The organism is Luteococcus sanguinis (assembly GCF_039527675.1).
Classification (GTDB): Bacteria; Actinomycetota; Actinomycetes; order Propionibacteriales; family Propionibacteriaceae; genus Luteococcus; species Luteococcus sanguinis.
Genome location: NZ_BAAAKI010000010.1, coordinates 188,857 through 245,266 on the forward strand (window position 1 = coordinate 188,857; position 56,410 = coordinate 245,266).

Consider the following 56,410-nt stretch of genomic DNA (forward strand, 5'->3'; position numbering starts at 1 on the left):
CCGAGACCTGGATCGGCGGCGGCGGGAAGGTCACCTCACCGTCCTTGACGATCGTCATCTGGCGCACGACCTCGTCGTCGAAGTCGACGACCAGCTGCCCATCCTTCGCGGGGGTGACCAGCTTCATCGCGTTGACCAGGTTGGTGCCGTAGAGCTGGGAGCTCTGCCCGGGCAGCCGGGACGCGAGGTCGGTGTAGCCGATGATCGTCACGCCGTTGTCGGTGACGGTCTTCTCCCCCGGAACGGTCAGTTCACAGTTGCCACCACCGAGCGCGGCCAGGTCGACGATGACCGAGCCATTCTTCATGGCGGCGACCATCTCGCGGGTGATGAGCTTCGGGGACGGACGCCCCGGGATCGCCGCGGTGGTGACGATGATGTCCATCTCGGGGGCCTGCTCGGCGTACAGCTCGGCGGCGCGGGTTGCGTAGTCGTCGCTGACCTCCTTCGCGTAGCCATCGGTGGAGACCGCCTGGCCCGCACCCTTCACGTGCAGGAAGGTGGCGCCCATGCTCTCCACCTGCTCGGCCGTCTCGGGGCGGACGTCGGTGGCGTAGACCTGCGCGCCCATCGAGTTCGCGGCGCCGATGGCGGCCAGACCGGCGACGCCGGTACCGATCACCAACACCTTGGCCGGGGGAACCTTGCCGGCGGCGGTCACCTGGCCGGTGAAGAAACGTCCGAAGACGTGTGCGGCCTCGACCACGGCGCGGTAGCCGGAGATGTTGGCCATGGAACTCAGCGCGTCCAGCGCCTGCGCGCGGCTGGTGCGCGGCACCATGTCCATGCTGAGGGCGGTGACGCGCTGCGCGGCCAGCTTCTCCAGCAGGTCAGGTCGCTGGCGCGGGTAGCAGAAGGTGACCAGGGTGGCGCCGGGACGAAGGCTCGTGACCTGCTCATCGGTGGGGGGATTCACGCCGAAGACGATGTCGCTGGCCCAGGCCGCGGCGGTGTCGACGACCTGGGCCCCTGCCTGTTCGAAGGCCGCATCCGTCGCGGCCGACCGCTCACCGGCTCCGTGCTCGACGACGACGTCGTAGCCCAGGCCCACCAACTGGCCCACCGTTCGCGGGGTGGCCGCGACCCGGTTCTCACCGGGGACGACCTCTCGGGGGATGCCAATTCTCATGCCGCCGAGCCTAACCACGCCGAATTGCCCACCTCCGACCGGGGTGGGTGAAGAATTCCTGCGGTGACCAAGGCGTGGAACGGTGCGTGCCCGCGCCCCTGGTCCTCACTGCACGCGCAGCGTCCAGGGCAGGGCCAGCACGCCGCGGTAGTCCAGCCCGGACCACGAGACCAGCCGCCCGAACAGTTCCTCCAAGGTGCCGGTTGTTGCCCCGGCGACGGCCCCTGGGAGAGTCGTCGGAATGGCCATCGAGGGGGCACCGACCGATTCGGACGACTCAGCCGGGCGAAGACGTTCGAGCATGCCGGGCATCGCGGCGGCGGTGACGTGCACCCTGTCACGTCCGATGCCTGCCAGGGCGCAGGCGCGGTTGATGGCCAGGTCCATGCCGCCGAGGTGGTCGACCAGGCCGAGGCGGTGGGCGTCGCGGCCGGTCCACACCCGCCCCCGGGCCAGCGACTCGAGGTGGTCGTAGGCCATGGCGCGATCCGCGGCGGCCTTGCGGGTGAACTCGTCGTAGACGCGGTCCAGCCAGGCGTCCAGCACCTGCCACTGCTCGTCGGTGAAGGGCTCGTCGCCTTGCATCAGCTGGGCCCGACCGCCGGAGGTGATCGCCTCGTGGCGCAGGTTGAGCTTCTCGAACAGGCCCTTGGTCACGACCTTGCCGCCGAAGACGCCGATAGATCCGGTCAGGGTCGCCGGGAGCGCACAGATCTCGTCCGCAGCCATGGCGCAGTAGTAGCCACCGGACGCGGCCAGATCACCCATCGACACCACGACCGGGATCCCGGCCTCGCGCACCTGGTGGACGGCCCGCCAGACCATGTCGGAGGCGACCGCCGATCCGCCGGGTGAGTCGATGCGAAAGACGACCGCGCGCACCTTGTCGTCCCGGGTGGCGGAGCGGAGCTGTTCGCACACGACGTCCGATCCGGTCTCGGGCTGGCCGGTGCCCGGCGGACGTCCACGGCCGGTGACGATGCCACCGTGCAGGCTGACCACCGAGATCTTGTCGCGGCGCCGGTCGGTCACCTGGTTGACGACGTCCTTGGCGCGGTGGCCGTGCCAACGGTGCACGAAGCGCAGGTCGGTGGCATCGGCCTTCCACTGCTCCAGCAGGTGGGCCACGGCCTGGTCGCGGTAGCCGACGGCGTCGACGAGCCCGGCGTCCTTGGCCTGCTCGGGGGTCAGCGGGGACGTGTTCACGGCGTCCCAGACGCGCTGCACCTCCAGCCCGCGGCGCTCGGCGACCCCCTCTACCAGGTCGTCCATGATCGAGTTCGCGATGGTCTGCATCATCTCGCGGTTCGGTTGCGTGATCTCGTGGCCCGCAAACTGTTCGGCGGCCGACTTGTACTCGTGGCGGCGCGACAATTGCGGGTCGAGCCCCGCCTTCTCCAACAGCCCGCGCAGCAGGGTGATCCCAAGATGGACACCTCCGATGCCCAACTGGCCCGACGGCTGCAGCCAGATCTCCTGGCAGAAGCTCGCGAGCTTGTAGGCGGCCAGGTCGCTGTCGAGTTCACCGAAGCCCTCCGACCAGGCCAGCGTGGGCTTGTGCTCGCCGAAGGCGGCGATGGCGCCGCCCAGTTCCTCGGCCTGGGCGATGCTCAGCGGCACTGTTCCGGCGTGGACGAACAGACCGACCACCGCGTCGTCGGTGGCACCGGCGCGCAGGCCCTCCCGCAGGGAGCGCATGGTGGGGGCGTTCATCGCGCGCAGCGCGGCCAGTGGGTTGTCGGGCGGGGTGGTCAGCACCCCGCGCGCCAGGTCGATCTCCAGCACGACCGTGTCGCCCAGTGGGCGTCCCGGGATGGAGAAGGGGAGGCGCTTGACCAGCATCGACGCAATGTCCATGCCCCCACGCTAGGTGCGCCGGGCAAGCCTTCGGACGGTCATCGCTCAGGGCTGACAAGTGCTCATGGGACGGGCCGATTAGGCTTCCGGCCATGCCCCGTTCCCCGCTCCCGCTGCGCCATGGCCTGAACTCGGCCTGGGTGCGCACCCCGCGCGAGCACGACTGGGCGACCATGCGTGACTTCCTGGTCTGGAAGGTGCCGCGGCTCACCCCCGAACGCATCGACGAGATGTTCGCCGAGCAACGCTTCGTGGACGAAGGGGGGACGCCGATCAGCGTCGAGGCGCGATTCGCGCACCACCGGTTCATCTTCTTCCACCGCGACCTGCCGGACGAGGCCGCGCCGCCCGGAGAGCTGACCGTCCTGTACCGGGACGAGCGGTTGGTCGTCCTCGACAAGCCCCACTTCACCGCCACGATCCCGCGCGGCCAGCACGTCGTCCATTCGGCAGTGGTCCGGGCGCGGCGTGACCTGGACCTGCCGGAGCTCTCTCCCGCGCACCGGCTCGATCGGCTGACGGCCGGCGTGCTGCTGTGCACCACTCAGCGCGAGTTCCGTCGCGACTACCAGCAGGTCTTCGAGCACCACCGCGCCACCAAGACCTACGAGGCCGTCGGCCGATACCGGAGCGATCTGGTGTTGCCCGCCGAGGTCAGCAGCCACATCCGCAAGGAACGCGGTCAGCTGCAGGCCTTCGAGGTGCCGGACGCCGCGGCGAACTCACACACGCTGATCGAGTTACTTGACCACCGCGATGACCCCGAGTTGGGCCCGATCGGGCGCTACCGGGTAAGCCCGACGACCGGCAAGACGCACCAGATCCGGCTGCACATGAACTCGCTCGGCATCCCGATCGTCCACGACCCCTTCTACCCGGAGGTGCTCGACCAGGAGCTGGACGACTTCACCCGTCCGCTGCAGTTGCTGGCACGTGAACTGCGCTTCATCGATCCGCTCGACGGCAACGAGCGGGTCTTCACCAGCGAGCGGACGCTCGAGGCCTGGCAGTCATCATGAGCCCCGATGCGCTCGATCTGGTGGTGCCTCCGGGGCCCGGCGTCTCGAAGGGGCTCGTGGTACCGGCCGCAGAATTGTCGGAGCAGTTCAGCCGCTCGTCCGGCCCCGGTGGGCAGGGCGTCAACACCACCGACTCTCGGGTGCAGCTCGCACTCGACCTGGCCACCTGCTCGGTGCTGGACGACACGCAGCGCGATCGTGCCCTGAGCAATCTGGCCGGACGACTCGACGGCACCACCGTGCGCGTCGAGGCGCAGGAGCACCGCCAGCAGCGACGCAACCGCGCCGCCGCCCGGCAACGGTTGTCGGAATTGCTGCGCGAGGCGCTCGCTCCCCCGCCACCCGCACGGCGAGCCACCCGTCCGACGAAGGGCTCGGTGCGGCGTCGGTTGGATGCGAAGAAGCGCCGCGGTGAGATCAAGCACGGACGCGGCCGGATCCGCTGAGCCGGCAAACGCACCGACCCTGCCAAGGCATCCCCGTCCAGACGTCCCGATCAGGCCGAGCCGGCCTCGTGGCTGGCCTGGGTCGCCTGCATGCCCTCAACGGTGGAGACCTCGATGATCGGCGGCCATCCTGCGTGCAGGGCGATCCTGACTCCCCGGCGCACCATGAACCAGGCGAGAACACCGAGGAAGGTGGCCCCGGTGGCGAGCGAGCCCACCCAGATCGTCCAGCGGGGGCCGAGGGCGTCGCCCACCCAGCCGACCAGGGGTGCGCCCAATGGGGTGCCACCCATGAAGATCGCCATGTAGAGCGCCATCACGCGACCCCGAACCTCGGCGTCGCTGGCCAGCTGCACGGTCGCATTGGCGCAGGTCATCATCGTCAGCGCGCACAGGCCGGTGGGCACCAGCAGCAGCGCGTAGGTGGTGTAGTTGGGAGCCGCCCCCAGCAGCGCGGTGCAGATCGCGAAACCACCAAGCGCGCTGAGCAGCACCCGCAACCTCGGACGGCTGCGCCGGGCCGCGATCAGCGCGGCGGCAAGCGTCCCGATCGCCATGATCGAACCCAGCATCCCGAACTCGCCGGCCCCCTTGCCGAAGGCCTTGGTCGCCATCAGAGCATTGGTGATCTGGAAGTTCATCCCGAAGGTGCCCAGCATGAAGACCATCAGCAGCACGACCATGATGTCGGGGCGCCCGAGCACATAGCGCAGTCCTTCTCGGACCGCGCCCTTGCCGTTCTTGCGCATCGGGGCCGGGGTGAGCTTGCCCGGGTCCATCAGCAGCAGGGACGCGAGGACGGCCGCGAAGCTGACCGCGTTGAAGGCCATCGCGGGAGCGACGCCCCAGGCGGCGATGATCAGACCGGCGATGCCGGGGCCGAGCAGGCGGGCGCTGTTGAAGGAGGCCGAGTTCAGCCCGACCGCATTGCTGACCAGGTGTTGCGGCACCATCTCGCTGACGAAGGCCTGCCGGGTGGGGTTGTCGAAGGCGGTGACGACGCCGGTGAGGAAGGCCAGGACGTAGATGTGCCACAGCTCGACCATTCCGGTGGCCACCAGGACGAAGGTGGCCAGCGCGGTCAGACCGAGCAGTGCCTGGCTGATCAGCAGGATGCGCCGTTTCGGGAAACGATCGGCGATCGAGCCGGCGTAGGGCGCCAGGAAGGGAATCGGCAGGAACTGCAGGCCCGTCACGATTCCCAGACTGGACGAGGAGTGATCGGTGAGGATCGTCAGCACCAGCCAGTCCTGCGCGACGCGGTACATCCAGGTGCCGATGTTGCTGACGATCGCGCCGGTGAAGAAGATGCGGTAGTTGGGCACCGAGAAACTGGCGAAGGTGCCCTGTCGGGCTGGCGGAACGGTCTGGACCGGCTTGGTGGTGGTCTCAGTCACGAGCGGCCACCTCCAGCAGGATGTCGGCGGCGCGGCGCAGCACCTCTAGGTCGTCGGCGGGGACGCCTCTCAGGTGGCGGGCCATCCAGCCGTCCCGGTCGTGCATCACGCGGGCGACAACCTCACGTCCGTCGTCAGTGGCGTGCACGAGCACCTGTCGCCCGTCGCTGGGGTGCGGACGCCGTTCGACCAGTCCCAGTTCGGCGAGACCGTTGAGGGTGCGGGTCATGGACGGGGTGGACACACGTTCCTGCTCGGCCAGCCAGGTGGGCGTCCGCCCTTCCTGCACGGTCTTGGCCAGGACGGCGAACTGGTGCGGCGCGACCGGCCCGGTGCCCTCAAAGCGCACCCGGCGGGCGATGCGCTGGCAGGCCAGCCGCAGGTCATTGGCGAGGTTGGAGAATTCTTCGTCTGTCATCGATCATTAGCCTAGCTCGTTAGCTGGGCTAATCAAATGGTCTTGTGCGCAACGCGTGCCGTGCGGACCGCCCAGGCCAGGTAGACGATCGACCCCAGCCAGACCAGCACCAGGCCGAACCAGTAGCTCGCACCAACGTGCTGGCCGAAGATGAACAGACCCATCAAGAACTGCATCGTCGGCGTCATGTACTGCAAGACGCCGAGCGTCCCGAGCGGGATGCCGGGGGCTGCGGTGGCGAAGAGCCACAGCGGCACCGCCGTCAGAATGCCGGCCAGCATCAGCAACAGGGTCGAGCGCAGGCTGGCCCCGAAGACCGACTGCCCCTTGACGGCCAGGCTTGCGACCCAGGCCAGGGCGAGTGGCGCGAGGATCGCCGACTCGGCGAGCAGGCCCTCCAGCGCACCCAGCCGGGCCTTCTTCTTGACCGCGCCATAGGCGCCGAAGCTGAAGGCCAGGGCGAGCGAAATCCCCAGCGTCCGCCAGTTCTCCGCGGCGATCACACACACGCCGGCCAGAGCCAGCAGGCAGCCGATGGCACCCGCTCGACTCATGCGTTCACCGAAGATGAGCATCCCGAACAGGATGCTGACCAAGGGGTTGATGAAGTAGCCCAGCGAGGCCTCGACGACGTGGCTGGTGTTGACGGCCCAGATGTAGGTGAGCCAGTTCCCGCCGATCAGGACGGCGGCCAGTGCCAGCGTCCAGAACTGGGAGCGTGCGGCGCGCAGCCAGCCCCAATCACGGCGCAGCACCAGCAGGACGATGATGACGAAGACCGCCGACCACAGCACGCGGTGGGAGAGGATCTCCAGCGCGCCGGCTGGCTTCAGCAGCGGGAAGAAGAGCGGGAAGAAGCCCCAGATCAGGTAGCAGCCGATGCCCGCCAGGAGGGAGGTCTGCTGGCTGGTTCGGGGCATGGGGGCACCTCTCGAGTTGGGTCGGGGGATGCCAGTCTGCCTCTCAGCCGGGACAATGGTCACCATGTCCACTCCCACGTCGCACACCGAACGCGCCTTTCCCGAGGCGATCGTCTTCGACCTGGACGGAACGCTGACCGACACCGAGCACGTCTGGGACGAGGTGCGCCGCGGCCTGGCGCAGGCCGACGGACGTCCGTGGCCGGACGAGGCCACCCACGCGATGATGGGGATGTCGACCCAGGAGTGGTCGTCCTACCTGAGTGAGGTCGTCGGCCTGAACTCGAGCGCAAAGGAGTCGGCGCAGCGGACGATCGACGGCCTGCGCGAACGGTACGCCGCCGGGCTGCCGGTCATCGATGGCGCCGTCGAGGCGGTGCGCCGGATGGCTGGCGTTGCCCCGCTGGGGATCGCCTCCAGCTCCCCACGGGTGCTGATCGAGGCCGCCGTCGAGGCGATGGGGATCGCGGATGTCGTCCCGGTGCGCGTCTCGACCGAGGAGGTCGCCAACGGCAAGCCCGCCCCGGACGGTTACCTGCGCGCGTGCGAACTGCTGGGCGCTGATCCGGCGCGCTGCATCGCGGTCGAGGACTCGGCGGCTGGCATCAGCTCGGCCGCCAACGCGGGCATGACAGTGGTGGCCGTCCTTCCCCACTTCCGTCCCCCCTCGGCGGACGTGCTCGGTCGGTGCGCCGCGGTCCTCGACGACCTGTCCGACCTGACAGGGGACCTGGTGAGCACTCTGCCCCCGGCAGTGGGCGGCGCGGTCTCATCGGCCGATCAGTGACCGAGTGGCCCGATTCACCATCCACTCCACCGCGCGGTTCATGTTCACCGGCGAGATCGTGACGCCGGGATGCTCGCGGGGCCAGACGCGAAGGAGTTCGTCTACGAATCCCTGACCCACTTCTTCGACCCCATCGAAGTCGATCTCCAACTCGGTGAAGTCGTCCAGATTGCCCAACAATCGCTTGGCCTCCGAGCGCGACACGAATCGTCGTCCAAGTTCGAACAGTTTCACCCGTGGACGAGTTCTCACGAACGCACCGTCCTCGGTGAATTGTGAAAAGACCTCCCGCAAGGTCCGTGGCGCCTCGGGGTCGAGCTGCACGATCACCTCGGTGCCCTCCGTCACGTGAGAGATGCCGACGGCATCATCATTGCGGGTGTTGTCCACGGTCCAGCGCAGACCATTGGACGAGAGACGGAACACGTCCACCGCCTTCGACGTGAAGAAGATGCCTTCACCGGTGTGCTTGTCGGGTGCCGTGGTCTGCCGACCCTTCGTGAACCAGCCGATCGCCTCCAGGTCATCTGCCAGGGCCAAGCCCTTCTGCAGGTGGGAGAAGGCGCCCTCGCCATCATCGGAGATACGCGCCACCAGACTCGGGACGGTCCACAACGACACCTGAACGACTCTTCCACCACTGTGATCAATGGCATTGTTCACGAGCTCCGTGACGGCATATTGCAAGATGCCCTTCGCGTTCGTTGCAAGACCATCGGGCAGCTCGACGGCCATCAACTCCCAGACCTTGTCCTCGGCCAACGCGGCCAGCCCAAAGGTCTGCTCGAACTCGGGGGCAGTTGTCGGAAGCACCTTCTCTGGGCCCAGTACGCCCCCCGCCTGCAAGGCCAGTGCCCGACGCACGGCCGAGGGATCAAAGTAGCGATGACCCCCCTCCGAGACCCGGACCACGGGAACCAGCCCGGCGTCGGCCATCCGGCGCAGCCTCGACGAGGGAATTTCCAGTTGGGTGGCGAGATCGCCGATCCGTACTTCCTCCGACATGCTGGCACCTCTATCGCGGCGAAACTCATCCTGCGTTAACTTTCGGCAGAAAACTAACACAAGCGTTAGGTTTCCACCGGGATGGTCAACGGAATACTCACACGGTCGTGAAGTTTCTTCCAGGACGACGAACGGCCCCGGCAAGGCTGCCGGGGCCGTCACGCCTACTTACGTCGTGCGGTGCGTCAACCCCTGTCAGCCGACGAGCTTCTTGGCCCGGTCGACGACGTTCTCGACCGTGAAGCCGAGCTCGGTGAACATCACGTCGCCGGACGCGGACGCGCCGAAGCTCTCGATCGAGATCGAGTCACCCTCGAAGCCCACATACTTGGCCCAGCCCAGGGCGATGCCGGCCTCGATCGACAGGCGCTTGGTGACCGCCTTGGGCAGCACCTCCTCCTTGTAGGCCTCGTCCTGCTCCTCGAACCACTCCTGCGAGGGCATCGAGACGACCCGCGTGGGAACGCCCTCGGCCTCGAGCTTCTTCTGCGCCTCGATGGCCAGCGCCACCTCGGAGCCGGTCGCGATCAGGATCAGCTGGGGCTCGGCCGAAGCGTCCTTGAGTACGTAGGCGCCCTTCAGCACGCCCTCGGCGGGGGCATAGGCGCCCTCGCCGCGCTCCACGATCGGCAGGTCCTGGCGCGACAGCACCATCCCCGTCGGCTGGGCGGTGTGCTTCAGCGCACCAAGCCAGGCGTACGCGGTCTCGTTGGCGTCGGCCGGGCGCACCAGCGCCAGGTTCGGGATCGCACGGTAGCTGGCCAGGTGCTCGATCGGCTGGTGCGTCGGGCCATCCTCGCCGACGCCGACCGAATCGTGCGTCCAGACGAAGATGCTGGGCAGCTGCATCAGCGCGGCCAGACGCACCGGCGGACGCATGTAGTCGGCGAACACGAAGAAGGTGCCGCCGTACGGACGGGTCAGTCCCGACAGCGTGATGCCGTTCACGGCGCCGCCCATCGCGTGCTCACGGATGCCGAAGTGCAGCGTGCGACCGTAGGGATTGCCGCTGAACTCGTGCGACGAACGCTCCTCCGGCAGGAAGGAGGGTTCACCCTTCATCGTGGTGTTGTTGGAGCCGGCCAGGTCGGCCGAACCGCCCCACAGCTCGGGCATCTGGGACGCCAGCGCGGTCAGCACCTCACCTGATGCCGCGCGGGTGGCCTTCTTGCCGGGCTCGAAGACCGGCAGCTCGAGCGAGTCGGGAAGCTCACGCTTGGCGACGCGCTCCAGCAGTGCGGCCTGCTCGGGGTTGGCGGACTTCCAGGCCTCGAACTTGGCGTCCCACTCGGCGCGCGCCGCCTTGCCTCGCTCGGCGGCATTCTTGCGCGCGTAGGCGACGGCGGCCTGGTCGACGGCGAAGGGCTCGTCTTCGAAGCCGAGTTCCTTCTTCAGCCCCGAGATCTCCTCGCCGCCGATCTTGGAACCGTGCACCGAGTGGCTGCCCTGCTTGTTCGGCAGCGGCCATCCAATGACCGTGGTCACCTTGATGAACGAGGGCTTGTCGGTGACGGCCTTGGCCGCCTCGACGGCCGCGTACAGCTCGTCGACCTTCTCCTCGTAGCTGGTCCCGCCGTTGGTGAAGTCGACGCTCTGGACGTGCCAGCCGTAGGCCTCGTAGCGCGCGGCGACGTCCTCGGAGAAGGCGATCTTGGTGTCGCCCTCGATCGAGATGCGGTTGTCGTCGTAGAACAGCACCAGGTTGCCCAGGTTCTGCGTCGCGGCCAGCGAACTGGCCTCCGAGGCAACGCCCTCCTGCATGCAGCCGTCGCCGGCGATGACGTAGACGTCGTGGTCGAAGGGGCTCTCACCCGCAGCGGCGTTCGGGTCGAACAGGCCACGCTCCTTGCGGGCGGCCATCGCCATGCCGACGGCCATCGAGATGCCGGCGCCGAGCGGTCCGGTGGTGGCCTCGATGAACTCGGTGTGGTGGTACTCGGGGTGCCCGGGGGTCTTGGAACCCCAGGTGCGCAGCGCCTTCAGGTCGTCCAGCTCCAGGCCGCAACCGGCCAGGTAGAGCTGCGTGTACTGGGTCAGCGAGCTGTGGCCTGCCGACAGGACGAAGCGGTCACGCCCGAGCCACAGGCTGTCGGACGGATCGGTCTTCATGACCTTCTGGTACAGCAGGTAGGCCAGCGGCGCCAGCGAGATGGCGGTGCCGGGGTGGCCGTTCCCGACCTTCTCCACGGCGTCGGCGGCGAGGATCCGCGCGACGTCTACCGCGCGCTTGTCCTCGTCGGTCCAGGACAGGGTGTTGTTCATGAGCGGTGCCTCTTTCAGGGTCAGTGTTGCCCGTAGACGTTCTGGTATCGATCGTAGAGGCGCGCCACCACGTCATCCTCAAGTGGCTGCACCGGGCACTCGGGGGTGGCGCCCGCACGCGCGATCTGCACCGTCCGGGCCACCTCCTCGACCATGACCGCGGCCTTCACCGCGTCCTTCGCGGTCCGCCCGATCGTGAACGGTCCGTGGTTGGCCATCAGCACGGCCGGGGACTTGTGCCCCCGCAGGGTCTCGACGATCCCGCGGCCGATCGAGTCGTCCCCGATCAGGGCGAGCGGGCCGACCGGTACGGGTCCGCCGAACTCGTCGCCCATCATCGTCAGCACGCAGGGAATCTCCTCCCGGCGCGCGGCGAAGGCCGTCGCGTAGGTGGAGTGGGTGTGCACCACTCCCCCGACCTCGGCCATGTGTTCGTAGACATGGGCGTGGGCGGCGGTGTCGCTGGACGGGGTGAGCCGGTCGGGCGTCCCGTCGTCGATCTTGGTGCCCGTGAGGTCGCAGACGACCATCACCTGGGGTGACAGTTCGTCGTAGGTGACCCCGGAGGGCTTGATCACCATCAGGTCGGTGCCGATCTGGTCGGCGCAACGCACCCGGGCGGAGACATTGCCGGCCGTCCACACGACCAGCCCCCAGCGCGGGAGTTCCGCGTGCAGGGCCGAGACCTCGGCCCTGCTCGCGGCCACCTGGGCCTGCACCTCGACGGGTAGTTCGTCGAGTACCAGCATCTGTTTCTCCGTTCCGGTCAGGCAACCGGGTAGTAGTCCTTGCCGCCCTGCGCGATCTGCTCGTGGCTGGTGTCCAGGTCGGTGTAGCGGCCCTCATGGCGGGCCGCGCGGCGCTGGACGCCCGCACGACGCATGTCCTTGAGACGGTAGAGCAGGCTGCTGCCGCCACGGCCAAAGACGTCGTGCAGCAGGCTGTACTCGTAGAACAGCTTGTCGTACAGCGCGCTGGCCTCCGGGTTGGGCGTGTAGGCATTCTGCTGGCGGTCACCCATGGCCATCGAGGCGGCCTTGACGTCGGGGTAGATCCCGGCCGCGACGGCCGCGAAGACGGCAGATCCAAGCGCGCCGGGCTGGGTGGTCAGGCCCACCGAGATGGGCAGCTTGCAGACATCGGCGTACATCTGCATCAGGAACTTGTTCTTGATCAGACCGCCGGCGGCCACGATCTCGGTGATCTCGACGCCGTTCTTGGCGAAGGTCTCGATGATCGTTCGGGCACCGAAGGCGGTCGCCTCCATCAGCGCGCGGTAGGTGTCCTCGGGACGGGTGCCGAGGGTCTGGCCGACGACGATCGCCGACAGGTTCGGGTCGTTGAGGATGGAACGGTTGCCGTTGTGCCAGTCCATGGCGACCAAGCCGTGCTCGCCGATCTCCTGGTCGGCTGCCAGACGGGTCAGCCAGTCGTGGATGCTGACGCCAGCAGCCTCGGCGTCGCGGTAGTAGTCCGCGTTGACCGAGGTGTTGACGAACCAGGCGAAGATGTCGCCCACCGCGGTCTGTCCGCACTCGAAAGCCCACAGCCCGTCGACGATGCCTCCGTCGACGACGCCGAACATGCCCGGCACCTCCTTGAGCTCGTGGCCCAGCACGATGTGGCAGCTGGAGGTGCCCATGATGGCGGTCATCTGGCCCACCTCGACGGCCTGGACGGCGGCCGCAGTGACATGCGCGTCGATGTTGCCGACGGCGACGCTGATGCCCTCCGGGAGGCCCATCCAACCGGCGGCCTCAGCGGTCAGCTTGCCCGCCTCGGCACCCAGCGGCAGCACCTCGCCGGGCATCTTCTCCTCGAAGACGCCACCGAAGTCGGGGTTGAGGGCCTCGAGGTACTCGCGGCTGGGGTACTTGCCGTCCTGGAAGTTGCGCTTGTAGCCCGAGTCACCCGCGGCGTAGACCTCGTTGCCGGTCATCCGGAAGGTGATCCAGTCCAGCGCGTTGAAGAAGCGCTCGGTGGCAGCGTAGACCTCGGGGTCCTTCTCGAGGGTCTCCAGCACCTTGGGCATCAGCATCTCGGCCGACAGGGTTCCGCCGTAACGGGCCAGCCAGCCCTCGCCGCGCTGCTTGGCCATCTCCACGATGCGGTCCGCCTGCTCGAAGGCGCCGTGGTGCTTCCACAGCTTCACGTAGGCGTGCGGACGGTTCTTGAACTCCGGCAGCTCGCACAGCGGCGTGCCGTCCGCCTTCGCGGCGACGACGGTGGCGGAGGTGAAGTCGATGCCGATACCGACGATCCGGCTGGGGTCGACCCCGGCATTCCTGACAGCCTCGGGCACCGCGGTCTGCAGCACCTCGATGTAGTCGGCGGGAACCTGCAGGGCAAAGTCCGGCGGGAGCGCCTGGCCGTCACCCGCGGTCAGACCGCGGTCCATCACCTGATGGGTGTACTCCTTGACGCCGTGGCCAAGCTCCTTGCCGTCGGCAACGCTCACCACCGCCGCGCGACCGGACAGGGTGCCGAAGTCGATACCTATGACGTACTTTTCCTCGTTGCTCATGTTCCTTCTCTTCCCCTTTGACGTCCTGTGTCTGGGAGTGGTGCGGGTCAGGGCTCCTGGTCTTCCAGCAGCCATCGGAGGCGAACACTTCGTCCACCCACGGATTCAGGCTGTCACTTGGCCGACTCGTGGTCGACGACGGTGTGGGTCAGGCCCTGCATCTGCGGGTAGGACGCGCAGTACTGGTCAACGTAGAACTGGTACTCCTCGTGGCGCTCCTGGTTGGGCTCCAGACGATCGAGGGTGTGGACCATGTTCTTGGCGGCCTCCTGGATGTCGGGGTAGATCCCCGCACCGACGGCGGCCAGCATGCATGAGCCCAGGACGACGGCGTCACCGACCTCGGTGAGCGTGATCGGGACGCCGGTCACGTCGGCGTGCATCTGCATCCAGTCACGGCTCTTGGTCGAACCGCCACAGGCGACGATCTCGCTGACCTCGAAGCCTGCGTCGGTCATCGCGCGCAGGTTGTGGGCGGTGCCGTAACAGACGCTCTCCTGGATCGCGTGGTACATGTGCGCCGGGGTGTGCATCAGGGACAGTCCCCAGATGATTCCGCGCGCCTTCGAGTCGGTGTAGGGCGTCCGGTTGCCCTGGAAGTACTCGTTGATGATCAGGCCGTCGGAACCGATCGGGATGTCCTTGCTCTTGGCGTTGAGCAGGTCGTAGGCGTTCAGGCCGGTGGTGTCGGCCGCGATCTGGATGTCGGGGCAGAAGTTGTCCTTGAACCACTTCAGCACCGAGCCGGTCGACACCTGGCCGCCCTCGACCGTGTACTGGCCCTTCACGACGCCGTCAGTGTAGGAGCCGAAGAAGCCCTTGCCGTGGATCTCCTTGTCGCTCTGTCCGGTGATGACGTGGGACGAGCCCGTGATCAGCGCCATCTTGCCGGGCTCGACGACACCGAGGCCGATCTGGCCAGCCCAAGCATCGGCGGGCCCCTGGGCGACGGGCGTTCCCGCGCGCAGACCCATCAGCTGGGCCGCGATGGTGCTCAGGCCGCCGACGGGCGTGCCCAGGTCGACGACCTTCTCGGGAATCTTGTCGAAGACGTCGCCGCAGCCGATGGTCTCGTAGAAGTCCGTGGGCCAGCCGCCCTCGTTGCCGTTGTAGTACATGCGCAGCGCGGCGGAGTTGATGTTGGTCGTCCACTCGCCGGTGAGCTTGAAGTTGATCCAGTCGGGGGCGTCGACGAGCTTGGTGGCCGCGTGGTAGGTCTCCGGCTCGTTCTCCTTCAGCCAGGCGGCCTTGAAGGGGTACCACTCCGCGGTGGCCGGGGCGGTGCCGTCGCCGTTGTACTTGCGGGCGACCGAGTTGGAGCCCTCGGCGCGGGCGGCCTGCTCGGTGGCGCGGACGTCCATCCACATGATCGCGGGGCGCAGCTCGTCCCCGCGATCGTTCATGGCGACGACGGTCATCGTCGTCGCGTCATAGCTGATGCCGGCGATCTCGTGCGGCTGGATGCCGGAGGCGGCCATCGCCTTGTGACAGCTGGCCTGCAGCGCCTGCCACCACTCCTCTGGGCTCTGCTCGGCCCAGCCCGGACGCGGGTGGGTGGTCTTGTAGGGGGTCGCCGCGAAGGTCACGGGGCGGCCTTGGATGTCGAAGATGGCGACTCGGCAGCTCTCGGTGCCGTAGTCGATTCCCATCAGGTAGGGACCCTCGCTGGTGTTCTGGCTCATTGCGGTCGAACCTCCTATGACGCTTCTCTGCGTCCTCTATCCGGGGCGATTACCCCGGTTCTGGGTGTGTTTGGGTAGGGCTGTGGTGCTTGAGGCAAAAATTGGGGGGTGTTGTGGGGAAAGGACGATGTGGTCGGGGCTGGTCGTGCCCGACCCATCAACGGCGGTCAGCCGTCGTTCTCGGTCCAGCCCAGTTCGTCCCAGATCTGCTGCGGGATGAGCCGGTCGATGCGGTCCAGCACATAGCTCGGCTGGTGGGCGTCGTCCAGCACCGCGACGTCGTCCGCAGTGGCCTCACCCGTCAGCACCAGCGCAGACAGCATGTCTGTGTCGAGCGCCATCTGGATGTCGGTCTGCAGCCGGTCGCCGACCATGACGCAGTTCTCTGCCGTGACGTCCAGACCGGCCAGCGCCTCGGTCAGCATCACCGGGGAGGGCTTGCCCAAGCTGACCTCGCACTTCGTGTTGGTGCAGGCCTCGATGGCGGCGGTGATCGCAGCGCAGTCGGGCTCCCCACGCCCACCCGGGAAGGGGCAGAAACGATCGGGGTTGGTCTGGATGAGGAAGGCGCGCTTGTGGAACCAGATCGCGTCGAAGGCGATCTGCAGCTTGCGGTAGTCGAAGGTGCGGTCATAGGAGGCGACGACGATGTCGATGCGCTCAGGGTCTTCTGTCAGCTCGAAACCGGCCTTGGCCAGGGCTTTCTTCAACGGGTCCTCGCCGATGACGAAGAGCTTGGCGTCCGGGTGGTGTGCCTGGAGCCAGCGGGTGGTGGTGACGATGGTGTTGGCCACGTCCTTCACGTCGGTCGGCAGCCCGAGCTTCTCGAGCTTGGCGACGTACTGGTCGGGGTCCTTGGTGGGGTTGTTGGACAGGAAGCGCACCGGGATGTCCCGGCGACGCAGTTCGTTGATCATCCGCGCTGCGCCGGGCAACAGGTGGTCGCCCAGGTAGATGGTGCCGTCCATGTCGAAGACATAGGCGTCATGCAGCTCTGTCGGATTCACGATCACGTCGGTGGACATCCCGGTGCTCCTGTGGGTGTTCGGGTCGGTCAGGACAGCAGGGCCGCAAGGCCGACGACGACGGTGTTCATGATCCAGATGGCCGAGGCCGGCGGATCGACGTGGGTCGTGCCGCGGTCGTACCAAACACGAGCGAAGAACTCACCCAGCCAGCCAGACAGGATGCCGAAGAGGGCACCGATCAGGATGGCGATCGCGGCCTTGGTCCAGTCGCCCGAGCCCCAGGTGCCGTTCCAGTCGAAGTTCGCGCCCGCGATCACGGGCAGGAACATCACGCCAGCCAGGCCGCCAATGTTGGTGATGTGGTGCTGGACGGGCATGTTGAAGCCCATGATCAGGAACAGGATGATGATGGCCGAGATCGCGAAGGGGAAGCTGTTGGCCAGGCCGGCGGCGCCGGGGACGAAGTGGCCCAGCATGATCGCGGCACCGGCGGCGAAGGCGCCGAAGAAGCCGCCCAGACCGACGAGGTAGCCGAACTTCTCCTGCCAGGGCAGCCACTGGCTCTCGGGCGTGGGGGCGATCTTGCCCATGAAGCCCGAGGCGTTGTTGTACTTCTCAGGGTTGAGGATCGAGCCGGAGCCGGTCTTGGAGCCGAAGAGCACGCGGGCGACCAGGGCCGAGACGACGACGGTCAAGGCGACCGAGTCGGTGTGCTTGCCGAACCACGGGATGTAGCTGACGCCGATCTGGAAGAGGTAGCCGAACATGCCGAACAGGGCGCCGACGAGCAGGACGTCGAGCTTGCCGATTCCGGCCAGCGGGGAGTTGATGTCCTTGGCGGACTCGAGGTAGCCCTTCTTCCACGCGTAGGCGGCGGCAGCGGCGCCGCCCGCGAACATCACGTACGGGCCGGCGAACGGGCCGAACGCGAGGTAGTCGAAGCCGATGGTGGTGCCGACGCCGGCGAACAGGCCCCACGCCACAAGCACGTTGAAGCCGGTCAGGACGAAGGCGAAGTTGCCACCGATGGCAGCTCCGACGAAGCCACCCGCCAGCGAGGCCAGCAGGCCCAGCAGGAAGATGCCGAATGATGCTGTGAACATCCTTGTTCCTTATGTCTCAGCCGCCGTGGCGGCAAGTGGTCGTACTCCCCGGGGATCGGGGAAGTCGTGTGTTTCGTTGCGGGTTCTGGTGATGCTGGAAGTGCGCTGGGCCGGGTCAGCAGCCCCTGGCTTCGCCACTCCCGGCGCCGAGCTCGGCCTCGTAGGCGCTGATCGCGTCAACCTTGGGCGCCGAGGCCGACGAGGAGTCGAAGGTGTAGTCGAAGAACTCCTTGGCCAGACGGCGGGCCAGATGGAGGCCGATCACGCGCTGGCCGAGGCACAGCACCTGCGCGTCGTTGGAGAGCACGAGACGCTCGACGGAGAAGGAGTCGTGCGCCGTGCAGGCACGGATCCCGGGGACCTTGTTGGCCGAGATGGCCATGCCCATCCCGGTGCCGCAGACGAGGATCGCTCGGTCGGCGCGGCCCTCGGCGACCTCCTTGGCGACCTTGACGCCGACGTGGGGGTAGTCGACGTCCTCACCCGGCGCCACGCCCAGGTCGATGACCTCGTCGATGCGCTCGTCGGCCTTGAGGTCGGCCTTGATGGCCTCCTTGTAGTCGACACCCGCGATGTCGGCACCAATCGCGACACGAAATCCCATGTCGGTCTCCTTTCGGCTGCACTGCCTGCGTCGGAACTTCCGTGTTCTTGCCCGCCGAAACTACCGGCGGTCTTGTCAAAATCACCGTGGTTCGTGTGACTTTGCACGGGGGAGGAGTCCAGGCTGCCGATGGGTAACCTGGGGTGGCTCCTGCCCTAACGGAACGCTAGTTGGCGGCCGTTGCGATGTCGCGCAACCAGCGACGCTTGCACACCCGTGCTGGAATCGGCTCAGCCCGTGATCGATCCGTGCAGGCGTTTGGAAGCCATCAGTTGGGAGCCACCAGCAGTGCACGCCATGGACATCGAGCCCCGCCGAATGACGTACTCCCCCACCTGCCGCTGACGTGCGCGCTGCGCCGCCTGGCTGCCGCGGCCCGGGCGGGCTGTCACGCGAGTTCCTCGCGGCGGCGTTCGGGCAGGAAGAGGGCGGCCACTGCCGCGACGCCGAAGGCGACGCAGAAGAGGGTGAACACGGCGGTCGTCCCGCCGAAACCGAGCAGGGAGGGGACGAGCAGCGGGGCGATGATCGACGCGATCCGGCCGAAGGCGGCGGCCGCGCCTGTCCCCCGGCCCCGAATCCCAGTCGGGTAGACCTCCGGACCGATGGCGTACAGGGCACCCCAGGCGCCCAGGTTGAAGAAGCTCAGCGCGCAGCCGGCAGCCAGGATGGTGGCCGGACGATCGGCAGCACCGTAGGCGAGCGCGGCGGCAGCGGACCCGACCAGGAAGGTGGCGAGGGTTGGGCGACGTCCCCAGGCCTCGATCAGCCAGGCGGCCACCGCGTAACCGGGCAGCTGGGCCAGCGTCATCACCAGCGTGAACTCGAACGACTTCGTGAGCGCGAAACCCTGCGCGACGAGCAGGGACGGGATCCAGATGAAGGCCCCGTAGTAGGACAGGTTGATCCCGAACCAGACCAGCCACAGGGCTGCGGTGCGACCGCGCAGGGCGGGAGACCACAAGGAGTCCTGTCCGGCGGGCGGTGGTTCGGGCAGCGGCGAGACCACGGTGGGGGCGGCAACGCCGGACGCCGCCTCGAAGACCCGCGTGGAACGTTCGGCCTCATCGAGTCGCCCGGCCTTCTCCAGGTAGCGCACCGATTCGGGAAGCCCCAGCCGAACCACCGCCGCGTACAGCGTCGGCACCACGCCGACGGCAAGCGCCCAACGCCAGCCATTGTGCGAGGCCGGGATGACGAGGTAGGCCAGCAGTGCCGCCATGATCCAGCCCAGCGCCCAGAAGGCCTCCAGCAGCACCACCATCCGGCCCCGGATCCGGGCCGGGGCGAACTCGCTGACCAGCGTCGAGGCCACCGGGAGTTCCGCTCCCAGGCCCAGACCGACGACGAAGCGCAGCGCCATCAGCATCGCCACCGAGGTGGACAGCGCCGACGCACCGGTGGCCAGGCCGTAGACGAGCAGGGTCAACGCGAAGACCTGGCGGCGGCCGATCCGATCGGCCAGCAGGCCGCCCAGCGAGGCGCCGATGGCCATGCCGACGAAGCCGATCGAACCGATCCACTTGGTGCTGTCGGGGGTGAGGTGCCACTGTTGCGCGATCGCAGCCATCACGAAGGAGATGAGCCCGACGTCCATCGCGTCCAAGGCCCAGCCGACGCCCGAACCGACCAGCAGCCGACGGTGCGCACCGTTGAACGGCAACCGGTCCAACCGATCGGCGCGGCTCAGCGCAGGGGCCTGGGCTGGGTTCTCGGGGGTCAACGCCATCGCCGTCCTCGCACTGTCTCGTAGATGCTTCGCCTGACACCGTATGTGCTGGTCACGCCGGGGGTCCACCACGTGGGGCAAGCCCTGCGCGCCCCCACGTCTCCATAGGCTGGTGGCCATGCCTCCCGTGATCCGCCCCGCGACCGCCGACGACCTCCCCGTGATCACCGAGATCTACAACGAGGCGGGCGTGGGCACCACGGCCAGCTACGACCTTGAGCCGGTCGCCGTCGAGGAGCGCCAGGCCTGGTGGCAGTCGAAGATCAGCCACGGATTCCCGGTGCTGGTGAGCGAACTGGACGGCGTTGTCACCGGCTTCGCGGCTTACGGCAGTTTCCGCGACAAGGCGGGATACGCGCAGACCGTGGAGCACTCCGTCTATGTGGCGGATGGACACCGCGCGTCCGGGGTCGGACGGATGCTGATGCTCGCCCTGATTGACCATGCGATCGGCCACGGCGTGCACGCGATGATCGGTTGTCTGGACGCCGACAACGCCGCCTCGATCGCCTTCCACGAGAAGCTCGGCTTCGTCGAGGTCGGACGGATGCCGCAGGTCGGCCGAAAGTTCGACCGCTGGCTGGACGCGTTGTTCGTCCAGCGCACCTTCTGATCCGGCTTCTGGACCGACAGCGGCTCTGCATCGGTCCAGGGTCGGCACGTGCGGCGCCGAAACCGCTGGTGGGGGCATGATGGGCGGCAGCGTCCAGTCCCCACAGGAGCCCAGATGTCGAGCACCCCGTCCCAGCTGCCGGTGAACCCGGCACCAGCCAATCACGCCTCCCACGGCACCGGCCAGGCCGAGAAGTCCCGCCTCGTCGAGATGCAGGGCATCGACGTTGTCCCCGACGCCGAGCGCACCGCCAAGCCCTCCGACCTGTTCTGGCCCTGGTTCGCGGCCAATGTCTCGGTCTTCGGCATGACCTACGGTTCCTACCTGCTGGGCTTCGGCATCTCCTTCTGGCAGGCGCTGGTGGTCGCCGTGATCGGCATCATCGTCAGCTTCACCCTGTGCGGCATCATCGCCATTTCCGGCAAGCGCGGATCGGTGCCGACGATGGTGCTCTCCCGCGCCGCCTTCGGCGTCCAGGGCCAGAAGGTGCCCGGCATCATCAGCTGGTTGACCTCGATCGGGTGGGAGACCTCACTGACGATCACCGCCACGCTCGCCACCGCCACCATCTTCGACCGGCTCGGCTGGAGCCACGGCACCATGACCAAGATCATCGCCTGCATCGCGATCGCGGCGATCATCGTCATCGCGTCCGTGCTTGGCTACCACACGATCATGAAGCTGCAGTCGCTGCTGACCTGGGTCACGGGTGCGTTCACGCTCGTGTTCATGGCCATGACCATCAGCCACATCAACTGGTCGGCCGTCAGCGCGCTGCCATCGGGGTCCTTCGCGGCCTGCATCGGTGCCCTCGTGATGGTGATGACTGGCTTCGGCCTGGGCTGGATCAACATCGCCGCCGACTGGTCCCGCTACCAGCGCCGCGACGCCTCCGCCAGCTCGATCGTCGCCTGGAACACCTTCGGTGGTTCGGTGGCGCCGCTGCTGCTGGTCGCCTTCGGGCTGCTGCTGGCCGGTTCGGACGAGGCGCTCAATGCCGCCATCCCGACCGACCCGATCGGTGCCCTGGCCGGGATCCTGCCGACCTGGATCCTGCTGCCCTTCCTCGTGGTCGCGATCCTGACGCTGGTCTCCGGGGCGGTGCTCGGCATCTATTCCTCCGGCTTGACCCTTCTCAGCCTGGGAATCAACATTCCTCGTCCGGCCGCCGCCGCGATCGACGGAACGATCCTGACGCTGGCCACCATCTACGTCGTCTTCTTCGCGAGCAGCTTCATCGGCCCCTTCCAGTCCTTCCTGGTGACCCTCGGCGTGCCGTTGGCGGCGTGGGCGGGGATCATGATCGCCGACATCGCGCTGCGCAAGCGTCCCTACGACGAGGACGCATTGTTCGACTCCGCCGGCCGCTACGGTGCCGTCAACTGGATCTCCATCGCGCTGATGGTGGTCGCCTCGGTGATCGGCTGGGGCCTGGTGATCAACCAGTTCAGCGATGCCTCCTTCAACGACTGGCAGGGCTACCTGCTCGAGCCGCTGGGTCTGGGCCACAAGGGCGCCGAGGGTTGGGAGGGCACCTGGCCGTGGGCCAACCTGGGTGTCATCGTGTCGCTGCTGATCGGCGTGGTGGGCCACCTGCTGCTCAATGCCCGCACCGTCGCCCGGCAGGAGAACCGATGAGCATTCCGGCCGACTCCTGGCTGGTGGTGATCGACCACCAGGCGATCTTCGCCGACCCCTCCTCCGAGTGGTGCGCCCCCCGCTTCGCCGAGACCGTGGGCCCGGTTGCGCGGCTGGCCGAAGCCTTCGGCGACCGGGTGCTGGTGACGCGCTGGCTGCCCGGCGCCAACCGGACGGGTTCCTGGCGCGCCTACTTCGCCAAGTGGCCCTTCGCCGACCGTCCCGACGACGACCCGGCATTCGAGCTCGTTGATTCCGCCCGCGGCCTGTCCTCGCACCCGAGCGTGGACGTGTCCACCTTCGGGAAGTGGGGCCCAGAACTGGCGGCCGTCGCCGGTACGATCCCAAACCTGGTGCTGGCAGGCGTCGCCACCGACTGCTGCGTCATCTCCACGGCGCTCGCAGCGGCCGATGCGGGCTGCACAGTGACCGTCGTCTCCGACGCCTGCGCCGGGTCGAGCGACGAGAACCAGGCCGCGGCGCTGCAGGTGATGGGCCTCTACGCGCCGCAGATCATCGTCACCGACTCCACGACCCTGCTGGGCTGAGTGCGGGTGCATCCGACCAGCCGGTCCACCATCGTCGCCTGGGCGGCGGTGCTGGTGGGCACCGCGCTGGCGACGGTCGTCTTCGACCAGCTCGCGCTGCCCTCTCCCCCGCTGTTCGGGGCGCTGTTCGTGGGCATGGCGTGGGCGATCCTTGGACGCGGTGCGCCGATCCAGTTACCCAGGCTTGGTTCCACGGTGGGCCAGGCGCTGGTCGGGGTGTCGATGGGCGTGCTGCTCAACCCGGCCACCCTGCGGGAGCTGGGCGACAACGCCGGTTCGATCGCCGCGGTGAACATCGGGACGCTGATGCTGAGCCTGATGGTCGGGCGGCTGTTCGCCAGTTGGGGACGCGTGTCGCCCGCGACCGGTGCCTTCAGCATGATCGCCGGTGGGGCGTCCGGCATCACAGCGATCGCCCGCGAGCTGGGCGCGGACGACCGGGTCACCTCGGTGGTGCAGTACCTGCGGGTGGTGCTGATCCTGGTCGGGATGCCGTTGGTGACCGCCTGGGTCTTCCACCCCGCCAGCACGTCCGTGGCCCCGACCGTCGACGGTTCCAACCCGCTGTGGCTGGACCTGCTCTTCGTCGCCGGGAGCGCCGTGGTGGGCGTGCTGGCGGCACGGGTGGTCCGGTTCCCGTCCGGCAGCCTGCTCGGGCCGCTCTTCATCGCCGCCGCACTGTCCATCTCGGGTTGGGTCGGCGCCCCGTCAGCTCCCGAAGCGGTGGTGGCCGTCGGCTACGCGCTGGTGGGACTGCAGGTGGGCCTGCGGTTCACCCGCTCCAGCCTGCGCCAGGTCGGACGCCTGCTGCCGCTGGCGATTGCCCTCATCGTCGCGATCGTCCTCGGCTGCGCGGGTTTCGCCGTGGTGCTGGCCCGGGTCGCGGACGTCCCGCTGTTGGACGCCTACCTGGCCACCACCCCGGGCGGGCTCTACGCCGTGCTGGCGACCGCCGCATCGAGCGGGGCGGACGTCACCTTCGTGCTCGCCGTCCAGGTGGTGCGGCTGTTGCTGGTGCTCGCGTCCGCGCCGCTGATCGCGTCCTGGTTCCGTTCGCACGAGGGCTCCTGGGCCGACGACGTCGACTGATTCCCCTGCATCGTGGGGCACGCGCAGTTCTCGCCGAGATTCGCTACCCCGCACCCAGTGACAACGCCACCTGGGCGTCCTACGATCAGAGCTGACCGCGTGGAAGGTTTTGGGTCCACCGGCCACCCCACCCATCGTGCGCCCCACTGACGAGGCCGCACCCCCAGAAAGGTTGCCCATGCGACGTCGCATGTCACGGCTGTCTGCCATTCCACTCACCATCACCCTGTGCGCTACGGGGGCCCTGTGCCTCCCCACCGCGAACGCAGCCGACCCCACCCCCGACCCGACCGCGATGGAGACCGAGCACGCCAAGCTCTCCCGCCAGCTCGCCACCCAGGGCATGGTGCTGCTGGAGAACGATGGCAAGGCGCTCCCCATGGCCTCGAAGGGCAATGTCGCCGTCTACGGCGTCGGCTCCTACAAGACGGTGAAGGGCGGCACCGGTTCGGGCGCGGTCAACAACCGGTACAACGTGTCTGTGCGTGACGGGCTGGAGAAGGCCGGCTACTCCATCACCACCAGCGACGCCTACTACCAGGCCATGAAGAAGGCCTACGACGACAAGTACCTGGCCAGCGAGGGCAACCTCTTCGGCGCCACGGTCGACTACTCATCGGTGGAGCAACTGCTCACCTCCGACACCGTGACGCCCACCGCACCCACCAACACCGCGATCTACGTCGTGGCCCGCAACTCGGGCGAGGGTGCGGACCGATCCAGCGGCAAGGGTGACTACCTGCTGTCCGACACCGAGCGCGCCGACCTCACCATGCTGGGCAAGCAGTACCGCAATGTCGTCGTCGTGCTGAACACCGGCGGCATCATCGACACGACCTTCTTCAAGCAGGTCAACAGCAAGGTCCGTGATCCCAAGGGCGGCAAGGCCCTGGACGCGATGCTGCTGATGAGCCAGGCCGGCCAGGAGGGCGGCAACGCCCTGGTCGATGTGCTCAACGGCACCGTCGCCCCCTCCGGCAAGCTGACGGACACCTGGGCCAGCGCCTACCGCTACTACCCGGCCAGCGAGACCATCGCCAAGAACGACGGCGACTCGATGACCGAGAACTACGACGAGGGCATCTACGTCGGCTACCGCTGGTTCGACTCGAAGTACAAGAGCCTGAACGCCTACCAGCCCGCGAGCGTGGTCAACTACCCCTTCGGCTACGGCCTGGGCTACTCGACCTTCCGCACCGACGCCCAGCAGGTCAGCGCCGACATGTCGACCGTCACCATCAAGGCGAAGGTCACCAACACCGGCAAGTACGCCGGACGCGAAGTCGTCCAGGTCTACTTCTCCGCGCCCACCACAGGCCTCGACAAGCCCTATCAGGAACTCGCGGGCTACGCGAAGACCGACGTGCTCAAGCCCGGGCAGTCACAGGTGGTGACGGTCAGCTACGACACCACGGAGATGTCCAGCTACGACACGGCCAAGGCCAACTACGTGATGGACGCCGGCCAGTACATCGTCCGCGTCGGCAACTCGTCCCGGAACACGCACGTCGCCGCCAAGCTGGAACTGGCCAAGCGCACCGTCACCGAGCGACTGCACAATGAGCTGGACTCGACCGAGGGCGACTCTCGGCAGACGACCAGCGACCCGTCCGACTTCTACTCCTACAAGGCCGAAGCCCGGGAGATTGCGCGTGCCAGGAGCCTGAAGCTGGACACGAAGCATTTCCGCGCCACCACCAGCGCCTCCGATGTCGAGCAGGACGTGGCCGTCGACGAGTCGTCCCCCTACTACGACATCGACGGCTCCCTGATTTCGTCCGTGCCGGTGTACCTGTCCAAGGCGCAGACCGACTGGGAGGGCACGGGCAAGGCATACCAGCCCAAGACCGGCGAGAGCGTCAGGTACGTCAAGACCGACTCGAAGTACACGCTGTACGACGTCCAGGCCGGACGCATCAGCATGGAGCAGTTCGTCGCCAGCCTGTCGCTGACCGAGCTGGCCAATCTGGTCGAGGGCACCGACGCCAAGGGCAGCGTGCTGAGCGCCGCCGGAACCGCTGGCTACACGACGCCGCTGTACGAGAACAAGGGCGTACCCGGCATGAGCCTCTCGGACGGCCCCGCTGGCCTGCGCATCACCCAGAAGGTGCCCACCGAGCCGGTCACCTACCAGTACGCCACGGCCTTCCCGATCGGCACCCTGTTGGCGCAGAGCTGGGACGCGGACGTGCTGCAGCGCTTCGGTGTGGCCGTGGGCAAGGAGATGAACCACTTCGGGGCCACCATGTGGCTCGCGCCCGGTATGAACATCCATCGCGACCCGATGTGCGGCCGCAACTTCGAGTACTACTCGGAGGACCCGCTGCTCACCGGCGCCACCGCCGCCAATGCGACCCTCGGTGTCCAGTCCAACCCGGGCGTCGGCGTGACCATCAAGCACTACGCCGCGAACAACCAGGAGACCGATCGCTTCGGCAGCGACGCAGTGGTGAGCGAACGGGCGCTGCGCGAGGTGTACCTGAAGGGCTTCGAGATCGCCGTCAAGCAGGCCCAGCCGATGGCCGTGATGAGCTCCTACAACAGCGTCAACGGCACGCTGACCGAGGCGAACTACGACCTGCTGACCGACGTCCTGCGTGGCGAGTGGAACTTCCAGGGTGTGGTGATGACGGACTGGACGTCGATCTCGCAGTCCACGCCCACCGCGGTGATGTACGCGGGCAACGACCTGATCGAGCCCGGGAACGGCGCCGACGCCGTGATCGGCGAGATGAAGCAGCTGACGCCGAGCATCGACGTCTCAGGCATCCCCACCTACGACCAGAACCTGATGAAGAAGTACGGCTTCACCACGTACTCCCTCAAGCTGGGTTCCTGGACCATGGCGCCCACGGGCACCGACACGATCGTCACCAAAGTCGACTCCAGCACCGACCTGACCAAGGTGACCTCGACGCAGACCGTCACGGACGAGATCAACAACATCACCTCGTCCCCGCGACCCGCGTATGCCTCGGTCGACGAGGCCTACAAGGATGCGGTTGCGGTGACCTCGCGGACCGGCTTCGGTGGTCTGACCACCGAGCAGAAGGAGGCCATCACCTTCTCCGACGTGCAGCACGCCACCCCCGGTGACGGGTCGTCGCCAGTCGTGTCCTACACGGTCACGCTGAAGGGCAACTACCCCGCCAAGGGATACGCGATGCGTCTGGGTGACCTGCAGCGCAGCGCAATGCGCGTCCTGAACGCCGCCATGCAGACGACCCAGTTCCAGCAGCTCGCCGAGTTGCAGGGCGTCAGCGGTGTCGAGGTGGGCAGCTACAGCGCCCAGTTCGACCTGAGCTCCCCCTTCACCGTGAAGGCGGCGAAGGTCAAGGGCTGATCCGCACACCACACCATCCAGCACAGTGGGTGGGTTTCCTGGCGATTTTGCGTAGGAAATCCACCCACTGTCGTCGTCCCGGGGAAAGCGCCGCGACTACCATGTGCCGGTGCCCAGCTCCTACCTGCCCTCTCGATCGGACCTGCTGCACGTGAAGGAGGCGCCCGGCGCGCACCGGGTAGGCCTGCGGGCTGCCGTCAGCGTCACCATCCCGGTGCTGCTGTGCTGGCGATGGGCCACCCGCAATGGGCTCCCTACGCCACCTTCGGCGCCTTCACCTCCCTGTACGGACGCACCTCCCAACACCTGTATCGGGTGCAGATGCAGGCGTCTGCCGCGGTCAGTCTCACGCTCGCGGTGCTCACGGGCGTCCTGGTGGGTTCCCTGGACCACCCGGAGTGGGTGACCGTCCTGGTGGCAGCCCTCATCGCGGCCACCGGTGACGTGATCGCCCGTGCGAACTCCTACCATCCGCCGGGGCCGTTGTTCATGGTCTTCGCGTTCGGCACGATCGCCGCGATTCCCCAGCATGTGGACGACCTGTGGGTCGCCGCGCTGGTCTGTGGTGGTTCGGCGCTGTTCTCGATGCTGGTGGGCGTGGCCGGGGTCGCGCTGCGTCCGGGGCAGTTGCGCACCGTCTGGCAGGAGGCCGAGCGGCTCCGAGCATCCGTGACGGGCAGCTGGAAACCGCTGGGGCTTGCCCTGTCGGTGGTGTTGGCCGGTTCCACGGCCATCGCACTGGGCATCGGGCACCCCTACTGGGCGATGATCGCGGCCGTCGCCCCAATGACGGCTCCGCACGTCACGATGCAGGTGACCCGGGGCATCCAGCGGACGATGGGGACGACCGTCGGGCTGGTGCTGGCGTGGATTCTGCTGGCGCCGCACCTGTCACCGTGGTGGACCGTCGTCGTCGTCGCCCTGCTGCAGTTCATCACCGAACTCGTGGTGGGACGCAACTACGCCCTGGCCTGCATCTTCATCACCCCGATGGCGCTGCTGATGGGCACTCTGGGGCACCGCACCGACATCGGGACCCTTCTGTTCGACCGCGGTGTCGAGACAATGGTGGGCTCGGCGGTCGCCATCGCCCTGGTGCTGATCGGCCACCACCTGCGGGAACGGCACAAGGACAAGGTGCTGGACGCGCTGGACGGGCTCGCCCGCTCACGTTCCGATCGATCAGGTCACAAGACCCACCCCGGCGGCTGAGACAACCGGGCGCCTTCCTAGGGTTGGGGCCAATCATCACCCTGGAGGTAGACCCATGAATTCGCTGGCCGTCGCCGCACCGCGCGAGCTCGACCTGCACGCCCAGGCCACCATGAGCCGCGCCGTGCGCCTGTTCCAGGTCGCCGCCATCGGCGCGACGGTGACCGTCGCGATGGGTGCCATCAACTCCGGAACCGGTTCGGGCTTCGCCTGCCCCACCTGGCCCGGCTGCTACCCCGGCCACTTCGGGCCCGAGGCCGAGGTGCACGACCTGATCGAGTTCAGCCACCGCATCGTCGCTGGCGTGACCGGCTTCCTGCTGTTGGCCGCCGCCATCGTCGGCGCCACCGCCACCAAGGCCAGGCCGCTGGCACGGATTGCCCCCGCCTTCGCACTGTTGGGCGCGATCGGTGCGGCCGTCTTCGGCATGATGGTCGTCAAGAACCACGGCATCGCCAAGCCGCTGGCCATGATCGACCTCTTCGGCGCCCTCACCTGCCTGGTGGCGATGACGCTGGCCTACATGTCCTTGCGCCGGGGACGTCCGACCTGGCACTGGACGCCCACCACACGACTCGCGTCCGCCGCGGTCGCGGGGCTCTACCTGCTGCACGTCAGCGGCATTGCCGTCGCCGGCCCCGGGTCGTTCACCGGCGTGCTTGGCTGGCCGCTGTCGGTCCACAACGGGCAGGACGTGCTCGGTGCGGTCCAGGTGATGCGTGCGCTGCTCGCTCTCGCGCTGGTCGTCGCGCTGGGCCTGCTGGCCCGCCGGGCCTGGAATGTCCCCGGCCTGTCGACCCCGGCCCGGGTGCTGGTGGCAGCCTTGGTCGTCGAGGCGATCTCGGTGGCGCTGATCGCCAACTCTGGTGCCGAGATGTGGTTCACACTCTTCTTCTGCGGTGCCGCCACAGCGATCCTCTCGGCTGCCACGGTGATCGCCGGACGCTCGGCGCTGGACGCCTGATCGAGGTCTCGTCGAAGGAGGTTTTCCACACCCCCCTGTGGAGAGCCCACCTTCGGCTGTGCACAAGACGCGGCCGGTTGTGGACGGCGTCGGAGGAGTTGAAAGTTTGTTGTCCACACCCCAGATCGGCTTGCGTGTCGGCTCCCGGAACGCCTAGAAAGGAAGGGCCCGCCCCGGGGAAGGGGCGGTGCGGTGGTTCAGGAAACACACACCCATCTGGCGACACGTCGCCACACCGGAGGGCGGCGCAAGGTCCGGTGGGGTGGGACACCTGGGCACATCGGCCGGAGACGTCGCCGCTGCCTGGTCACTACGTGGTAACACACACGAAGGGCCCCGCCATAGCGGGGCCCTTCTCGTGGGTGGGTTCAGGTGCGCGGCCTCACTCGTCGAAGTGGCGCGCGGCGCCCTTGTCGGCCGAGAGGGCGTAGCGCGCGAAGATCTTCAGCGCAGTCGAGACCTGGCGGTCCCGGTCGACGGGCTTCCAACCGGCCGTCTCCTGGTCGGCGCGGCGGGCGTCCAGTTCCTCGTCGCTGACCTTGAGCTCCACTCGGCGGCCGGGGATGTCGAACTCGATCACGTCGCCGTCCCGCACCAGCCCGATCGCTCCGCCGCTGGCCGCCTCCGGGGACACGTGGCCGACCGACAGGCCGGACGAACCGCCGGAGAAGCGTCCGTCGGTGATCAGCGCGCACTTGGGGCCCAGGCCAACGCCCTTGAGGTAGCTGGTCGGGTACAGCATCTCCTGCATGCCGGGGCCGCCCTTCGGGCCCTCGTAGCGGACGACGACGACGTCCCCCTCGACGATCTTGCCGCCCAGGATCATCTCGACGGCCTGCTCCTGGCTCTCGGCCACCTTCGCGGGCCCGGAGAACTGCCACTGGTGCTCGGGGACGCCGGCGGTCTTGACGATGCAGCCATCCGGGGCGAGGTTGCCCTTCAGTACGGCCAGACCGCCCTCGGTGGTGTACGCGTGCTCGACGGAGCGGATGCAGCCGTCCGCGGCGTCGGTGTCCAGGCTGGCCCAGCGGTTGTTCGTGCTGAAGGCCTCGGTTGTCCGGACCCCGCCGGGCGCGGCGTGGAAGCGTTCGATCGCTGCTTCGCTGGCCTGGCCGGAGCGGATGTCCCAGGTGCCAAGCCACTCGTCCAGGGTCTTGGCGTGGACGGCGCGCACGCCCTCGTTGAACATCCCAGCGCGGCGCAGTTCGCCGAGGATGGCGGGGATGCCCCCGGCACGGTGCACGTCCTCCATGTAGTACTTCGTGGTGTTCGGGGCCACCTTCACCAGACAGGGCGTCTCGCGGCTCAGCGCGTCGATGTCGTCCTGGTCGAAGTCGACCTTCGCCTCCTGCGCGGCGGCCAGCAGGTGCAGGATCGTGTTGGTCGAGCCGCCCATCGCGATGTCGAGGCGCATGGCGTTCTCGAAGGCGGGCTTGCCGGCGATCGAGAGCGGGAGTACCGAGTCGTCGTCCTGCTCGTAGTACTGGCGGCACAGGTCGACGACGAGCCGCCCGGCCTCCAGGAAGAGGTCCTTGCGGGCCATCGCGGTCGCCAGCGTCGAGCCGTTGCCGGGCAGCGAGAGACCGAGTGCTTCGGTCAGGCAGTTCATCGAGTTGGCGGTGAACATGCCCGAGCAGGAACCGCAGGTGGGGCACGCATTGTTCTCGATCGCGTCGATCTGTTCGTCCGAGACGGTGTTGTCGACGGCCTTGATCATGGCGTCGATCAGGTCGAGCCGCTCCATCCCGCCCTCGTCGGGAGCGCCCGGGACGACGCGGTCGCCAAGGATGCGTCCGGCCTCCATCGGTCCGCCGGAGACGAAGACGGTGGGAATGTTGAGCCGCAGCGCGGCGAGCAGCATGCCGGGGGTGATCTTGTCGCAGTTGGAGATGCAGACCAGCGCGTCGGCCTGATGCGCGTTGACCATGTACTCCACGGCATCGGCGATCACCTCGCGGCTGGGCAGCGAGTAGAGCATGCCCGAATGGCCCATGGCGATGCCGTCGTCGACGGCGATGGTGTTGAACTCGCGCCCCACACCGCCCGCCTCCTTCACTGCCCCCGCGACCAACTGACCCATGTCCTTGAGGTGGACGTGGCCCGGTACGAACTGCGTGAAGGAGTTCGCGATTGCGACGATCGGCTTGCCGAAGTCGTCATTGGTCATGCCGGTGGCGCGCCACAGGGCGCGGGCTCCGGCCATGTTGCGGCCGTGGGTGGTGGTGCGGGAACGAAGTGCAGGCATGTGCTCCAGCCTAGGCGGGTGGGCTGACGGTGCACTGGGCGTCCCAGATGCTTTGGCGCCTCCCTTGCGCTCACGCACCTAGCCTTGGCCCATGGCACCCGAGAACTCCACGTCCCTCGACGAGCTCGCCCTCGACGAACTCGCCCGTGAGCTGATCGCCCGCGAGCCCCTGCTCGGCCGTAGCTACCAGAGCGCGACCGAGGTCGACCAGACCACCGTCCCCGGCTTCCGCGCGATCGACGCGACCGGACGTGAGGTCACCTTGGGCATGGTCCGGGCAGGTGCCGGGACGGGTTCGGGCACCATGCCGGGGACGATCAGCCAGGCGGTGCTGCGGCCGGTCGGCAGCGAGGTCGTCGTGCTCGACTACCTGTTCACCGGGCTGGCCGCGACGGCGCGGAACACGACGGTCTGGCTGCGCGTCGGCGACCAGTGGCGTGCGGCGCATCACCAGCAGACACACGTTTCCTGAGCAATTCCACAAGGCCGCATGTGAGTTGGCTGAAGCTCCTTTGGGACACCTGAACGAAAGCTCTCCAAGCCCTGTTTCGGCACCTTCGTCACGTGGAATGGGCCCATGGAAGCTGCTCTTGGCCTGGCCCTGCTCGTCGCGATCGCACTGGGCGTGTTCCTCGTCGTCCCTGCCTTGGTCGCGGTGCCCGTGCTGGTGGTCGCGTGGGCCCGTCGTCCTCGTCCAGTTGGCGCACTCACCCCCGAGTTGGACCGCCCGCAGCCTCGGCCGGGCACCCAGCCCCCTGCAGAGAAGCCCGCCCAGCGTCAGGACGTCGTCCGCGCCGCCTGATCTCGCCAAGCTTGGGTCCGGGTTGGCCACAGGTCGCCCGTACTCGCCGGACGTCGGGTACTGCCGACGACCCCTTCCGCGAACTGACCCGCGTCGACCCGCAATACCGCTCGAGGGCCGCTGGCCTCAGTCGACGACCCGGAACCGCTCCACCACGACCAAGGTGTCGTCATCGATGACGAAATCACCACCCAGTTCGGCCTGCATCTCCGGGCTGCGCCAGAAGCGCTCGTGCCCGGCGCGCCACTGCTGCACGGAGAGGTAGCCCTCCCCCTCGTCCATCGCGTGGCCCAGGTCCACGTCGGCGAGGCGCTTCACGCCCACGTCGGTGATCTCGATGATGGCGACCTCCCGATCATGCGAGTCGACCAACGACTGGCGCTCGCCGGGTTCGGGGACGGGCGCACCCTCGCGCTGGTACTCCGCGAACAGGCCCGAGGTTGCGGTCTTCGACCCCTCGAGGATGGCGTCGACCAATTGGTCGCGCAGGGGTCCGGGGAAGCCGAACTGGGCCTTTGGAAGCTCCGTCGTCACCCAGCGAACCTAGCCAAAGCGTCCGCACGGTCGCGTACTGTCCAGCCCTCGGGAGCCACACTCGGCGCCCGTCATAGTCTGTGGGTATGAGCCCCGCGACGACGCCAACGGTCCAACGGCACTGGAACAGGCTGTACTGGGACGAAATCGACAGCCCCCTGCCCGAGCTGGAGGGGTCCGACCAGACCCTGCGACTGCTGCTGGTCGCCTCCGACCATGGTCTGGTCGAGATCGGCTTTGTCCCGGCACGCGAGCACGACGCCGCGATCGTCGCCCTGTCCACGATCGCCGACGAGCTGCACCACGAGCCGGCCATGCTCTCGGAGGCAGCGCGCGAACTGGACGAGTACTTCGCCGGCACCCGGACGTCCTTCAGCCTGCCGTTGGACCTGCCGGCCGACCCCTCCTTCCGGGCCACCGCCCGGGTGCGGCTACGCGACATCGGCTACGGCGAGACCCGCACCTACAAGGAGTTCGCGACGATCCTGGGCCGGCCCACCGCCATCCGCGCGGCCGCGACGGCGTGTGCCACCAACCAGTTGCCGATCGTCGTCCCCTGCCACCGCGTCGTGCGAGGAGACGGTTCGCTGGGTGGTTACCTCGGCGGCCTGCCCGCCAAGAAGTTCCTGCTGGAGTTGGAGAAGAAGGGCGCACGACGTGGTTGATGAGATGTCCGACCAGATGCGCCTGGCCTTCCGGCACCACCCGGCGGGAGTTGGTCTGGTGACCGCTGCCGACGCCGAGGGTCCGGTGGGGATGGTCGTCTCGTCGCTGGCGAGTGTCTCCATCGAACCGCCGATGGTTTCCTTCTCCGTCGCCTCCGCCTCGCGGACCGGGCAGCGGCTCGCACACGCCGACGGGCTGGCGGTGCACCTGGTCACCGCGGACGACCTGCCGCTCGCAATCGACTTCTCCACCCCGGGCAGCGCCCGCTTCACCGACGAGCACCCCTGGACGCCCGCCGGGAACGGCGCTCCGCTGTTGGCCACCAGCAGCGCGCGGATGACTGGGCGCGTGGTGCAGGTCATCGAGGCGGGCCAGAGCCTGCTGTTGCTCGTCCAGCTCGACGAGGTCAGCGTCCCGGACGTTGTCGGCGCGCCCGTGGTGTGGGTAGGCCGCGAATGGCGGCAACTCGCCTAGATGGTCACTCTTTGACCGGAGTCCGGCAGCCTAGTCTTGGACGCATGTTCATCGCCGCTGCCGTGTTCGTCGCCCTGGCCGTCCTGCTCCACGTCTACATCTGGTACCTGGAGTCGTTCGCGTGGACGACGAAGGCGCGCGCGGTCTTCGGGACCGGCGAGCAAGAGGCGCTCGCCACGCAGGAGATGGCCTTCAACCAGGGCTTCTACAACCTCTTCCTGGCGTTGATCGCACTGGCCGGGTTGCTCGTGGCTGGCGGTTCCCGCGGCACCGGCATCGCGTTGATGCTGGCTGGGACGGGCTCCATGCTTGCGGCGGCTGCGCTGCTGTTCGCGACCTCGCCCGACAAGCGCTCGGCCGCGATCAAGCAGGGCGTGTGCCCGCTCCTCGCGGTCGGTCTCCTGGTGCTCGTTCAGTGAGTTCCTTGAGGCGCTGGATCGATGCCATCAGGTTCGATGACGTGGTCGAGCGCGCGCGTTCGAGGCGCCTCTCGTCGGTGAGTGCGGCCCAGTCGTAGGTGTGGCGGACCAGGGTGTGCTGGCCGTCGATCGGCTCCAGCTCCCAGCGCCACAGGTGCCCCGGGGAGGGCTGGTCGACCGGGCCCGGCTGCCAGGCGATCAAGCGTCCCTCAGCGAACTCGCGGACGTGGTTCTTGCGCACTTTCCCGTTGGCGTTGACCATGACGAAGTCGTCACCCACGGCGCGAACGCGTTGACCCTCATCCGCGTGACCGAGGTTGTCGTTCCCGTCCCACTCGGGCTGGCGCGCCGGGTCGGCGATCAGCTCGAAGATGACATCGGCGGGGGCGGCAACCTCGGCCTCGGCGGTGACGACGCGGTGCTCGTTCATGCGTCCATCAAAGCGTGTGTGTTCGGCCCTGTCGAGGTTGTACAGGCCTGTAAATGGTTGCTCAGGCCTGGTCGATGGTGCTGACGAAGGCGTCGAGGTCATCCGGGGTGCGCGAGGTGATGGCGGTCCAGCCGTTCGCGGGGCACACCTTGACCTCCTCGTCGACGACGGTCGCGCCGGCGTTGGCGAGGTCAGTGCGGATCGACTCGTAGCCCGTCAGCGTCTTGCCCTTCGCCAGCCCGGTCTCGACCAGGATCCACGGGGCATGACAGATCGCCGCGATCGTGCGTCCGGCGTCAGCTTGTGCCTTGACGACCTGCTGGATCTCGGCGTCCATCCGTCCGGCGTCGGCATTCAGCGTGCCGCCGGGCAGCAGGACGACGTCGAAGTCACCACTCGCTTCGGAAAGCTTCTTGTCCGTCGGGAAGACCTTCCCCCAGTCCTTGTCCCCGACGACGGTCTGCACGTCCTTTCCACTCGGGGTCACGACGGTGACGTCGTGGCCCAGTTCGCGCAGCTTCTCGACCGGCACGACGATCTCGTCCTGCTCGGTGCCGAAGTCGGTCGACACCACCAGGATCTTCTTGACGTTCTTGTTCTCAGCCATGCCCAGAAGCTACCCACGCGTGACCCAACAGGAAAATCCGTTTCGTGGTGAGCGGAATGCTTGCCGCTCGCGGCAGCAGTTCCTGCCCTGCCTGATCGCGGATAGCCTTCGGCCATGATCATCACCGTCGAGGGATCACACCGCGTCGAGCTGGCCCCGGAGCGTGGAGTGGTGCGGGTCAGGGTTTCGTCCGAGTCAGCCGACAAGGCCGAGGTGATGGCATGTCTGCAGCGCGACCTCGGCGCCCTGGTGGACGATCTGGACTCACTCGGAGCCGAGCAGCCCTCCCCCATCTCGCGGCGGGTGGTCGAGACCCCGCGGACGAACACCTGGGTCGACCAGCTCCCCGACGGCACGCGCTTGGTCCACCACCAGGCGATTGCGCAGGTGAGCGCCGAGTTCGTCGACCTCGAGCGTTTGTCGCAGCGGGTGACCGCGTGGGGCGAGCGGGAGGGCCTGTCGATCGATGACGTCGCATGGACGCTGACCGACCAGACACGGGCGGGAGCCCGGGACGAGGTACTCACCCGCGCCGTGGCAGACGCCCGGGAGCGCGCGGAGGTGCTGGCCAGGGCGGCCGGTTGCGGCGACGTGCGCTTCCTGGAGATCGCAGACCCCGGTCTGCTGGGAGTCGCCACACCCGAGGCAGCTGCTGCCGGGGCGCAGTTCCGCACCATGCAGGCGTCCGCAGCTTTCGTGGGTGCCGAACCTGACACCATCACGACCAGCGCGACCATCCAGGTTCGTTTCGAAGCCGATCCCCGCTGAGCGCGTCCCCTCACAACCTCGGCCCGTCCCCTCACAACTCCGGCGCGTCCGCCAAAACGTGACGCCCTGGAGCAATCCGGTCCCGCTGAGGGACCGAATTGCGCAGAGACGTGCCGATTGGGCGTGGAAGCCAGGAGACGGCCCGCGCGGGGCTCCTACTCTGGGGGACGTGACCTCACTCCAGACCCTGATGGCTGCCCTGCACTCCGACGACGCGAACCTGCGCCAGCAGGCCGCGCTGCGCCTTGGTGCGTTGGACGCGAGCGCGGTGATGCCCGAACTCGTCCCGTTGATGGCCGCCGAACCCGACGACTTCGTCCGCGAGACCCTCACTTGGGCCGTCGTCGCGCGTCCAGAGGCCGCGACCCCGGAGCTGACGAAAGCGCTGACGCGGGACGACCTGTCGCACGAGCCGGTGCTGCACGCACTGAGCAAGTTGGGCAACCCCGCCTCCATCGAGGCGATCCTGCCGCACGCCGCGACGGACGACACGGTGGTCGCGTCGAAGGCCTGGTGGGCGCTCGCCCGGATCGCGGACCCCCAGACGCTGCCCGTGTTGATCAAGCATCTGGGCGTCACCGACGCGCAGCGACGCCACGGGCTGACCCGCGCGCTGCTCCAGTTCGGCGAGCCGGTGATCGACGCCTTGACGGCCGAGCTGGCGGGCGATGACCCCACCCGTCGATCCCACGCCGCCGAGGTGCTGATCGCCTTCGCCGACCCGGATCGCTACGGCACCGTCGAACGCCGCGACGGACGTGACCTGTCCGATCGCGCCGCGGACGTGCTGCGGTCCGCGTACGCCCCGGAGGTGGACGAGGCACTGCTGATCGCGTCGACGGACGAGCGCCCCGGTCTTGCCGCGGCGGCCGAGCAACTACGAGCCGAGCGCGCCTGAACCTGGCAAGCAGCCTCAGCAGCCGCAGCCAGCGAGCAGCGCCTCCACCGACCAGCGGAAGACATTGGGGATCTCCGGGACGGGCACCGCGGCCGCGACGGTGAGCGGGTGCTGTTCGGCGTCCGGAGGATCTGGCCACCGGGTGCGGATGCTGTCACCCACCTCGATCATGGCGTGGCCAAACACCAGGGCGGTCAGCGCATGGGCAACCCGGGCGGCTACCGGGATCGTCGGCCCGCAACGGTGGATCGCAGCGATCAGCGCCTCGTTGAGACCGTGGGAAGCCGGCCCACCGATGGGCTCCTCGAAGAGGAGTCGAGCCAGCGCCGGACGACCTATCAACTGCGAGAGCACGAGTTCCGCGAAGTCGACGATGTCAGCGCGAGTGGCTCCCGACGCCAGGGAGCCTCGATCGAGTTCCCCTAGCGCACGGTCCGCGAGCAGCTCCAGGAGCACCTCGCGGGACTCAGCGTAGGTGTACAGGGCATTCGGGGCGACCCCGAGTTCGCGGGCCACCGAGCGCATGCTGAAGGTTCGAAGGCCGTCGCGCTCAAGCACGAGGGTGGCCGCGTCGAGCACCAGGGCGACAGAGAGATCGCCCCGCGGGCCCCGCCGCCGCGGCCGCTCACGCGTCACATCCCTTGCCTTGTCCATGGCACGGACCCTATCCTCCAGACATGGAGTTTGGACAGCGTACAAATCCGGCAGCGGCGTCTCCTCGCCCATTCATGCTGGCGTTCGTCACCATCGTGATGGCCGCCGTCCTGGCGGTCACGGCCCCGGTTCACCTGGGCGCCAGTCCGACCTACCTGACCGTGCTCACGCCGATCTTCCAGTGGGTGCCGTTCGCCACGATCGCCCTGCTGCATGTGCTGTTGACCCGTCGCGACCGGCACGGCAGCGCAGTTGATCATGAGAAGCTCTGCACACTGGCCCGAGCCTCCATCCGCGGACACTGGCGCTCCATCATTCACTGGTGCCTCCTTGCCCTGGGGCTCCTGCTCGCCACATCAACCGTCCCCTTGGTCGTGGCGGCAGCGCTGGGCTTCGTCCAGCTCCGTTGGGTCGACGGCGCCGGGCTCGCGGCGCTGCTCACGCTGCCGGTGGCACTGGTGTTCATGCTCCCCGTGGCCGGCGAGGAGTTGGCTTGGCGCGGCTACATCACCACGCTGCTCTCCCCCGCCGGCTTCGCGCGAACCACCATGATCATCACCGCCATCTGGGTGACCTGGCACCTGCCCTTGATGCTGGCGCTGGCGTACGCAGGGGAAATGGACACCCGCGACGTCCTCGCCAAGTCGGTGGACCTCATCCTGGCATCCGTCCTGCTCAGCGCCCTGCGATACCTGAGCGACAGCGTGTGGCCGGCGGTCTTCGCGCACGCCCTGTTCAACAACCTCTTCCAGATGGTCCAGTACAACTTCATGACGCCGCTGCGGGACGCCAACGCTGCCCACTACTGGGGCTACATGGCCTGTTCATGGGCGGCGTGGCTGGCAGTGGACGTCCTACTCGTGCGCCTGCTCATGGGGCATGGACGAGACCACAACCACCATGATCAACAGGACTACTTGCCGCTGTAGACCGGGAAGGCGGCCGCACAGCTGGGGCACGCTGACGCCGTAGCGCGCGGCACGATCCTGTCCAGCCTCGCGTCCGAGCGTCTGACCCGCCGCTTCGGTGCGGGCAAGGTCACCGCGGTCAGCGTCGCGATGACGGCCGCGGCACTGCTCGGATTCTCCGTCTCGCACGAGTTCTGGATGCTCCTGGTGTGGGCCATCCCCTACGGCCCCGGCGCGGGTGCGGTGGACGCGGCGCTCAACAACTACGTCGCACTGCACTACACGGCCCGGCACATGAACTGGCTGCACAGCTTCTGGGGCGTCGGCGCCTCGATCAGCCCCTTCATCATGAGCCACGCACTGGGCGCAGGCGCGGGTTGGTCCAGCGCCTACCGCACCGTCGGCATCATCCAGGTGGTGCTGGCCGTTGGCCTGCTGGCGAGCCTTCCGTTGTGGGGACGGGTGAACCAGCTCCCGTCCCTGCACCCTGACGAGGACGGCGACGAGGCCGCGGCGCACGGCGGCCACGTACCGCTGGCGCAGGCCCTGCGCATCCCCGGCGTCACCTTCATCCTGGCCGCCTTCTTCGCCTACTGCGCGATGGAGAGCACCGCGATCCTGTGGGCCGCCAGCTACCTGGTGCAGCACCGTGGCATCGCCGCGGCCACCGCTGCTGCCTTCGCATCGCTGTTCCTGTTGGGCATCACGGCCGGACGCTTCCTGGCTGGCATCTTCGCCGACCGGGTCGGTGATACCTGGCTGATCCGAGGCGGTTTCCTGGCCGTCGGCCTCGGCGTCCTGCTGCTGGCCCTGCCGGGCGTCCCCAATGTGCTGGCCCTGGCCGGGCTGGTGATCGCAGGCCTCGGGTCTGCCCCGATCTACCCGGCGATCATCCACTCCACGCCCAAGAACTTCGGCGCGAAGAACTCCCAGGCGATCATCGGCATCCAGATGGCCTCGGCCTACACGGGTTCGACGCTGGCCCCGCCCTTGTTCGGCTTCCTGTCGGCGGCAACCGGCATGTGGCTCCTGCCGTGGTTCATGGGCGCGCTGGTGGTGCTCGGCCTGGTGATGTCGGAGCGCCTCAACAAGGTGGCCTGAGCACTCCAAAGCGTTACGAGTCGGAGCGCTGGGCCTTGAGCCGCTCGCCCTCGGCCACCACCTGACGGTGGACGGAGCGCTCGTGCTCCAGCCACGACGGAGGATTGGCCAGGAGCTCGCCCACCTGGTCGGCGTCGAGCGGCTCGGTGATGCCGCCGCGCGCCAGGCCCGAATTGGACACGCCCAGCTTCTGCGCGACGACGTCGCGCGGGAAGGGACCATTGCGGCGCAGGTCGGCCAGCCACTGCGGCGGGTTGGCGTGCAGCTCCGCCAGTTCGTCGCGGGTGATGGACGTCTGTTGGAAGTCCTCGGGGGCTGCGGACAGCAGGATGCCCAGCTTCTGGGCGGCTGTGGACGGCTTCAGGTTCTGGCTCACGGCGCGAGCGTAACCCAGTCGGACTGCGTTGGGGTCTTCGCGGGCCGGGAGCAGTAGCCTGCCCGGGTGAGTGAGAACACGCTGCCTGCTGCCGGACTGCGGATCGGACATGTCCGCGGCGTCACCCTCACCAAGTGGCGGCGCATCTGGGACGAGCGTTTCCGCGACCCGATCGTGGTCGAGGAGGTGCCCGATGCCGCACAACTCGACGGGCTGCGCGCTGGCACCCTCGACATGTGTTTCGTGCGGCTGCCGATCGACCGCGAGGGCCTGCACGCGATCCCCCTCTACGAGGAGCAGATGGTCGTCTGGACGTCCAAGGAACACCTCTTCGCCGCCGCGGACGAGGTCTCGATGGCTGACCTGGCGAGCGAGGAGACCGTCCTCAACGAACTGGACGACACCGCCCTCGACCGGGTGCTGGCAGGCGTCGCCGTGCTCGTCGTCCCGATGTCGATCGCCCGCGGCGCGAGTCGACGCGACCTGGTCTACCGGCCCGTCACCGACGCCGACCCCTCCCCCATCGCGCTGGCCTGGCGGCAGGGCGACGAGAACCCCCTGCTCGAAGAATTCGTCGGCGTGGTCAGGGGCCGCAGCGCCGACAGCTCCCGCACCCAGCAGGAACGCGCCGCCTCCGGATCCAAGCCGGCCCCAGCGCGTCCCCGCAGCCGTGACAAGCGGAACCAGCCCCGTAAACCCCGACGCGGCCACTGAGCCCCGGCCGACCGACTGGGATGATGGGAGAGCGAGGCCTTGATCGCTCCAATCGGATCTGCCCCGTTCAGACCACATCGTCGGTGAATCGCGCGTTTCAGGCATCAGTTGTTGAAGCGGAACTCCACCACGTCGCCGTCCTGCATGATGTAGTCCTTGCCCTCGAGGCGCGCCTTGCCCGCCTCACGCGCGGCCTTGACCGAGCCCAGCGAAATGAGGTCGTCGTAGCTGATCACCTCGGCCTTGATGAAACCCTTCTGGAAGTCCGTGTGGATCACGCCGGCGGCCTCTGGAGCCGTGGCGCCCTTGCGAATCGTCCAGGCGCGCACCTCCTTGGGGCCCGCGGTGAGGTAGCTCTGCAGGCCGAGGGTGTCGTAGCCGACTCGTGCCAGCATGTTCAGGCCCGGCTCCTCGACGCCCGCGTCGGCCAGGAACTCGGCGGCGTCTTCCTCGTCCATCTCGATCAGTTCGCTCTCGAACTTCGCGTCCAGGAAGACGGCCTCGGCGGGGGCGACGATCTCACGCATCCGCGCCTTGAGGTCTTCGTCGGCCAACTCGTCCTGGTCGCAGTTGAAGACGTAGATGAAGGGCTTCGCGGTGAGCAGCCACAGGTCGCGCAGGTGCTCGGTGTCCATGCCGGAGGCGAAGATCGTCTGCCCGGAGTTCAGCACCTCGACGGCCTGGGTCATCGCGTCGAACTTGGGCTTGGTCTCCTTCTTGAGCCGCGCCTCCTTCTCCACGCGCGGCAGGGCCTTCTCCAGCGTCTGCAGGTCAGCCAGCACCAGTTCGGTGGTGACGGTGTCGATGTCGCTGGACGGGTTGACCTTGCCGTCCACGTGGGTGACGTCGTCGTCGGTGAACACGCGGGTCACTTGGCAGATCGCGTCGGCCTCGCGGATGTTGGCAAGGAAGGCATTGCCCATCCCCTCACCCTGCGAGGCGCCCTTGACGATGCCTGCGATGTCGACGAAGCTCACCGTCGCCGGGATCTTGGCCTTGGAGTCATAGATCTCGGCCAGCTTGTCCAGGCGCGGTTCGGGCACCCCCACGATGCCGACATTCGGCTCGATCGTCGCGAAGGGATAGTTCGCGGCGAGCACGTCGTTGCGCGTCAACGCGTTGAACAGGGTCGACTTGCCGGCGTTGGGGAGGCCGACGATTCCAATGGTGAGTGCCACGTCGAGCAAGCCTAGTTGCTGGTTGCCACGGTCGAGGAATCGGTTGGTCAGACGACCGCCGACAACTTCGGACGGGTCGGTGGCGCGGCGGTCGTGCCCAGCGGCAGGGACGCCCGCTGCGCCGTGAGCTTGGCCATTTCGTCCGGGTCGCTGCCGTCGATGCCACCGAGCCGCACCGGATCGACCGCGGGGACGGCGACGCTGGTGATCAGCTCATGGCCGGTGCCACGCAGGTGCTTCAGAGCCGCCGCGTGGAAGACGACATCGGGCTGGTGCTCGGCGAAGACGGCGTCGAGGGCGGCCTCGTCGCGGATGTCGCACAGCACCATGTTGCGTGTGTTCAGCAGGCCCTGGTTCCAGATGCTCAGCTGGGTGGAGTGCAGGCCCGACTCGTCGCGGTCGAGCAGGATGAGCTCTTCGGGCCCGAACTTGTGTACCTGGCGGGCGATCTCGCTGCCAACGCGGACGAGGTGGTTGCCGGTGCCTGCACGCTGATGCCGAAGAGGTGGAGGTTGCGCTTGCTGGGCGCGTCGTCGAGGAAGGCGGCCACGGCTCCATGTGCCGGCCCGCGGCTCAAGGCGGGTCCGGTGACCTGGAAAACGTGGCGAGCGCACATGTAGGACACGTCACCACTCCTGGTTCTCGGCGAGCGCTCGGATTTGGGCCGAATCAACCGGCTTGTCGTGGTGTTGCAGGGCGATGTGGACATCGAGGTCGCCCAACACCGCGTCATTGCTCCGGGACATCGTCGAGTAACCGCACGATCCCTTGACCAGATGTCACGAAACGGTGACCTGTCCCGTCAGGCCCCGGCCCAGTAGGCACCGATCGCCCGGGTGAAGTACCACGGATCCTCCACCCCGCACAGCTCGCGGGCGGAATGCATGCTCACCAGCGGGATCCCCACGTCGACGGTCGTGATGCCCAGCCGGGTCGCGGTCAGCGGACCGGTCGTCGACCCACAGGGCACGGCGTTGTTGCTGACGAAGGGCTGGGTGGGAACATCAGCCGCCTCGCAGGCCCGCTTCCACAGCGCACCGCCGACGCCGTCGGTGGCGTAGCGCTGATTGGCGTTGATCTTGAGCAGCGGCCCACCGTTGAGCACCGGGTGGTTGTTGGGGTCGAACATCCCGACGTAGTTGGGGTGCACGGCGTGGCCGGCGTCCGCGCTCAGGCACGACGAACGGGCCAGCATCGCGCGGTAGCCGTCGCCCATCATCCCCATCCCCTCGGCCAGCCGCACCAGCACGTCCTCCAGGAAGGGGCCGCAGGCACCGGATCGCGTCGACGACCCGACCTCCTCGTGGTCGAAGGCGGCCAGCACTACGACATCGGGTCCGGGTTCGGCGTCCAGGAGTGCGCGCAGGCTCGCGTAGACGCTGGACAGGTTGTCCATCCGGGATGAGGCGAAGAACTCCTCGTCCGGCCCGAACACCGCCGGCGCCTCGGTCGGGAAGGTGAACACGTCGTGGTGGGCCAGGTCACTCGCGTCGATCCGGGCCATCCGGCACAGGTACTCCTCGATGTCGAGGCCCGGGTCGAGGGAGTAGAAGGGCATCAGGTGCTGTTGGCGGTCCAGGTGCAGGTTGTCGTTGACGCTGCGGTCCAGGTGGGGCGCCAATTGGGCGATCCGGGCGATCGGTCCGGTGCGCACCAGCGTGACGGTTCCGTCGATGGTGACCAGCCGCCCGGCAAGACCCAGTTCACGGTCGAGCCACGAGTTCAGCAGACCGCCGCCGTAGACCTCGGCCCCGAACTGCTGCCAGCCCTCGACGGTGCGCACGGGGTTCGGCTTCAGCTTGAAGGCCGGGGAGTCGGTGTGCGACCCGACGATCCGAAAGCCCGTCTGGTCGTCAACCGAGTCGGGGGTCAGCCATGCGATCAAGGCACCGTCCCGGACGACGAAGTGGGCGCCGGCGACGTCATCCCAGGCCGTCTTCTCGTCCAGCGCGGTGAACCCGGCAGACGTGAGCTGGGCCGCCATCTCGGCCACCGCGTGGTAGCTGGTCGGGGACGAGGTGACGAAGTCGCCGAAGCCGGCGATGAGTTCGAGTGCGGAGTCGCTGGGCATGGGGTCAGTATTCCATCGCCCTGCCCACGACAGCGGGCCGGGCCGTGGACCCAGCGGACGTTTGTTCGATACCGATCCGGCCCTGCCCGGGGTGGGCTGCGAAGAACTGTCAGTGCCCTCCGGCACAGTGGACACCATGGACACCACCGCCGTGATCATGCTCGCCATTGGGCTCTTCGCTGGCCTGCTCGTCGGCACCCTCGCCGCCCTACAGGTCGCCCGCGCACGCGCCGCCGCACTGACCGCCGCCGGTGAGGGCGCGCTGTCCGAGGCGCGCGCCGAGGCGGCTGGCGCGCGGGCTGAGGCGGCGACCGCCCGCTCGGAGGTCGCAGGTGCCCGCGCCGAGGTGGCCAATGTGCGCACCGATGCCGCGAAGGCGTGGAGCCAGGTGGCAGACATCCGCGCCGACCTCGAACGCGCCAAGGCGGAGTCCGAACGGGCCAAGGCCGAGGCCGCTGGCTCCCGCGCCGACGCCAGTGACGTCGAGGCCAAGATCGCCCAGGCCAACGCCCAGGTGGCCCAGGCCCGCAGCGAGCAGGCCGACGTGGCGGCCCGTCTGGTGGGTGTCACGGCGGAACGGGACGCCGCCGTCCGCCGCGCGGAGGAGCTGGCCGCCGACCGCGAGTCGATGGAGAACCGTTTCAAGGTGCTGTCCAGCGAGACCCTCGAGCAGCAGGGCAAGCAGGCCGACGTGATCGCCGAAGCCCGCCTGAAGGCGACCGCGGACCTGATGACGCCGGTGGCCGAGAGCCTGAAGACGATGAACGACCGCATCAACCAGGTCGAGCGGGAGCGCGCCAGCGCCACCGCCGAGATGCGCGAGCAGATCAACTCGGTGCTGGTCACGAGCGAGAACCTGCGCCGCGAGACCAATTCCCTGGTCAGCGCACTGCGCAAGCCGCAGGTGCGCGGCACCTGGGGCGAGACCCAGCTCAAGCGCGTGGCCGAGCTCGCCGGCATGGTCGAACGCTGCGACTTCGACCTGCAGACCTCCACCAGCACCGACGACGGCGTGCTGCGCCCCGACATGAAGGTCAACCTCGCCGACGGCAAGGTGCTCTTCGTCGACTCGAAGGTGCCGCTGTCGGCCTTCCTGGACGCCTACGAGGCCGCCGATGACTCCCTGCGCGACACCCACCTGTCCACCTTCGCCCGCCACGTGCGCACCCACATCGACCAGTTGTCGGGCAAGCAGTACTGGAAGCTGGAGAAGAACACGCCCGAGTTCACGATCCTGTTCATGCCGAGTGAGGCCTTCCTGCAGGCCGCCCACGAACAGATGCCCGACCTGCACGAGTACGCGGCGCGCCGCAACATCACCCTGGCCACCCCCAGCATCCTGATCCCGCTGCTGCGCGCCGTCGCGCACGGCTGGCAGCAGGCTGCACTGGCCGAGAGTGCCGCGCAGGTCGCAACGCTCGGCCGTGAGCTCTACGAGCGCCTGGGCAAGATGGGCGCCCACTTCGACGGCGTCGGACGCGGCCTCACCCAGGCGGTCAAGGCCTACAACTCGACGCTCGGCTCGCTCGAGGGCCGCGTCATGGTCACCGCTCGCAAGTTCAACGAGCTCGAGGTCACCCACGCCGAGCTGGCGCAGGGCACGCCGGTGAAGGAGACCCCCCGCCAGCTGACCTCGGCCGAGCTGACCGCCTCCATCGCCGACGAGCTCGAGGCGCTGGAACCCGGCACCGACGAGCGGACGCTCCCGGAGCAGGAAGCATTGACCCGCGACCAGCCCACCCTCGACGACCTGCTCGCTCCCGATGCCCCCGTGGTGAGCCTGCAGACGCGCAAGAAGTCCAGCTGACCAGCTGGGATGGCGACGCCACCGCGCGGCGCCACGCCTAGAATCGGCCGGTGACTTCACTCGCAGAGCTCGCCGGGCTGGTGGCGACCGCCGCCCATAACCTCGAAGGGGTGGCCGTCCGCACCCCCCTGCAGCGCAACGACCGCCTCAGCGAGGCGACCGGCGCCGAGGTCTGGTTCAAGCGCGAAGACCTGCAGCCCGTGCGCTCCTACAAGCTGCGCGGCGCCTACAACCTGATCAGCCAGCTCACCGACGCCGAGCGTGACGCCGGTGTCATCTGCGCCTCGGCTGGCAACCACGGCCAAGGCGTCGCGTGGAGCTGTGCCGCGCTGGGCATCAAGGGCACGATCTATGTCCCGTCCACCACGCCCCGGCAGAAGCGCGACCGGATGATTGCTCTCGGTCAGGGCTGGGTGGAGCTGGTGGTCATCGGTGACACCTATGATGAGGCGTCGAACACCGCCAAGCGCGTCGCCGCCGAGACCGGCGCCACGATCGTCCCCGCCTTCGACGACCCCCGTACCGCGGCCGGTCAGGGCACCGTCGCCAAGGAGATCCTCGACCAGCTGGGCACCTCACCCGACCTGCTGCTCGTCCCGGTCGGTGGCGGCGGCATGCTCGCCGGCTGCGCCGCCTGGTTCGCCGAGCACTCCCCCAGCACCCGCATCGTCGGCGTGGAACCCGCCGGCGCGGCCTGCATGGCCGCCGCACTCGCCCAAGGTGAGCCGGTCGAGCTGACCGGCATCGACACCTTCTGCGACGGCGCCGCCGTCGCCAAGGCCGGCGCGGTCACCTTCCCGATGGTGCAGGAGGCAGCCGTGGAGGTCGTCGCCGTTCCGGAGGGGGAGATCTGCACCGAGATGCTCGCGATGTACCAGACCGACGGGATCATCGCCGAGCCCGCCGGAGCCCTGGCCGCCGCATCCCTGCGATCTGCCCGCGACACCGCCCCGGTCACCGTCCAACCCGGGCAGACGGTCGTCGTGATCGTCAGCGGCGGCAACAACGACGTCTCCCGGTACGCGGAGATCGTGGAGCGGTCCCTGATCCAGGAGGGGCGCAAGCACTACCTGCTGGTCAGCTTCCCGCAGGAGCCGGGAGCGCTGCGCCGCTTCGTCGACGACGTGCTCGGCCCCGACGACGACATCACCTACTTCGAGTACGTGAAGCGCTCCAACCGCGAGATCGGTCCCGCGCTGGTGGGCATCGAGCTGGGTGATCCCGCCGAGTACCCGCACCTGCTGGAACGCCTGGACTCCTCGGGCATCCACGCCGAGGTGGTCAGCCCGGACTCCCCCTTCTACCGCTTCCTGGTCTGAGGAACCCTGTGGCCGACACCACGTGGTCAGTGCTTGATCGCGTGCTTCGGCAGGTCCTTGCGCAATTCCGGCGGCAGGGCGAAGGTCAGCGACTCCTCGGTCAGCCGCTCCTCCACGGCCTTCGGGAAGCCGTGCGCCTCGAGGTACTCCAGCACCCCGTCCACCAGCTCCTCCGGCACGGACGCACCGGAGGTGACGCCCACAGTGAGCACGCCCTCCAGCCAGGCCGGGTCGATCTCGGAGGCATTGTCGACGCGGTAGGAGGCCTTCGCGCCTGCCTCCAGCGCGACCTCGACCAGCCTTACCGAGTTGGACGAGTTCTGCGAGCCCACCACGATCACCAGGTCAGAGTGCGCGGCGATCTGCTTCACGGCCAGCTGGCGGTTCTGCGTGGCGTAGCAGATGTCGTCGCTGGGCGGGTTGGTCAGCAGCGGGAACTTCTCGCGCAGCCGGTCAACGGTCTCCATCGTCTCGTCCACGCTCAAAGTGGTCTGTGACAGCCACACGATGGGCTTGTCGGTGGGCAGGTCCAGTCCGTCCACGTCGCTGGGGTGCTGCACCAGCGTCATGTGCTCGGGCGCCTCGCCCATCGTCCCCTCGACCTCTTCATGGCCCTGGTGGCCGATCAGCACGATGGGAAGATCCTGCTTGGCGAACCGCTTCGCCTCGTGGTGCACCTTGGTCACCAGGGGGCAGGTCGCGTCGATCGTCTTGAGCGCCCGCTCGGCGGCCTCGTCGTGGACGGCCGGGGAGACGCCGTGGGCGCTGAACACGACGGTCGCACCCTCGGGTACCTCGGAGAGTTCCTCGACGAAGATCGCCCCGCGCTGCTCCAGGGTCTCCACGACGTGCTTGTTGTGGACGATCTGCTTGCGGACGTAGACGGGCGGGCCATACACGTCCAGCGCCTTCTCCACCGTCACGACGGCTCGGTCGACCCCGGCGCAGTAGCCACGCGGGGCGGCGACGACGACATGCTTGGCGGTTTCGCTCATGGGCTCCACTCTACCGGGGAGCCAACCGCTGGCTCAGGCCGCGGCAGCAGCGGCGCGGGCGCGCCGACGGCGGGTCGCGATGACGAACATCGCGAGGAAGACCGCCGTGGTGATGACGGCTGCCAGCAGGTGGCGGGCCCACCATCCGTCGGTGGCGATCACGTCGTCGCCGGCGAACTGGTAGGCGGCGATGACCATCATCCAGCGCGCGAGCCCGGCCGGGAGCGCCCGCTGCCACGGTGAACCATTGCCGAGGAAACCCAGCAGCATCGAGAGCACCAGGGTCGACAGCAGTCGTAGCACCGCCTCGCCGCCGGTCATCAGCACCGGGAGCTGCCACAGCCACCACGCAACGCCGACCAGCAGTGCAGCCGCGGTGCGCGGCATCTTGTTCTCGAGCAGGGGCTGCAGCACGCCGCGCCAGCCGTACTCGGCGGCCAGCACGGCGGCGAGCTCCACCAGCGCCCACACCACGAAGGGCACCCCGGCCACCGCCCCGAAACCCGTCCAGCCGTGCTGGGTGCACGCCCACAGGGCCAACAGGAAGAAGACACCCGACGCGAAGCCGAGCACCGTGTGGGCCCGGTGCTGCGCTCGTCCAACCGCCGGGGGCAGCAGCGTCGGTCCGGCGAACCGCACGGCAGCCAGCCCGGCCACGGCCAGCGCCAGACCAGTGACCAGGTCATCGGCAACTCCCGCGCCGGTGCCGTTCGCCTCGTCCAGCAGGGCCAACGATGTGGCGAGCGCCAACAACCCCAGCGCCACGGCCACGACGACGAAGACCGCCACCGCCCGCCACGGCGAGCGCCTCGCCGCTGCTCGTCCGTCCGCTGGTCGACTGGCCTGGGCGCCTGCTCTGCTCATGTCCACAACGGTAGTTGTCAGTGCTAAGCCCTAGGGTGGTCGCCATGGCGATGGACAGCTCCCCGGAACAGCCGCAGCCGCTGGGACGCGTGGTCCAGGCGGTCAAGGGCTGGGTCGAGCGGTGCGGTGCCGTCTGGGTCGAGGCGCAGGTGATCGAAATGCGTCGCCGTGCGGGCGCGTCCACACACTTCCTCACTTTGCGAGACCGAATGGCCGAGACCTCGGCCACCATCACCTGCTCGACCCAGGTGCTGGACGCCGCCGGGCCCCTGACCGAGGGCATGACCGTCACTGCCTGGATCAAGCCGACCGTCTGGTCCAAGAGTGGGTCGCTTACCTTCGAGTGCCGCGAGATCCGGGTCGCCGGCGAGGGGCGGCTGCTGGCAATGCTGGAGACGCGAAAGCGGATGCTGCAGGCCGAAGGCCTGTTCGACCCGGTGCGCAAGAAGCGGCTGCCCTTCCTGCCGCGACGCATCGGCCTGGTCACCGGCGCCGATTCCGCCGCCGAACGCGACGTCGTGACCAACGTGCTCGGACGCTGGCCGGGAGCCCAGATCGAGGTGCGCCACGCCCGCGTCCAAGGCCCCGACTCCGCAGCCGAGGTGATGGTCGCCCTGGCCGAGCTGGACGCCCATCCACAGGTCGACGTCATCATCATCGCCCGCGGCGGCGGTTCGCTGGAGGACCTGCTGCCCTTCTCGGACGAGGGACTGGTGCGCGCCGTCGCTGCCGCCCGGACGCCCATCGTCTCCGCCATCGGGCACGAGCCGGACACCCCGATCATCGACCTGGCCGCCGACGTCCGCGCGTCCACGCCCACCGATGCGGCCAAACGCGTCGTCCCCGATGCCGCCGACGAGGCGCGTCGCGTCGCGCAGGCCAAGGACCGGATCAGGCAGGCCATCGTGCAGCGGGTCCGCACCGAGCAGCACCAGCTGGACCAGCTGCGCAGCCGTCCCGTGCTGCAGAACCCCACCGGTTCCTTCGAGGCGCACTATGACCGGTTGGAACTGGCCCGGGGCCGGCTGTCGCGCGCCATCAACCAGGTGCTGAGCGGCCAGTCGACGTCCGTCGCCCATGACCTGGCGCGCATCCGGGCGATGTCGCCCAAGGCGACGCTGGAACGCGGCTACTCGATCCTGGTCGACGGCGAGGGACGATCAGTCTCCAGCATCTTCGACGTCGACCTGGACGACGACGTGCTGGCCTACGTCGCGGACGGGCAGCTGACGCTCGGCGTGCGGGGGATCGCCGACGGAAGCGGCGAACAGATGGGCCTCGCGGACGAAGAATTCAACGACGAGACGGACGAGTGAGGAGCCACCCATGGCCGACACCGAGCAGAACACCGAGAAGTTGAGCTACGAGCAGGCCCGCGAGGAACTCGGCGAGGTGGTGCGCCGCCTCGAGTCAGGAGGCGTGCCGCTGGCCGAGTCGATGACCCTGTGGACCCGGGGTGAGGAACTCGCCGCGATCTGTCAGGGCTGGCTCGATGGCGCGAAGGCCAAGATCGAGGCCGCCCGCACGGCGCAGGCGTCCACCACGGACGCGCAGGACTACGACGGCCAGGGGTAGTCAGCTGGCACTGGTCGTCAGCTGGCCTAGATGATCAGCTGGCCCTGACAGTCAGCTGGCGCGGAGCTTCCCCACGAAGGATTCCAGCGACTCCCAGCTGGTGTCGGCACACACGGCGGTTCCGACCTCGCCCTGCTGGTCGAACAGGCAGTGGGTCCGGTCGTCGGGTGAGGTCATGCGCGCCCAGGTCTTCGCGCCGATGGTCGACGAGCCGTCCGCGTAACCGGTGCGGCTGGCCTCCCGCGCGAGCCCGGCCGGGTCGGCGTCGCGCTGCTCGACCTCGTAGTAGAACTTGTCCGGGCCGTGCACTCCGAACAACCACGTGTTGCCGACAGCCGTGGCCTTCGAGGTGATGGCCTTGCCCTTCTCGACGAACTTGGCCTTGGTCACCTTCCAATCATCGCCCAGCTCCTGTGGTGCGAGCACCGGGTAGTTGGCCTTCGTGCGCGCCTCGGCGACGGCCGGCTTCCAGTCGACGGTGGCCAGGTTCGGCTCGTCCGGGGTGACCGAGAAGAACTGGTAGATCAGCGCCGCCGGCACGAGAATCACCAACATCGCGACGACCATGTTCCATCCGGTGAACTTGTTGTTGCGCACCGGCGCATCCTACCGGGGCTGCGACGATGTTCCCTGCGACCAAGATGAACGATGAACAGGAGCAACCCATGGACGAGCTGACCACCCTGGGCTTCGACGACTCCGACGGATTCGACATCGCCCTGCGCCGTCGCGGCCGGCGTGAAGACCCCGAGGCGATCGTCGAGCTCATCGTCAACGGCATGTTCGCGATGGACACCGCGGACGCTTCCAGCGAGGTCGCGCTGGCCGACATCGTCCCCAATGATGCGACCTCCGTGCTGGTTGGTGGGTTGGGCCTGGGGTTCACCGCGGGCGCCCTGCTCGACCGGCTCCCCCACTGCCGGGTCACGGTCGTGGAACTCTCCGGTGCCCTCATCACCTGGGCACGAGCCAGCTTGGTCGACACCCTGACCCGGGTCGCCGACGACCCACGCGCCACCCTCGTCCACGCCGACGTGAAGGACGTCCTGCGCGATGCGACCCACAGCTGGGACGCAATCTTGCTGGACGTCGACAACGGACCCAGCTTCCTGGTGCACGACCACAACGCGCCGCTCTACGAGCCCGACCTCTTGTCCTCGGCGATCGCTCGCCTGTCCCCCGGCGGCCTGCTCGCGGTCTGGTGCGAACGAGCCTCCGCCCCACTGGACGCACGCCTGCGCGAACTGAGCAGCGACGTGGGCACCGTCACGGTCAGGGTCAACCGTGACGGGCACCACATCGACTACGCCATCCACACCGCCCGCGCCTGAACCGGCGCGGGCGCGCCCTCAACGAGGGCCCACTCGCAACGAACGCTCAGAGCGCGTCCTCCAGCATCTCAGTGACCAGCGCGGCGATCGGCGAACGCTCCGAACGGTTCAGCGTGACGTGCGCGAACAAGGGGTTGCCCTTCAACCGCTCCACCACGGCGGCGATACCGTCATGGCGTCCCACCCGCAGGTTGTCGCGCTGTGCGACGTCATGGGTGAGCACCACGCGCGAGTTCTGGCCGATGCGCGAAAGCACGGTGAGCAGCACATTGCGCTCGAGCGACTGCGCCTCGTCGACGATCACGAAGGCGTCGTGCAGGGAACGCCCGCGGATGTGCGTCAACGGCAGCACCTCCAGCATGTCCTGCGCGATGATCTCGTCGATGACGTACTTGTTGGTGACCGAGCCGAGGGTGTCGAAGACGGCCTGACCCCATGGCGCCATCTTCTCGGTCTCGGTGCCGGGCAGGTAGCCGAGCTCCTGGCCGCCGACCGCGTACAGCGGACGGAAGATCATCACCTTCTGGTACAGGCGGCGCTCCATCACCGCCTCCAGACCGGCGCACAGCGCGAGCGCCGACTTGCCCGTCCCGGCGCGGCCGCCGAGGGAGACGATGCCGACCTCCTGGTCGAGCAGCAGGTCCAGCGCGACGCGTTGCTCAGCGGAGCGTCCGTGGATGCCGAAGGCGTCCCGGTCGGACTTCACCAGCTTCACCTGCCCGGACGGCAGCTTGCGCCCCAATGCAGACCCGCCGCCACCGTGCAGCACCAGCCCGGTGTGGCAGGGCAGGTCGGCGGCCTGTGGGACGTCCGCGACCCCGCCCTCGTACAGCGCGTCCACCACCGACGCGTCGACGTCGAGCTGGGTCATGCCGGTCCAGCCACTGTCGACGGCCAGTTCGGCACGGTACTCCTCGGCCTCCAGACCGACGACTGAGGCCTTGACGCGCATCGGCAGGTCCTTGCTGACCACGACGACATCCTTGCCCTCGGCGGACAGGTTGATCGCCACCGCCAGGATCCGGGAGTCGTTGTCACCGAGGCGGAAGCCATGCGGCAGCCGCTCCGGGTCGGTGTGGTTGAGCTCGATGTGCAGCACGCCGCCGGCATCGTTCACCGGCACCGGTTCGTCCAGCCGCCCGTGCTCGATGCGCAGGTCGTCCAGCAGGCGCAGCGCAGAACGGGCGAAGTAGCCCAGCTCCGGATGGTGCCGCTTGCCCTCCAGTTCGGCGATCACCACGATCGGCAGCACCACCTCGTGCTCCGCGAAGCGCAGCATGGCCCGCGGGTCGCTGAGCAGCACGGACGTGTCGATGACGTAGGTCTTGGCCTGGGTGTCGACGGATGCGTCGGCGTCGCTGGTCACGTATGGGTCTGTCACATGCTGGTTATGGGGCTTGAGCACGGCACTCCTCGAGCAGTGAGGGGCCCTCCGCTGCGCAGCCGGCCCCAGATCGGTCAGGGTCGACAGCTTTGGACGATGTCCGCGGGGGGCCACAGGGATATTCCCCCGGGAGCCCGTCGTGGTCCGTCCATGAGCCCCAAGCTACGACGCGCCCGGGCCCGTGGGCCACGCCGCGCCGTCAGCTTCACCAATTGTTCAACTGGGTGCCGCCCTCGGCTCGCCGGCCCGGTGGCGCGTTCTAGGCTGGGCCACATGCCGCAGCTGCCCGAACGTTTCCACCTGGCCATCACACCGAAGGCAGCACCCGACGCGGTACTGGTCTTCGACACCGTGCGCCTCACCTTCCTCACCGACCGGTTGGTGCGGGTGGAGCACTCCCCCAGCGGGAACTTCGAAGACCGCGCCACGCAGATGGTGCTGAACCGCCGGTTCGGCGTCCCCCCGCTGACCGTGAACCGCAGGGGCGAAGGCGTCCAGGTGCTCACCGGCGCCATCCAGCTCGACTATGCCGGCGGCGAGCCCACCCCGGCCACGCTGTCGATCAAGACGCTCTCGGGCAGCTACCACTCCGTCTGGCGTCCGGGCGAGGACCCGACCAGCGACTTCGCCAGCCACGTGAACCTGCGCAACAACCTGGGCGGCACTGTGCGCACCCTCGACACCATCGACGGCGCCACGCCCCTGGAGCCCGGTCTGCTCAACGAGCTCGGCATCGCCTCCCTGCCGGACGACACGCTGCCCATGACCGACGACGGATGGTTCGAACCGCGCCTGGACGGCTACTCGGACACCTACGTCTTCGCCTACGGCCACGACTTCGCCGATGCCGTCGCCGACTTCTACCGCCTCACCGGCCCGCAGCCGGTGCTGCCCCGCTACGCGCTGGGCAACTGGTGGAGCCGCTACCACGACTACACCCAGGACGAGTACCAGGCGCTGATCGAACGTTTCGAGGCCGAGGACCTGCCCTTCTCGGTGGCGGTCGTCGACATGGACTGGCACCTGGTTGACATACCCGAGCGCTTCGGCAACGGCTGGACGGGCTACACCTGGAACCCCGAGCTGTTCCCCGACCACGTCGGTTTCCTGCGTTGGCTGCACGAGCACGGGATGAAGATCGCGCTCAACGTCCACCCGGCCGACGGCATCCGGGCCCACGAGGAGGCCTACCGGCGGGTGGCCGAGGCGATGGGCATCGACCCAGCCTCCGAGCTACCCGTCAACTTCGACATCGCCGACCCCGACTTCCTCGCGAACTACCTCGAACTGGTCCACCACCCGCTCGAGGACGAGGGCGTCGACTTCTGGTGGCTCGATTGGCAGCAGGGCGGCCACAGCTCCATCCCCGGCCTCGACCCCTTGTGGCTGCTGAACCACTTCCACTTCCTCGACAACGCGCGCACCGGTCGTCGTCCGCTCACCTTCTCCCGCTACGCCGGGCCCGGGTCGCACCGCTACCCGGTCGGCTTCTCCGGCGACTCGGTGATCTCCTGGAGTTCCCTGGCCTTCCAGCCGTACATGACCGCCACCGCCTCGAACATCGGCTACGGCTGGTGGTCCCACGACATCGGGGGCCACATGTTCGGCACCAAGGACGACGAACTCGCGACCCGGTGGCTGCAGTTCGGCGTGTTCAGCCCGGTGACGCGCCTGCACTCCACCAAGGCCCGGTTCAGCGGCAAGGAGCCCTGGCGCTTCGACGCCATTGCCGAACAGGTGATGGGACGCTTCCTGCGCTTCCGCCACCGGATGGTGCCCTACCTGTACACGATGAACGAGCTGGGCAACCGGACGCTCTCACCGCTGCTGCGCCCCATGTACTGGTCGCATGGTGACCAATGGGAGGCCTTCCAGGTCGACAACCAGTACTGGTTCGGCACGGAGCTGGTGGTCGCGGCGATCACCGAGCCGAATGATCCACGCCTCAACGCCGGGCGGGTGAAGGCCTGGCTGCCACGCGGCACCTGGACCGACATCTTCACCGGACTGGTCTACACCGGTGACAAGTTCGTCGAACTGCACCGTGGACTGGGCCAGTACCCCGTGCTGGCCAAGGCCGGCGCCATCGTCCCGTTGACGGGCGAGGACGATCTGCGCGTCGAGAACCCAGCCAGCCTGGAGATCCGCGTCTTCGCCGGGGACGCCGGTGAGTTCGTCCTGTACGAGGACGACGACGCCGTGGACGCGCGAGCCGCTCGCACCCGGTTCACCCTGGACTGGGCAGGCGGACGCTTCACGATCCACCCCGCCGAGGGGAACCTGGACGTGGTCCCCGCGACGCGCGACTACCGCGTCGTGCTGTTCGGAGCAGCCCCCGCAGCCGTGCAGGGCCACGAGAGCGTGTGGGACGAGTCGACGGGCAGCCAGGAGATCGACCTCGGGCCAGTCAACACCCGCACCGGCGCCGAGATCGTCTTCACCGAGCCCCTGACGCTGCACGACAACCAGGTGCCGGCCCGCGTGGCCGCCTTCCTGGACCAGGCAGAGATCGAGTTCCTCACCAAGGACCGCGTGATGGCCATCGTGGACGCGAACCCGGCCAGTGCCCGTCGTCTGGTCAAGATCGCCGAGCTCGGCCTGGACGAGCGCCTCGAATCAGCCCTGCGGGAGCTCATCGCCGCCCACGAGTGATGTGCTGTGCCAGATAGCCCCACCCCGGTCCCCGGGCCCGGCGAGGGTCAGAAAGCCACCAGACAGATCGCGATGAAGTGGCAGATCGCCGCGATGATCGTGCAGATGTGGAAGATCTCGTGGAATCCGAACCACTCCGGCCACGGGTTCGGGTACTTGAAGGCGTACGCCAGTGCCCCGACGGTGTAGACCAGCCCGCCAGCAGCGATCAATGCCACGACAGCAGCACCACCTGCTTCCAGGAACTGGGACATCCATCCGACGGCTGCCCAACCCATCGCGACGTAGAGGCCGACGTAGAGCCAGCGTGGCGCATCGATCCAGAAGACGCGGAACAGGACGCCCACGAGCGCGCAGGTCCAGATCAGCACCAGGATCTGC

At 68.1% G+C, this 56,410-nt stretch carries 53 protein-coding genes and 1 pseudogene (1 of these 54 cut by a window edge); 26 read left to right on the forward strand and 28 right to left on the reverse strand.

Features of this window, described 5'->3' with window-relative positions:
- The coding region (locus tag ABD089_RS08140; RefSeq protein ID WP_343885801.1) for a Re/Si-specific NAD(P)(+) transhydrogenase subunit alpha at positions 1-1,129 on the reverse strand (1,129 nt) is incomplete at its 3' end.
- A gap of 105 nt (positions 1,130-1,234) precedes the next feature.
- Positions 1,235-2,986 carry a signal peptide peptidase SppA gene (gene sppA, locus ABD089_RS08145; protein WP_343885803.1) on the reverse strand — a complete coding sequence of 584 codons (1,752 nt, stop codon included), beginning with the start codon at positions 2,984-2,986 and terminating at the stop codon, positions 1,235-1,237.
- Positions 2,987-3,159: 173 nt separating this feature from the next.
- On the opposite strand from sppA, the gene ABD089_RS08150 reads away from it, so the two are divergent.
- Positions 3,160-4,005 (forward strand): pseudouridine synthase, encoded by an 846-nt coding sequence (locus ABD089_RS08150; RefSeq protein WP_343885877.1) that lies wholly within the window; start codon positions 3,160-3,162, stop codon positions 4,003-4,005.
- Positions 4,002-4,451 (forward strand): alternative ribosome rescue aminoacyl-tRNA hydrolase ArfB, encoded by a 450-nt coding sequence (arfB, locus tag ABD089_RS08155; protein WP_343885804.1) that lies wholly within the window; start codon positions 4,002-4,004, stop codon positions 4,449-4,451. The genes ABD089_RS08150 and arfB overlap by 4 nt, the downstream gene beginning before the upstream one ends.
- Positions 4,452-4,501: 50 nt before the next feature.
- Here the strand turns inward: arfB and ABD089_RS08160 are convergent, their stop codons facing one another.
- The 3 genes from ABD089_RS08160 to rarD are packed head-to-tail and all read right to left on the reverse strand — an operon-like array spanning position 4,502 to position 7,186.
- Positions 4,502-5,848, reverse strand: a complete 1,347-nt coding sequence (locus ABD089_RS08160; RefSeq protein ID WP_343885805.1) for an MFS transporter — start codon at positions 5,846-5,848, stop codon at positions 4,502-4,504.
- Positions 5,841-6,266, reverse strand: a complete 426-nt coding sequence (locus ABD089_RS08165; RefSeq protein ID WP_343885806.1) for a MarR family winged helix-turn-helix transcriptional regulator — start codon at positions 6,264-6,266, stop codon at positions 5,841-5,843. The genes ABD089_RS08160 and ABD089_RS08165 overlap by 8 nt, the downstream gene beginning before the upstream one ends.
- A 32-nt stretch (positions 6,267-6,298) precedes the next feature.
- Positions 6,299-7,186, reverse strand: coding sequence for an EamA family transporter RarD (gene rarD, locus ABD089_RS08170; protein ID WP_343885807.1), 888 nt, complete (start codon positions 7,184-7,186; stop codon positions 6,299-6,301).
- Between the two features lie 64 nt (positions 7,187-7,250).
- Here rarD and ABD089_RS08175 point away from each other — a divergent pair, with 64 nt between their 5' ends.
- Complete coding sequence (locus tag ABD089_RS08175) at positions 7,251-7,973, forward strand: HAD family hydrolase (protein WP_343885808.1); 723 nt, start codon at positions 7,251-7,253, stop codon at positions 7,971-7,973.
- Here the strand turns inward: ABD089_RS08175 and ABD089_RS08180 are convergent.
- The 9 genes from ABD089_RS08180 to ABD089_RS08220 all read right to left on the reverse strand — a co-directional run bounded on the left by ABD089_RS08180 (position 7,956) and on the right by ABD089_RS08220 (position 19,850).
- Entirely contained in the window at positions 7,956-9,140 is a 1,185-nt protein-coding gene (locus tag ABD089_RS08180) for an STAS-like domain-containing protein (RefSeq protein ID WP_343885809.1), read from the reverse strand. The genes ABD089_RS08175 and ABD089_RS08180 overlap by 18 nt on opposite strands.
- A gap of 33 nt (positions 9,141-9,173) precedes the next feature.
- Complete coding sequence (tkt, locus tag ABD089_RS08185; RefSeq protein ID WP_343885810.1) at positions 9,174-11,240, reverse strand: transketolase; 2,067 nt, start codon at positions 11,238-11,240, stop codon at positions 9,174-9,176.
- Positions 11,241-11,260: 20 nt separating this feature from the next.
- A complete protein-coding gene (locus ABD089_RS08190) occupies positions 11,261-11,989 on the reverse strand; it encodes an L-ribulose-5-phosphate 4-epimerase (RefSeq protein ID WP_343885811.1) in 729 nt (242 codons plus the stop codon).
- A gap of 17 nt (positions 11,990-12,006) precedes the next feature.
- Positions 12,007-13,764: a ribulokinase gene (locus ABD089_RS08195; protein WP_343885812.1), complete on the reverse strand. Its 1,758-nt coding sequence runs from the start codon at positions 13,762-13,764 to the stop codon at positions 12,007-12,009.
- Between the two features lie 113 nt (positions 13,765-13,877).
- Positions 13,878-15,446, reverse strand: coding sequence for an FGGY-family carbohydrate kinase (locus tag ABD089_RS08200; protein ID WP_343885813.1), 1,569 nt, complete (start codon positions 15,444-15,446; stop codon positions 13,878-13,880).
- 167 nt (positions 15,447-15,613) lie between these two features.
- The gene (locus tag ABD089_RS08205; RefSeq protein ID WP_343885814.1) at positions 15,614-16,471 is read right to left on the reverse strand and encodes an HAD-IIA family hydrolase; all 858 of its coding nucleotides are present in this window, start codon (positions 16,469-16,471) and stop codon (positions 15,614-15,616) included.
- A gap of 29 nt (positions 16,472-16,500) precedes the next feature.
- On the reverse strand, positions 16,501-17,517 hold the full coding sequence (locus ABD089_RS08210) for a DUF7973 family transport facilitator (RefSeq protein ID WP_343885815.1): 1,017 nt from the start codon (positions 17,515-17,517) through the stop codon (positions 16,501-16,503).
- Positions 17,518-17,632: 115 nt separating this feature from the next.
- Positions 17,633-18,121 carry a ribose-5-phosphate isomerase gene (locus tag ABD089_RS08215; RefSeq protein WP_343885816.1) on the reverse strand — a complete coding sequence of 163 codons (489 nt, stop codon included), beginning with the start codon at positions 18,119-18,121 and terminating at the stop codon, positions 17,633-17,635.
- Positions 18,122-18,509: 388 nt separating this feature from the next.
- Positions 18,510-19,850, reverse strand: a complete 1,341-nt coding sequence (locus ABD089_RS08220; protein ID WP_343885817.1) for an MFS transporter — start codon at positions 19,848-19,850, stop codon at positions 18,510-18,512.
- A gap of 118 nt (positions 19,851-19,968) precedes the next feature.
- On the opposite strand from ABD089_RS08220, the gene ABD089_RS08225 reads away from it, so the two are divergent.
- From ABD089_RS08225 to ABD089_RS08255, 7 genes are all read left to right on the forward strand, one after another.
- The gene (locus ABD089_RS08225; RefSeq protein ID WP_343885819.1) at positions 19,969-20,463 is read left to right on the forward strand and encodes a GNAT family N-acetyltransferase; all 495 of its coding nucleotides are present in this window, start codon (positions 19,969-19,971) and stop codon (positions 20,461-20,463) included.
- Positions 20,464-20,673: 210 nt separating this feature from the next.
- Positions 20,674-22,101 (forward strand): purine-cytosine permease family protein, encoded by a 1,428-nt coding sequence (locus tag ABD089_RS08230; RefSeq protein WP_343885878.1) that lies wholly within the window; start codon positions 20,674-20,676, stop codon positions 22,099-22,101.
- Positions 22,098-22,649 carry a cysteine hydrolase family protein gene (locus tag ABD089_RS08235; protein ID WP_343885822.1) on the forward strand — a complete coding sequence of 184 codons (552 nt, stop codon included), beginning with the start codon at positions 22,098-22,100 and terminating at the stop codon, positions 22,647-22,649. Before ABD089_RS08230 ends, ABD089_RS08235 begins: the two co-directional genes overlap by 4 nt.
- A 6-nt stretch (positions 22,650-22,655) precedes the next feature.
- Positions 22,656-23,738, forward strand: coding sequence for an AbrB family transcriptional regulator (locus ABD089_RS08240; RefSeq protein WP_343885823.1), 1,083 nt, complete (start codon positions 22,656-22,658; stop codon positions 23,736-23,738).
- A gap of 178 nt (positions 23,739-23,916) precedes the next feature.
- Complete coding sequence (locus tag ABD089_RS08245) at positions 23,917-27,081, forward strand: beta-glucosidase (RefSeq protein ID WP_343885824.1); 3,165 nt, start codon at positions 23,917-23,919, stop codon at positions 27,079-27,081.
- Positions 27,082-27,312: 231 nt separating this feature from the next.
- On the forward strand, positions 27,313-28,293 hold the full coding sequence (locus tag ABD089_RS08250; protein ID WP_343885825.1) for an FUSC family protein: 981 nt from the start codon (positions 27,313-27,315) through the stop codon (positions 28,291-28,293).
- 55 nt (positions 28,294-28,348) lie between these two features.
- Positions 28,349-29,257 (forward strand): COX15/CtaA family protein, encoded by a 909-nt coding sequence (locus tag ABD089_RS08255; protein WP_343885827.1) that lies wholly within the window; start codon positions 28,349-28,351, stop codon positions 29,255-29,257.
- Positions 29,258-29,639: 382 nt separating this feature from the next.
- Here the strand turns inward: ABD089_RS08255 and ilvD are convergent, their stop codons facing one another.
- Positions 29,640-31,502: a dihydroxy-acid dehydratase gene (ilvD, locus tag ABD089_RS08260; protein ID WP_343885828.1), complete on the reverse strand. Its 1,863-nt coding sequence runs from the start codon at positions 31,500-31,502 to the stop codon at positions 29,640-29,642.
- A gap of 91 nt (positions 31,503-31,593) precedes the next feature.
- Here ilvD and ABD089_RS08265 point away from each other — a divergent pair, with 91 nt between their 5' ends.
- Together ABD089_RS08265 and ABD089_RS08270 are read left to right on the forward strand one after the other, a co-directional pair.
- The gene (locus ABD089_RS08265) at positions 31,594-31,974 is read left to right on the forward strand and encodes a hypothetical protein (RefSeq protein ID WP_343885831.1); all 381 of its coding nucleotides are present in this window, start codon (positions 31,594-31,596) and stop codon (positions 31,972-31,974) included.
- Between the two features lie 105 nt (positions 31,975-32,079).
- Positions 32,080-32,304, forward strand: a complete 225-nt coding sequence (locus tag ABD089_RS08270; RefSeq protein WP_343885832.1) for a hypothetical protein — start codon at positions 32,080-32,082, stop codon at positions 32,302-32,304.
- 126 nt (positions 32,305-32,430) lie between these two features.
- On the opposite strand, the gene ABD089_RS08275 is transcribed toward ABD089_RS08270, so the two are convergent.
- Complete coding sequence (locus tag ABD089_RS08275; RefSeq protein ID WP_343885833.1) at positions 32,431-32,838, reverse strand: ASCH domain-containing protein; 408 nt, start codon at positions 32,836-32,838, stop codon at positions 32,431-32,433.
- Positions 32,839-32,924: 86 nt separating this feature from the next.
- On the opposite strand from ABD089_RS08275, the gene ABD089_RS08280 reads away from it, so the two are divergent.
- The 3 genes from ABD089_RS08280 to ABD089_RS08290 are packed head-to-tail and all read left to right on the forward strand — an operon-like array spanning position 32,925 to position 34,397.
- Positions 32,925-33,503, forward strand: a complete 579-nt coding sequence (locus ABD089_RS08280; protein WP_343885834.1) for a methylated-DNA--[protein]-cysteine S-methyltransferase — start codon at positions 32,925-32,927, stop codon at positions 33,501-33,503.
- A 4-nt stretch (positions 33,504-33,507) separates the two neighbouring features.
- The gene (locus tag ABD089_RS08285; RefSeq protein WP_343885835.1) at positions 33,508-33,978 is read left to right on the forward strand and encodes a flavin reductase family protein; all 471 of its coding nucleotides are present in this window, start codon (positions 33,508-33,510) and stop codon (positions 33,976-33,978) included.
- Between the two features lie 44 nt (positions 33,979-34,022).
- Positions 34,023-34,397, forward strand: a complete 375-nt coding sequence (locus ABD089_RS08290) for a DUF1304 domain-containing protein (protein ID WP_343885836.1) — start codon at positions 34,023-34,025, stop codon at positions 34,395-34,397.
- Here ABD089_RS08290 and ABD089_RS08295 read toward each other — a convergent pair.
- Entirely contained in the window at positions 34,342-34,827 is a 486-nt protein-coding gene (locus tag ABD089_RS08295; RefSeq protein WP_343885837.1) for an SRPBCC family protein, read from the reverse strand. The genes ABD089_RS08290 and ABD089_RS08295 overlap by 56 nt on opposite strands.
- A gap of 61 nt (positions 34,828-34,888) precedes the next feature.
- The gene (locus ABD089_RS08300; RefSeq protein WP_343885838.1) at positions 34,889-35,434 is read right to left on the reverse strand and encodes a type 1 glutamine amidotransferase domain-containing protein; all 546 of its coding nucleotides are present in this window, start codon (positions 35,432-35,434) and stop codon (positions 34,889-34,891) included.
- Positions 35,435-35,548: 114 nt separating this feature from the next.
- On the opposite strand from ABD089_RS08300, the gene ABD089_RS08305 reads away from it, so the two are divergent.
- Both ABD089_RS08305 and ABD089_RS08310 read left to right on the forward strand, forming a co-directional pair.
- A complete protein-coding gene (locus ABD089_RS08305; RefSeq protein WP_343885839.1) occupies positions 35,549-36,202 on the forward strand; it encodes an SIMPL domain-containing protein in 654 nt (217 codons plus the stop codon).
- A gap of 169 nt (positions 36,203-36,371) precedes the next feature.
- Positions 36,372-37,100 (forward strand): HEAT repeat domain-containing protein, encoded by a 729-nt coding sequence (locus ABD089_RS08310; RefSeq protein ID WP_343885840.1) that lies wholly within the window; start codon positions 36,372-36,374, stop codon positions 37,098-37,100.
- A 15-nt stretch (positions 37,101-37,115) separates the two neighbouring features.
- On the opposite strand, the gene ABD089_RS08315 is transcribed toward ABD089_RS08310, so the two are convergent.
- Positions 37,116-37,754 carry a TetR/AcrR family transcriptional regulator gene (locus ABD089_RS08315; RefSeq protein WP_343885841.1) on the reverse strand — a complete coding sequence of 213 codons (639 nt, stop codon included), beginning with the start codon at positions 37,752-37,754 and terminating at the stop codon, positions 37,116-37,118.
- A gap of 74 nt (positions 37,755-37,828) precedes the next feature.
- Between ABD089_RS08315 and ABD089_RS08320 the strand changes: the two genes are divergently transcribed.
- Both ABD089_RS08320 and ABD089_RS08325 read left to right on the forward strand, forming a co-directional pair.
- Positions 37,829-38,683: a CPBP family intramembrane glutamic endopeptidase gene (locus ABD089_RS08320; RefSeq protein WP_343885842.1), complete on the forward strand. Its 855-nt coding sequence runs from the start codon at positions 37,829-37,831 to the stop codon at positions 38,681-38,683.
- Between the two features lie 39 nt (positions 38,684-38,722).
- Positions 38,723-39,763: pseudogene (locus ABD089_RS08325) on the forward strand (MFS transporter); the annotation flags it as partial.
- A gap of 13 nt (positions 39,764-39,776) precedes the next feature.
- Here the strand turns inward: ABD089_RS08325 and ABD089_RS08330 are convergent.
- Positions 39,777-40,139, reverse strand: coding sequence for a DUF5997 family protein (locus ABD089_RS08330; RefSeq protein ID WP_343885843.1), 363 nt, complete (start codon positions 40,137-40,139; stop codon positions 39,777-39,779).
- 66 nt (positions 40,140-40,205) lie between these two features.
- Between ABD089_RS08330 and ABD089_RS08335 the strand changes: the two genes are divergently transcribed.
- Positions 40,206-40,853 carry a LysR substrate-binding domain-containing protein gene (locus tag ABD089_RS08335; protein WP_343885844.1) on the forward strand — a complete coding sequence of 216 codons (648 nt, stop codon included), beginning with the start codon at positions 40,206-40,208 and terminating at the stop codon, positions 40,851-40,853.
- A 104-nt stretch (positions 40,854-40,957) separates the two neighbouring features.
- On the opposite strand, the gene ychF is transcribed toward ABD089_RS08335, so the two are convergent.
- The 3 genes from ychF to ABD089_RS08350 form a co-directional block, all read right to left on the reverse strand.
- Positions 40,958-42,031 (reverse strand): redox-regulated ATPase YchF, encoded by a 1,074-nt coding sequence (ychF, locus tag ABD089_RS08340; RefSeq protein WP_343885846.1) that lies wholly within the window; start codon positions 42,029-42,031, stop codon positions 40,958-40,960.
- A 47-nt stretch (positions 42,032-42,078) separates the two neighbouring features.
- A complete protein-coding gene (locus tag ABD089_RS08345; RefSeq protein WP_343885847.1) occupies positions 42,079-42,645 on the reverse strand; it encodes a polysaccharide biosynthesis protein in 567 nt (188 codons plus the stop codon).
- Positions 42,646-42,833: 188 nt separating this feature from the next.
- Positions 42,834-44,102, reverse strand: coding sequence for a M18 family aminopeptidase (locus tag ABD089_RS08350; protein ID WP_343885848.1), 1,269 nt, complete (start codon positions 44,100-44,102; stop codon positions 42,834-42,836).
- Positions 44,103-44,238: 136 nt separating this feature from the next.
- Between ABD089_RS08350 and ABD089_RS08355 the strand changes: the two genes are divergently transcribed.
- Positions 44,239-45,909: a DNA recombination protein RmuC gene (locus ABD089_RS08355; protein WP_343885849.1), complete on the forward strand. Its 1,671-nt coding sequence runs from the start codon at positions 44,239-44,241 to the stop codon at positions 45,907-45,909.
- A gap of 50 nt (positions 45,910-45,959) precedes the next feature.
- The gene (gene ilvA, locus ABD089_RS08360; protein ID WP_343885851.1) at positions 45,960-47,228 is read left to right on the forward strand and encodes a threonine ammonia-lyase IlvA; all 1,269 of its coding nucleotides are present in this window, start codon (positions 45,960-45,962) and stop codon (positions 47,226-47,228) included.
- A gap of 26 nt (positions 47,229-47,254) precedes the next feature.
- Here the strand turns inward: ilvA and ABD089_RS08365 are convergent, their stop codons facing one another.
- Together ABD089_RS08365 and ABD089_RS08370 are read right to left on the reverse strand one after the other, a co-directional pair.
- Positions 47,255-48,223, reverse strand: coding sequence for a 4-hydroxy-3-methylbut-2-enyl diphosphate reductase (locus ABD089_RS08365; protein WP_343885852.1), 969 nt, complete (start codon positions 48,221-48,223; stop codon positions 47,255-47,257).
- Positions 48,224-48,256: 33 nt separating this feature from the next.
- The gene (locus ABD089_RS08370) at positions 48,257-49,087 is read right to left on the reverse strand and encodes a CPBP family glutamic-type intramembrane protease (protein ID WP_343885854.1); all 831 of its coding nucleotides are present in this window, start codon (positions 49,085-49,087) and stop codon (positions 48,257-48,259) included.
- A 44-nt stretch (positions 49,088-49,131) separates the two neighbouring features.
- Here ABD089_RS08370 and xseA point away from each other — a divergent pair, with 44 nt between their 5' ends.
- Together xseA and ABD089_RS08380 are read left to right on the forward strand one after the other, a co-directional pair.
- Positions 49,132-50,403 (forward strand): exodeoxyribonuclease VII large subunit, encoded by a 1,272-nt coding sequence (xseA, locus tag ABD089_RS08375; protein ID WP_343885855.1) that lies wholly within the window; start codon positions 49,132-49,134, stop codon positions 50,401-50,403.
- A gap of 10 nt (positions 50,404-50,413) precedes the next feature.
- Positions 50,414-50,662, forward strand: coding sequence for an exodeoxyribonuclease VII small subunit (locus ABD089_RS08380; RefSeq protein WP_343885856.1), 249 nt, complete (start codon positions 50,414-50,416; stop codon positions 50,660-50,662).
- 51 nt (positions 50,663-50,713) lie between these two features.
- Here ABD089_RS08380 and ABD089_RS08385 read toward each other — a convergent pair whose 3' ends face one another.
- Positions 50,714-51,259: a DUF4245 domain-containing protein gene (locus ABD089_RS08385; RefSeq protein WP_343885857.1), complete on the reverse strand. Its 546-nt coding sequence runs from the start codon at positions 51,257-51,259 to the stop codon at positions 50,714-50,716.
- 68 nt (positions 51,260-51,327) lie between these two features.
- Between ABD089_RS08385 and ABD089_RS08390 the strand changes: the two genes are divergently transcribed.
- Positions 51,328-51,993: a spermidine synthase gene (locus tag ABD089_RS08390; RefSeq protein ID WP_343885858.1), complete on the forward strand. Its 666-nt coding sequence runs from the start codon at positions 51,328-51,330 to the stop codon at positions 51,991-51,993.
- 46 nt (positions 51,994-52,039) lie between these two features.
- Here the strand turns inward: ABD089_RS08390 and phoH2 are convergent, their stop codons facing one another.
- Positions 52,040-53,374 (reverse strand): RNA 5'-3' helicase PhoH2, encoded by a 1,335-nt coding sequence (gene phoH2, locus ABD089_RS08395; RefSeq protein ID WP_343885859.1) that lies wholly within the window; start codon positions 53,372-53,374, stop codon positions 52,040-52,042.
- A 276-nt stretch (positions 53,375-53,650) separates the two neighbouring features.
- On the opposite strand from phoH2, the gene ABD089_RS08400 reads away from it, so the two are divergent.
- Entirely contained in the window at positions 53,651-56,029 is a 2,379-nt protein-coding gene (locus ABD089_RS08400; RefSeq protein WP_343885860.1) for a glycoside hydrolase family 31 protein, read from the forward strand.
- 47 nt (positions 56,030-56,076) lie between these two features.
- Here the strand turns inward: ABD089_RS08400 and trhA are convergent, their stop codons facing one another.
- On the reverse strand, positions 56,077-56,410 hold the final stretch of the coding sequence (trhA, locus tag ABD089_RS08405; protein WP_343885861.1) for a PAQR family membrane homeostasis protein TrhA. Its footprint extends 359 nt past the window's final position; 334 of the gene's 693 nt are visible here — the last part of the coding sequence; its start codon lies beyond the right edge, outside the window; the stop codon is at positions 56,077-56,079.

Excerpts from the sequence above, each read along its gene's own strand:
- ABD089_RS08235 (WP_343885822.1), top strand. The coding sequence starts at position 22,098 with ATGAGCATTCCGGCCGACTCCTGGCTGGTGGTGATCGACCACCAGGCG.
- arfB (WP_343885804.1), top strand. The coding sequence starts at position 4,002 with ATGAGCCCCGATGCGCTCGATCTGGTGGTGCCTCCGGGGCCCGGCGTC.
- ABD089_RS08320 (WP_343885842.1), top strand. The coding sequence starts at position 37,829 with ATGCTGGCGTTCGTCACCATCGTGATGGCCGCCGTCCTGGCGGTCACG.
- ABD089_RS08370 (WP_343885854.1), bottom strand. The coding sequence starts at position 49,087 with ATGAGCAGAGCAGGCGCCCAGGCCAGTCGACCAGCGGACGGACGAGCA.
- ABD089_RS08230 (WP_343885878.1), top strand. The coding sequence starts at position 20,674 with ATGCAGGGCATCGACGTTGTCCCCGACGCCGAGCGCACCGCCAAGCCC.
- ABD089_RS08355 (WP_343885849.1), top strand. The coding sequence starts at position 44,239 with ATGGACACCACCGCCGTGATCATGCTCGCCATTGGGCTCTTCGCTGGC.
- ABD089_RS08300 (WP_343885838.1), bottom strand. The coding sequence starts at position 35,434 with ATGGCTGAGAACAAGAACGTCAAGAAGATCCTGGTGGTGTCGACCGAC.
- ABD089_RS08295 (WP_343885837.1), bottom strand. The coding sequence starts at position 34,827 with ATGAACGAGCACCGCGTCGTCACCGCCGAGGCCGAGGTTGCCGCCCCC.
- ABD089_RS08285 (WP_343885835.1), top strand. The coding sequence starts at position 33,508 with ATGTCCGACCAGATGCGCCTGGCCTTCCGGCACCACCCGGCGGGAGTT.
- ABD089_RS08175 (WP_343885808.1), top strand. The coding sequence starts at position 7,251 with ATGTCCACTCCCACGTCGCACACCGAACGCGCCTTTCCCGAGGCGATC.
- ABD089_RS08255 (WP_343885827.1), top strand. The coding sequence starts at position 28,349 with ATGAATTCGCTGGCCGTCGCCGCACCGCGCGAGCTCGACCTGCACGCC.
- ABD089_RS08220 (WP_343885817.1), bottom strand. The coding sequence starts at position 19,850 with ATGGCGTTGACCCCCGAGAACCCAGCCCAGGCCCCTGCGCTGAGCCGC.
- ABD089_RS08200 (WP_343885813.1), bottom strand. The coding sequence starts at position 15,446 with ATGAGCCAGAACACCAGCGAGGGTCCCTACCTGATGGGAATCGACTAC.
- ABD089_RS08195 (WP_343885812.1), bottom strand. The coding sequence starts at position 13,764 with ATGAGCAACGAGGAAAAGTACGTCATAGGTATCGACTTCGGCACCCTG.
- ABD089_RS08350 (WP_343885848.1), bottom strand. The coding sequence starts at position 44,102 with ATGCCCAGCGACTCCGCACTCGAACTCATCGCCGGCTTCGGCGACTTC.
- ABD089_RS08250 (WP_343885825.1), top strand. The coding sequence starts at position 27,313 with ATGGGCCACCCGCAATGGGCTCCCTACGCCACCTTCGGCGCCTTCACC.
- ABD089_RS08365 (WP_343885852.1), bottom strand. The coding sequence starts at position 48,223 with ATGAGCGAAACCGCCAAGCATGTCGTCGTCGCCGCCCCGCGTGGCTAC.
- ABD089_RS08150 (WP_343885877.1), top strand. The coding sequence starts at position 3,160 with ATGCGTGACTTCCTGGTCTGGAAGGTGCCGCGGCTCACCCCCGAACGC.
- ABD089_RS08390 (WP_343885858.1), top strand. The coding sequence starts at position 51,328 with ATGGACGAGCTGACCACCCTGGGCTTCGACGACTCCGACGGATTCGAC.
- ABD089_RS08280 (WP_343885834.1), top strand. The coding sequence starts at position 32,925 with ATGAGCCCCGCGACGACGCCAACGGTCCAACGGCACTGGAACAGGCTG.
- tkt (WP_343885810.1), bottom strand. The coding sequence starts at position 11,240 with ATGAACAACACCCTGTCCTGGACCGACGAGGACAAGCGCGCGGTAGAC.
- rarD (WP_343885807.1), bottom strand. The coding sequence starts at position 7,186 with ATGCCCCGAACCAGCCAGCAGACCTCCCTCCTGGCGGGCATCGGCTGC.
- ABD089_RS08215 (WP_343885816.1), bottom strand. The coding sequence starts at position 18,121 with ATGGGATTTCGTGTCGCGATTGGTGCCGACATCGCGGGTGTCGACTAC.
- ABD089_RS08305 (WP_343885839.1), top strand. The coding sequence starts at position 35,549 with ATGATCATCACCGTCGAGGGATCACACCGCGTCGAGCTGGCCCCGGAG.
- ABD089_RS08205 (WP_343885814.1), bottom strand. The coding sequence starts at position 16,471 with ATGTCCACCGACGTGATCGTGAATCCGACAGAGCTGCATGACGCCTAT.
- ABD089_RS08225 (WP_343885819.1), top strand. The coding sequence starts at position 19,969 with ATGCCTCCCGTGATCCGCCCCGCGACCGCCGACGACCTCCCCGTGATC.
- ABD089_RS08270 (WP_343885832.1), top strand. The coding sequence starts at position 32,080 with ATGGAAGCTGCTCTTGGCCTGGCCCTGCTCGTCGCGATCGCACTGGGC.
- sppA (WP_343885803.1), bottom strand. The coding sequence starts at position 2,986 with ATGGACATTGCGTCGATGCTGGTCAAGCGCCTCCCCTTCTCCATCCCG.
- ABD089_RS08290 (WP_343885836.1), top strand. The coding sequence starts at position 34,023 with ATGTTCATCGCCGCTGCCGTGTTCGTCGCCCTGGCCGTCCTGCTCCAC.
- xseA (WP_343885855.1), top strand. The coding sequence starts at position 49,132 with ATGGCGATGGACAGCTCCCCGGAACAGCCGCAGCCGCTGGGACGCGTG.
- ABD089_RS08165 (WP_343885806.1), bottom strand. The coding sequence starts at position 6,266 with ATGACAGACGAAGAATTCTCCAACCTCGCCAATGACCTGCGGCTGGCC.
- ABD089_RS08315 (WP_343885841.1), bottom strand. The coding sequence starts at position 37,754 with ATGGACAAGGCAAGGGATGTGACGCGTGAGCGGCCGCGGCGGCGGGGC.
- ilvD (WP_343885828.1), bottom strand. The coding sequence starts at position 31,502 with ATGCCTGCACTTCGTTCCCGCACCACCACCCACGGCCGCAACATGGCC.
- ABD089_RS08380 (WP_343885856.1), top strand. The coding sequence starts at position 50,414 with ATGGCCGACACCGAGCAGAACACCGAGAAGTTGAGCTACGAGCAGGCC.
- ABD089_RS08190 (WP_343885811.1), bottom strand. The coding sequence starts at position 11,989 with ATGCTGGTACTCGACGAACTACCCGTCGAGGTGCAGGCCCAGGTGGCC.
- ABD089_RS08210 (WP_343885815.1), bottom strand. The coding sequence starts at position 17,517 with ATGTTCACAGCATCATTCGGCATCTTCCTGCTGGGCCTGCTGGCCTCG.
- ABD089_RS08265 (WP_343885831.1), top strand. The coding sequence starts at position 31,594 with ATGGCACCCGAGAACTCCACGTCCCTCGACGAGCTCGCCCTCGACGAA.
- ABD089_RS08400 (WP_343885860.1), top strand. The coding sequence starts at position 53,651 with ATGCCGCAGCTGCCCGAACGTTTCCACCTGGCCATCACACCGAAGGCA.
- ABD089_RS08245 (WP_343885824.1), top strand. The coding sequence starts at position 23,917 with ATGCGACGTCGCATGTCACGGCTGTCTGCCATTCCACTCACCATCACC.